Source organism: Reyranella sp. (assembly GCF_017305915.1).
GTDB lineage: Bacteria > Pseudomonadota > Alphaproteobacteria > Reyranellales > Reyranellaceae > Reyranella.
This window is the reverse complement of record NZ_JAFKJN010000008.1, coordinates 222970-278590: the sequence shown is the minus strand read 5'-3', so window position 1 is coordinate 278590 and position 55621 is coordinate 222970. Positions and strand designations below refer to the sequence as shown.

Here is a 55621-nt window from a genome sequence, read left to right as displayed (position 1 = left end):
GCAGTGCCGGTCGGTGCGCGGTCCGCCCTTGGTGCCGAGGCTCACGTAAAGGAACGGTGCGGCATGGAACGGCCCCTGCTCCACCGTCTCCAGCGCGCGGTCCTTGGTGTAGTAGCGCTCCCACGCCGTCTCGCCGCGATGGAAGTCGCGGTCGACGCCCTGCTTCTTCCAGCCGTTGAAGCGGTCGACGGTCGCGCGCAGCGTCGCAGGATCGAGCCCGATCTTCGTTGCCAGCGCCTCGATCGTGTCGGCGGTGCGCACGAAGGCCGGATCCTTCGCCGCATACATTGCCGACAGCCGGTGGCTGTAGCGCGAATCGAAGAGGCGCCAGACCGGCGCGTGCTTCGATTTGCCGTCGGGCCCGCGCTCGTCGATCGCCGAGCCCAGCGAAGCGCTGCCCTCGCTGACGAAGCGCTGGCCCTCGCGGTTCACCAGGATGCAATGCGGCGCGTAGGTCTCATAAAGCGGCTGCGCGTGCCGCCGGCCCTCGTACTGGGTGAAGGTCGCCGGCGCGATATTGGCCTGGTCCATGTGCGCCAGCTCGGCACCGACCGCCTCGGCCATGCGCTGGCCGTCGCCGGTGTTGGTGTCCGGCGCGCCGACCAGATCGAGGCCCGGGAAATACGTCGCCATGTAGCCCGACGCCCAGTCGAAGCCGCCGGTCGCCAGCACCACGCCCTTGGTCGCGCGAATCGTGACCGGCTTGCCGTCGATCACCGCTTCGACTCCGGTGACGACATCGCCCTCGGCGACCAGCCGCTTCACCTCGGCCTCCAGACGGATGTCGACGCCGGCATCGAGGCAGCCGCGCGTCAGACCGACGGTCAGGCCGTTGCCGAGGCCGACCTTGCCTGCGATGACGCGCCAGACCAGCGACGAGCCGAGCCTGAGGATCGCGCGCATTGGGTCCTTGAGCACGCCGTCGACCATCTCCTTGTAGGTGAAGAATTGCGGCTTCACCGACTTGCGCACGCGGTTCCACCACTTGGCCAGGATGTAGCGGCTGATCAGGGTCGGCGAGACCATGCGCCCGAACAGCTTGCCGCCCGGCGCCTCGACATAGAAGTCGGGATGGTTGACCAGCTCGAAGACCAGCGGCGTCTTGTCCTCGAGGAAGCGCAGCATCGGCGCCGATTGCTCGGCCAGCGCCTGCCACAGCTCGTCCTCGGTCTCCTGCCAGCCCGGCGGCGAGACGGCGCGGATGTAGGTCAGCGTCTCCTCGGCCGAATCCTCGATCCCCGCCGCCAGCATGTGATGGTTCGCCGGCACCCAGGTGCCCGCCGCCGACATCGCCGTCGTGCCGCCCAGCCAGTGCGACTTCTCCAGCACCATCACCTTGGCGCCGTCGACCGCCGCGGCGAGCGCCGCCGACAGCCCGGCCGCGCCCGAGCCGACCACCACGACATCGACGTTCATTTCCAGTTCCACACCCGCCGCCACAGCGGCGTGAACAGGCTCGCCACCCCCTCCATGCTGAAGCGCATCAGCACGATCACGATCAGCGCGAACACCGCGAGATTCCATTCGCCGTAGGACTGTAGGTAGGTCATCACCACCTGCACCGGCGCCGCCCCGACGATCGGGCCGAGGAAGGTGCCGAAGCCGCCGATCACCACCATGACCACGATCTTGGCCATCTCCGAGAAGTCGATCATCTGCGGGGTCAGCAGCGCGATGTAGTGGCCGAAGAAGCCGCCCGCCAGCCCCGCGATGGCGCTGGAGATCGCGAACACCGCGATCTTCACCTTGGTCGTGTCGATGCCGAGGCTCTTGGCGCGCAACTCGTCGTCCTTGATCGCGCGCATGAAGAAGCCGAGCGGCGAATCGATCAAGAGCCTGAGGCCCAGCAGCACCAGCACGGTCAGCGCCAGGAAGGTGAAGTAGTACGGCATCGGATCGGTCGTGCCGTAGAGCGACTTCACGCTGAGGCCGAGCTCGCCGCGCGTGAACTTGTAGTCGGCGGTGAGATAGATGTGGAAGGTCTCTGCGAAGGCCCAGGTCGCGATCGCGAGATAGATCGCCCGCATCTTCAGCACCAGCCGGCCGAGGATCAGCCCGCACACACCCGCCAGCATGACACCGCAGGGAATGCCGATCCACGGTGAGATCTTGAGGTGATAGCCCATCAGCCCCGAGGTGTAGGCGCCGATCGCCGCGAAGGCGTGATGCGCCAGCGAGAACTGCCCGGTGTAGCCGGCCAGCAGGTTCCAGCTCGCCGCCAGGATCACGTAATAGAGCGCGATGGTCAGCACGTGCAGCACGAAGCTGCCGGTGAACAACGGCACCAGCGCCAACAGGAGCGCGGCGAACCCGATCGCGACGGCGGAGCGGCGGAACGAGGCGCTCATCCCAGCAGGCACTCCTGGATCAGCGCGCGCACCCGCGCTTCGCCGAACTCACCGACGGGCCCAGCGGCCTTCACCCTGCCGAGATTCATCATCACCACATCCTCGGCGTGGCGCAGCGCATCCGATACGTTCTGGTCGACCAGCAGGATCGTGGTGGAAATCGCGCGGCGCGCGGTCTGCAGCAGCTCGTAGACCTGCTCGGCGAGATTGGGGGCGAGACCGACCGTCGGCTCGTCGACCAGCATCAACCGCGGCTCGGTGATCATCTCGCGCGCGACCGAGAGCATGCGGCCCTGCCCGCCGCTCAGGCTGCCGGCCTTGTCGCGCCGGCGCTCGGCCAGTACCGGGAAGATCTCGTAGACCTTGGCGATGCGGTCCTTCAGGCGCGCGGGCTCGCGGCGCAAGGTCCAGCCGCCGACCTTGAGGTTCTCCTCGACGGTGAGCTGCGGGAAGGTGTTGAGCTCCTGCGGCACATAGGAGACGCCCAGCCGCTTGATCTCGTGGCTCGGCAGGTTGGCGATCGGCTTGCCGTCGAGCGCGATCGCGCCGCGGTGCGCCGCGAGCAGGCCGAACACCGTCTTGAGCAGCGTCGACTTGCCGGCGCCGTTGGGGCCGATCACCAGCACCAGCCCGCCCCGGGGCACGGTGAGCGACATGCCCTGCAGGATGTCGACGCCGGGCTGGTAGGCGGCGAAGACGTCTTCGACGGTGAGCAACGCGGTCATTCGAGCGCCTTGCCGAGATAGCCCGCGACCACCGCGGGCAGCCGCGCCACCTCGTCGAGCGTGCCTTGGGCCGCGACCTTGCCCTCCATCATCACCGTCACCTGCGGGCAGAGCTGGCGGATGATCGCCATCTCGTGGCTGACCACCAGGAATGCGGCGCCTTGGGCGCGGTTCACCTCGACGATCATCTCCAGGATCGTCTCCTTGATCACCGGGTTGATGCCGGCGAACGGCTCGTCGAGCACGTAGCAGCTTCCCGGCACCATGAAGCCGCAGCCCATCTGGAGCAGCGCCCGCTGGCCGCCCGACAGTTTCTTGGCCGGCGTGTCGGCGAGCGGCCCGAGCGTGGTCAGGCGGATCATGCGCTCGGCCGCCGCCTCGCCGTCGACGTTCGCCGGCCGGCGGGCGTGGAAGGCGGTCAGCAGGTTCTCGCGCACCGTCTGGTTGCCGAACAGGCGCGTCACCTGGAAGGAGCGCACCAGCCCGCGCCGCGCGATCTCGTGCATGGCAAGGCCGGTGATGCTCTGGCCGGCGAGCTTCACCTCACCCGAATCGGGCGCGTAGACGCCGGTGACGAGATTGACCAGCGTCGTCTTGCCCGCGCCGTTGGGGCCGATCAGGCCGCGGATCTCGCCCGGCTCGACGCTCAGCGTGACGTCGTTGGCCGCTTGCAGGGTGCCGAAGCGCTTGCGCAGGCCGATGGCTTCGAGCGCGGCCATCACGCCTCGCGGCCGCGCTCGCCGAACAGGCCGGTCGGCCTGAGCACGAGCACCAGCAGCACCAGCACGAAGCCGTAGATGTTCTGGTAGGCCGAATCGATGAAGGCGGCGCCGAAGGATTCGATCAGCCCCAGCAGGACGCCCGCGATCAACGCGCCGGGGATCGAGCCCAGCCCGCCGATCACCACGATCTCGAAACCCTTCACGGTCGTGACAAGGCCGTTGGTCGGAAACACCAGGAACACCGGCGCCAGCAGCGCACCGGCGAGCCCGGCCAGCGCCACGCCGATGCCGAAGGCGACGCGATCGACCCGCAGCACGTCGATGCCTGCGGTCTGCACGCCGACGCGGCTCTGCGCCGTGGCCCGCAGCGCCAGCCCGTACCAGGTGTAGCGCAGCACCGCCCAGAACACGCCGAGCGCCACCAGCGCAAACACGAACGCCGCCACCCGCGCGCCGGCCATCGGCATCGGCCCCACCATCACGATCGGCAGGTTCGAGCCCGGCGTGAACTGGTTGGGGCCAGCGATGCCGGTCGCCAGGCTGCGCAGCATCAGCAGCAGCGCCAGCGTGATGACGGTCGCGTAGTCGCTGCGCACCTCGGCCGCCTTGCTCGAGATCGGCTTCAGCAGGCTCCATTCGGTGAGCAGCCCGAGCCCGAACACGCCGGCCGTCGCGACCAGGATGGCAAGCCACCACAGGTCGGGGCCGAGCAGCCACGCCACCAGCATGTACTGGAGGTAGCTGCCGATCATGTAGAACTCGCCCATCGCCCAGTTGATCATGCGCATGATCGAGTAGATGAACGTGATCCCCAGCGCCATGAGGGCGTAGAGCACGCCGATCATGACCCCGGAGATGAACGTCTGGACGACGAGTTCGGTCGAGTACATCCACTTTCCCTGTCGTCCTGAGCGAAGCGAAGGACCTAGCGTTTGCTCCAACGAATCCGTTGAAGCTGGCGCTAGATCCTTCGCCTACGGCTCAGGATGACACCTTCGGTGTCACTTCTTGGAGTAGGTGACGGTGACCTCGGCGTCCTTCCAGTCCTGCTTCGCCGCCGTGTAGTGCAGGATCAGGACCGGCGGCACCCAGTTGTGCCAATAGACGCCGTCAGCCTTGGGGAAGGTCACCGGCGCATCGGGCCAGCTCTTGTAGGTGCCCGATTCGAGCGTCTTGATCAGCGTCTTGGGATCGGCGCTGTTCCCCGCCTTGATCGCCTGGGCGAGGATCATCACCGCGCCGAAGCCGTTCAACGCGCCATAGACCGGGTCTTCCTTGTACTTCTCCTTGTAGGCCTTGGCGAACTGGTCGCCGATGTCGGAGAGCTTCGACTTGGGAGAGTAGTAGGCGATGAAGTAGATGCCGTTGCCGTTCTTCTCGTGGAGCTGCCAAAACTGCGGCCGCGTCGGCGCATCGTAGGAGATCAGCATCGGCGTGTTGGGCAGCAGGCCGATCGTCGTCGCCTGATCCATGATCAGATCGAGCGGCTGGCCGACGCCGATGTTGATCACCATGTCCGGCTTGAACGCCTTGACCTGCAGGAGCTGTGGCGTGAGGTCGGTGACGGTGCGGTCGAACATCACCTTCTGGACCTCGATGCCGCCCATCTTCTTGGCCTGGGCGAGGGTCTCGTCGGCGAGGCCGATGCCATAATCGGTTGTTTCAGCAATGAGCGAGACGCGCTTGAAACCCTTCTGCTTGATGAACGTCATCCAGGTCTCGACGCGCACCGGATCGACGACGTGGGTGCGGAAGGCGATGTCGTAGTGCTTGGCGGTGATGTCGGACGCCGAGGCCTGCACCGCGAGCGTCGGCACGCCCATGTCCTTGGCGACCTCGTTGACCGCGATCGACACCGACGAATGGAAGAAGCCCGGCACTGCGACGACCTTGTTCTCGCTGACCAGCCGGCGATAGGCGGCGACGCCGGCCTCGGGCTTGCCCTGCGAATCCTGCACGAAGAGCTGCATCTTCTTGCCCAGCACGCCGCCCTGGGCGTTGACCATCTCGATGCCGATCTCGGCGCCGCGACGGATGAGCTGGCCGCCCGTGGCATCGCCCGGCGCCGACAGGGGGACGATCAGGCCGACACCGATATCCTGTGCCGCCGCGCCGAACGACGCGACGGACAATGCCATCGCGAGCAGAATTCCTTTGGTGCGCATTGCCGAACCCCCAATTTTTCTTCTATCCGCGGACTATCGCAGCAATTTCGATGCCCGTCAGCCGCTGACGCGGCCACCCAGCCGCTTCCGAAAGTCGCGCAGGAGATCGAGCACATCGAATATCGGCACGCCCAGCGCACGCTGCAGGGCCGGCTTGTAGGGCGGCAGGTTGGTGCATTCGAGCACGATGGCGTCGATGTCCGGATGTGTTCGCATCAGCGCCCGGCCCGCTTCGACGGTCTCGCGCTCGACGGCGTCGCGGTCGAGCGTCAGCCCGTTGTGCAGGAAGGTTGCCGCGAACGAACTGTCGGCCGGCAAGCCCTGCACGGGTGTGTCACCCGGCGCCTCGACCGCCTCGAAATGCGCCGGCGTCAGGTTCTCTGCAGACGCTGTGATCACGCCGACCTTCTTGCCCTTCAATGTCTTGATCAGCAGCAACGCCGAGGTCGCGACCGGCACCGGCGACAGCGCCTCGAGCTCCTTCTGGTAGAGCGCGAGGAAGCCGCAGCTCGTCGACAGCCCGATGGCGCCTTCGGCCGCCAGCGCCTCGGCATTCGCCTTCAATGCGGCGAGCACGCGGGGCCGGTTGGGATGTACGGCGACGGCGTCCACCGAGCCGATGCCCTCCATCCGGCGGAAGATCACCGGGAAGTCGAACGACTTGGGATTGCCGATATCGCCCTCGATCCGCGGGAAGCGCGTGTCGAGCATCAGGATGCCGAGCGGTTTCATGCTCAGATCTCCGCGTAGATCTCGAGCAGGTTGCCGTCGGGATCGCGGAAGAACAGCGTGCGATGGCCGAACGGCCGGTCGGTCGGCGGCGAGACGATCGCGACGCCCTGCTTCGCCAGCTCCTCGGCACAGTCGTCGACTTCCGTTGGCGACACCTTGAAAGCGAGCTGCAGCGCGGCGCTGCCCTTCGGCATCGGCGGGTCCTCCGCTGTCAGGCTCGGGACCGCGAGCGCCAGCGTATTGGCGCCGACCTGGTATTCGCGCCAGCGCGGCGACAGCTCGCGCACCATCGCGAAACCGAGCACGTCCTCGTAAAAGCGGCGCATCGCCGCCATGTCGCGCACGAAGATGACGGTGTAGTCGACGGCCCGGATCGACTTGAAGGCGCTCATGCGCCCGGTTCCGGCCATTTCTTCTGCGGGCCCCTCGCCTGCTCGTACCAGCGCGACACGCGCATCACACCGAGATCGTCGAAGCGGCGGCCGGCGATCTGCAGGCCGATCGGCTTGCCCTCTTTCGTGTAGCCGCAGTTGATCGACGAGGCCGGCTGCTCGCTCATGTTGAACGGCATGGTGAAGGAGATGTGCTCCAGCGGCCTGTGCACGTCGTTGGTCGGCGTCTCCCATTCGGCGGGATAGGTCGGTACCGGCGAGGTCGGCGACAGCACGTAGTCAAACGGCTGGGTCGCGCGCGTCGCCGCGGCGCGGATCGCCATGTAGTTGTTCACGCCCTTGATGACCATCGCGCCCGAGACGTCGGCACCGCCGCGGCACCAGTCGGCGATGAAGGGCAGCACGCTCGCCTGCTTGGCGTGGCTGAGCGCCGAGAAATCGACCCAGCTCCGCACGCGCCAGAACAGGTCCTGCAGATGCAGCATCTCGGGCGACAGGAAGCCTTCCAGGGTTTCGACCCTGGCGCCGGCATCGGCGAACAGCTTGGCCGCCGCCTCGATCGCCGCCTTGATCTCGCCATCGACCGGCAGGCCCGAGCCGGCATCGAGATAGAGGCCGATCCTGAGGCCTTTCGGCTCGAGCGGCCCAGCCGACCAGTCGATGTCGGCCGGCGGCAGGCTCATGTGGTCGCGCGGATCGGGCTTGCTGAGCTCGGCCATCAGCAGCGCGGAATCGGCAACCGTGCGCGTCATCGGCCCGACGACGCGGCCGAGGAACGGCGGATCGACCGGCACGCGGCCGAGGCTGGGCTTCAGGGTGAAGATGCCGTTCCAGCCCGCCGGCAGGCGCACCGAGCCGCCGATGTCGGTGCCGAGATGCAGCGGTCCATAACCGGCTGCCGCCGCCGCGCCCGCGCCGGCACTGGAGCCGCCGGGATTCCAGGCGAGGTTCCAGGGATTGCGGGTCAGCGGATGGAACGAGCTGCGGCCCGACGACAGCATGCCGTAGTCGGGCATGGTCGTTTTCGCGAGGATGATCGTGCCCGCCTCGCGCACCCGCGCCGCGGCCGGCGCGTCCGCCGCAGCCGGAGTCATGGTGGTCGCCGCCGTGCCGAGCGGCACCGGCACGCCCTTGGTGGCGATGTTCTCCTTGATGGTGATCGGCACGCCGTCGAGCGGTAGCGGCTTGTCCGCCTGCCAGCGCCTCTCGGACTCCTTGGCGGCCTTGCGCGCGCCCTCGAAATCCGGCGCGTAGAGCGCCTTCAGCTTCGGCTCCCAGGCCTCGATCCGCTGGATGACGGCGTCGGTGACTTCGACAGGGGAAAGTTTCTTGGCTTTGTAGGCGGCCAGCAGGTCGACTGCGGTCATGTCATGGATGGTCATCTTTGGACTTTAGCGTGGAAACGGAGGAAACGGGATTGCTGTGTGTCACGATGTACTTGGTCAGCATCGGGCCGATGAACAGCACGGCGATCATGCGCACGGTCTGCATCGCCATCACGAACGACACGTCGACATTGCTGGAGGCGGCGATGATCGCGACCGAATCCGAGCCGCCGGGGCTGGTGGCAAGGTAGGCGGTCAGCGGATCGACGCCGATCGCCGCGACCATCAGCCAGGCGACGCCGCCGCACAGCACGATCATGGTGAGGATGCAGGCCATGATCCGCGGCAGGGCGCGGGCGGCGTGGATCAGCAGCGGCTTGCTGAAGCGCAGGCCGACGTTCCAGCCGACCAGCGCATAGCTCGCCGCCAGCAGCCAGGGCGGCAGCTCGATCGACATCAGGCCCATGTGGGTCAGCACGATGCCGGCGATCATCGGCACCAGGAACGCGCCGGCCGGGATGTTGAGCCGCCGCGCGACCAGCGGGCCGATCACCGCCAGCGCCAGCGTCTCGCCCAGCCCCAGCCAGTGGACCGGCGGGAACCAGACCATCTCGGCATGGGCGTGGGCGGTATTGACGCCGAAGACGTGCGTCACCAGCGCCGCGACCACCGCCACCAACACGACGCGGCCATACTGCATGAAGGCGACCAGCCGGACGTCGGCACCGTAGGACTCCGCCATGATGGTCATGACCGAGGCCGCCCCCGGGCTGGTGCCCCACAGCGCCGTCGTGCCGGGCAGCACCTGCCAGCGCGTCATCAGCCAGCCGAGCCCGCTCGAGATCGCGACCACCGCCAGCACGCCGACGCTGAACAGGAACCAGTGCTGGAGCACGTCGCCGACGATCGACAGCGGCACCATCTTGGCGATCAGGCAACCGACGATTCCCTGCGCCAGCACGAACGGCGTCAGCGGCAGCCTGAGCCTGGCGCCGTTCGACGCCACCACGATGGCGGCGATCAGCGGCCCGAGCATCAGCGCCGCCGGCGCATGCAGCCACAACAGAACGGCCGCGATCGCGGCCGACAGTGCAACCAGCACGACCCATTGAACGCCCGGCGGCATCGAACTGCGTCCATCTCCAACTGGGAAAACGATGAAGCTACCCTAGTAGCGCCTCGCAAGATGCAGGCCAAGGCAGCCCTGCTATGCGGTTGAAGAGAAACTACAAAAGAATTATATTGTAGTTATAGTGGGCCCTGCGCTTCGAATGGGGCGCCCGGAAGTCGGCGAGCAATTTCCGCAAGCACGGCGTCACGTTTCAGGAAGCGCAGTCAGCCTTCGCCGATCCGGATGGCAAAATCATCGACGATCCCGATCATTCGGATGCAGAAGACAGATCTCGGCGCGAAAGGCCACACCTCGCGAAACCACCTTTTATCGACGGAGCCGATGACCATGCGAAAGGAGTATGACTTCTCCGCCGGCCGCAAAAATCCCTATGCGGCGCGGCTGAAGAAGCAGATCACAATCCGGCTCGACCAGGAGGCGATCGACTATTTCAGGGCGATCTCGTCCGAGGTCGGCATCCCCTACCAGAGCCTGATCAATCTCTATCTGCGCGACTGCGTGGCGGCTCGCCGACGCCCTCGCTTCAACTGGAAATCGGCCGCCTAGAGCGATTTCCGAGCAGATGGAACCGCGAGCGGTTCCATCTGCTCGGAAATGCGCGCACGGGCGTTGTCGTTGCAGCAGGCATATTCCGTTCGGCTGATTCCAGCCGAACGGAATATGCTCTAGGTTACGAACTCCTCCGCCTCGCCGTTCATGCCCTTGATCGTCTGGATCAGCTCGGCGGCAGCGACCTCGAGGCGTGCATCATCCGTGCCACGCAGGACCAGCGACACGCTGGGCTTGCCGTTGCGGAACGCCGGGTACGAGCCGATGTCGATATCGGCATAGCGGCTCTGCAGGGCGCCCAGCGGCTCGGCGATGATGCCCTCGGGCAGGTTGGTGCGCACGGTGCGCGCCAGCACCGGGTCGCCGCCGACCAGCCGGTGCTTCATCGACTGGAACATGCCCTGCGCCACCGACGGGATGCCGGCGAAGGTGAAGACGTTCTCCATCTGGAAGCCCGGCGCCACTGAGACCGGATTGTCCACCAGCGTACCGCCATGGGGCACCCGCGCCATCCGCCGCCGCGCCGGGGTGAACAGCGCGGTGTCTCCGTAGTGGCGGGTCATGCGGGCGATCGCCTCGGGATGCTCGGAAATGCCGACGCCGAAGGCCTTGGCGATGCAGTCGGCGGTGATGTCGTCGTGGGTCGGGCCGATGCCGCCGGTGGTGAAGACATAGTCGAACCGGGCCCGGACCTCGTTCACGGTCGCAACGATGGTCGCCTCGATGTCGGGGATGACCCGGCATTCCATGACCCGGATGCCGAGCTGGTTCAGCTCGGTGGCCAGGTACTGGATGTTGGCATCCTTGGTGCGGCCGCTCAGGATCTCGTTGCCGATGACCAGGATGCAGGCGGTGACGGTCTTGGACGTGCCAGTCTCAGGCGGGGAAGTCTCGGGCATATCAACAGCCTAGCATGGCCTTGTTACTGCCGGCATCTGGTGCCAAATAAGGGCCGCATGAGCAGTCCCCGCGACATCCCGGACGACAGCGTCGACTACTGGCGGCGCGACGAGCGCACCATCAAGCTGCACGGCCCGGAGGGCTTCGAAGGCATGCGCCGGGCCGGCCGCCTGGCGGCGGAGACGCTCGACTTCATCACGCCCCACGTGGTGCCCGGCGTGACCACCGGCGAGCTCGACCGGCTGTGCCACGAGTTCATCCTCGACCACAAGGCGATCCCCGCCCCGCTCGGCTATCGCGGCTATCCCAAGTCGATCTGCACCTCGATCAACCACGTGGTCTGCCACGGCATCCCGGGCGACAAGCGGCTGCAGAACGGCGACATCGTCAATATCGACGTCACCACCATCCTCGACGGCTGGTACGGCGACACCAGCCGCATGTTCTACGTCGGCGAAGTCGGCGTGAAGGCGCGCCGGCTGTGCGACGTCACCTACGAAGCGATGATGCGCGGCATCGCCGCCGCCAGGCCGGGCGGCCATGTCGGCGACATCGGCCACGCCATCCAGAGCTATGTCGAGAGCCAGCGCTTCTCGGTGGTGCGCGACTTCTCGGGCCACGGGCTCGGCCGCATCTTCCACGATGCGCCGAACATCCTGCATTACGGCCGGGCGGGCACCGGGCCGGAGCTCAAGCCCGGCATGTTCTTCACCGTCGAGCCGATGGTGAATGTCGGCACCTGGCAGGTGAAGATCCTGAGCGACGGCTGGACCGCGGTGACGCGCGACAAGCAGCTCTCGGCGCAGTTCGAGCACTCGGTCGGCATCACCGAGACCGGCGTCGAGTTCTTCACCCTCTCGCCCAAGGGCCTGACCAAGCCGCCCTACGATCTCGACAAGACCGGCAGCGACACCAAGCAGGCGGTCTCGGCCTAGTCGGCCGCGAGCGTCAGCTTCTGGATGCCAGGCTCGGCTTCCGGCGACAGGATGATCGTGCCGGTGAGCCGGCCTTTCTCGCAGGCGATCGTGAAGCGGCCGGCCAAGGCGTGGGTCGGCGCGATCGAGTCGAGCCTCCCCTCGCCCAGCCGCCGCTTGAGCGCCGCAAGCTCGGCGTTGCGCAGGGGTGCCGGCATGTCGAGCAGCAGGTTCTCGGCGAACACCGCTTCGGCCGTCTCGATGCGGCCCGCGGCATAGGCCGCAGCGACCGCCTCGACTGCGCGCTTCAGCCAGGGCGACGGCGCGGCCGGCGCGGGCTTGGGCTGCGCGGCGAGGAACAGCTCGGCGAGGCGCACGGTCAGCCGCGACATCGACGCGTAGGTGCGGTTGCCGAAGGCGAACACGCCGACGCCCGCCCCGGGCAGGAACAGCATGTGCGAGCCGTAGCCCGGCAGGCCGCCGGGATGATGCAGCCGCCGGCCGAGCGTCGCATCGGCCGCATCCATCAGGCCATAGCCGTAGGCCGTGGGAACCGGCGGATCGGGCGCAAAAGGCGGCGCGTGGAACAGGCCCATCTCCCGCACGCTCGCACGCCGCACCGGTCCGATCTCGGGATCGTCGCGCGCCGGCCAGGCGTCGAGCAGGAAGGCGACGTAGCGGGCGTAGTCGCCGGCCGTCGTGGCGAGGCCGCCCATCGCGCCGACCTCGCCGTCGGGCTCCAGCCGCTCGCGCGAGAAGACGCCGTCGTCGACGCGGTAGGGCCAGGCGAAATCCTCAGCGCTCGCCGCGACGGCATCGAAGGTCGTGCGCGTCATGCCGAGCGGCTCCAGGATCGTCTCGCGGAGGAAGGCCTGGTAGGGCCGGCCGCTGACATTGGTCAGCACACGGCCGAGCAGCGCGTAGCCCAGGTTGCTGTACTCGAAGGCGAGGCCCGGCGGCCGGGCGAACAGCCGGCCGGTCGCGATCAGCCGATCGAGCGCCGCTGGCGTCATGCCGAGCACGCGGTCGCCCCATGGATCGTCGGTGACGAAGCCCGCGGTATGCGTCAGCAGGTGCCGCACCGTCACCGGCGCGCTGTCGCGCGTCGCCGGCGCGACAGCAGCGAATTGCGGAACGTAGTCGCTGAGCGGCGCATCGAGCGCGAGCCGGCTCTGGTCGCGTAGCGCCAGGACACCGAGCGCCGTGGTGCTCTTGGTCATCGAGGCGATGCGGAAGGCGGTGTCGGGCGTCACCGGACGGGCGGCCTCGATGTCGGCGCGGCCGAAGGTCGTGACGTGCGCCAGCCGCCTGCCCTGCACGACGCCGGCGACCAGGCCGGGGATGCTCTCCTGGCGGGCGAAGGCGGCACAGACGCCATCGATCTCCATGTCCACGGCTTTTGCCATTTCCTGCCGCCTTTCCGCCCGACTTGCACGCGATGGTCCCCGCATGGGGAGAGCGAAAAGAGCCATTGCCGAGACGGCCGCGCAAGCGGCGGATGACGAGGCCCTGCTCTCCCTGCTCGCGGCGGGCCTGCGCCTGCAATCGACCGACGACCGCTGGCGGGTGAGCGGCAACACGCTGCCGCATCGGGCTGCGCTGCGCGACGCCGGCGGCACCTGGAACCGGCTCGACATGTGCTGGGAGTTCACCGGCGCGGATCCGACGGCCAGGCTCGCCGCCGCGATCCAGGCCACGCCGGCGGCGCTCGGGCACAACAGCGGCACCGGTACTGGCGCGTCGCCACCCAAGCCGCACTATCACGGCCATCGCGGCCGGGTGCGCGAGCGGGTGCTGAAATCGGGCGCCGAGGGCCTCGAGGACTACGAGCTGCTCGAGCTGCTGCTGTTCTATGCGATCGAGCGCATCGACACCAAGCCGCTGGCCAAGCGGCTGATCGAGCGCTTCGGCACCCTGGGCGACCTGTTCGCCGCCGATCCGGCGCATCTGCGCGACTTCGACATCGACCAGCGCACGCTGGTGCTGTTCCGCGCGCTGCGCGAATCGGGCCGGCGGCTGGCGCTGCAGAAGGTCGCGAAGAAGCCGGTGCTGGGCAACTGGCAGCAGCTTCTCGACTACTGCCACGCCACGCTGGCGCACGAGAAGACCGAGCGCTTCGCCATCCTGTTCCTGAACCGCAAGAACGAGCTGATCGCCGACGAGGTGCAGCAGCGCGGCACGGTCGACCACACGCCGGTCTATCCGCGCGAGGTGGTGAAGCGTGCCCTGCACCACGAGGCCAGCGCGCTCATCCTGGTGCACAACCATCCGTCGGGCGATCCCAAGCCGTCGCGCGACGACATCGAGATGACCAGGGAGATCCGCGCCGCCGCCGAGCCGCTCGGCATCGCCATCCACGACCACCTGGTGATCGGCCGCAAGGGCCATGCGAGCTTCCGGTCGCTGGGACTATTGTGAGGCCCGCCAGCCGTAGATGCGCGTTGCCGTGTCCGCTGACCAAGTCCTGCAGTTGGCGAATGTCCGCTATTGAGGGCATTGCGGAAGAGACATGCTCGGCGTGAGGCTTTCAGCTCATGACCCATAGCGGACGCAGCAAGCACCGGTACAGCTACGGATGCACAGCCATTTTGGCGACCGTTGGCGTCAAGCCGCGACGCCGCCCGCGACCGTCACTCTCCGTAGATGATGCCGCCCACGCTCTCCCAGAACTCCCCATTGAACCTCTTGAGCGCGAGGTCGCGGACCGCATTGAACCGATGCCTGCTGGTGCTCACTTTGATCCCTGGCAGCATCATCGGGAGCTGGAGATCGAGGCTCGCCGCTTGCCGCATGATGTTGGCCCTCGAGAGGTCGCCCGCGCCCTGCCGCAACACTTGCTCGAGCGCCATCGCCCAGTTGTAGCCGGCGACGTTGAGCGAGCTGTCACGCTCGCCTTGCGGGTTGTGGCTCGTCATCCACTGCAGCCAGCCGTGGGTCGCCGTATCGTTCCGCCACTTGGGGTCGGTCGGATCCTTGGCCCATTGCGTCGTCATCAAGCCTTGCGCATTGTCGAGGCCGGCTGGCACTAGCACTTCAGCCCGCGAGCTGGACCCCGAGAAAACGAAATGAAGCGGCTGCCAGCCGAGGTCGTGGATCTTCCTGATGGCCTGCGCGGTGAACTTGCTCGTGCTGACGTTGACGAGGGTATCTGCGCCCGATGCGCGAAGCGCGATGATTTGCGATTCCACCGTCGGATCGGCGGTTTCGTAGCTCGCTTTCATGACGAGGGAACGTTTGCCCTCGGGCCCCAGGCCCTCTTCGAGGCCCTTCACATAGTCCTTCCCGAAGTCGTCGTTTTGGTAGAGGACGGCGATCCGCGCGTTCGGGTGCGTCCGCAACAGGTATCGGGCGACCGTGCGACCTTCCGTTCGGAGCGTCGGCTGAAACCCCATGGTCCAAGGAAAGCGCCCAGGGTCATCCCATCGCGAGCCACCGCTCACCGGAAAGAGCTGCGGCACGCCGCGGTCGTTCAGGTACCGCTGAACCGCGGCGTTTGTCGCGGTCCCAAACGTGCTGAAGATGAGTTGCACATGATCCTGCTCGACGAGCCGGCGTGTCTGCTCGACCGCCCTGCTAGGCGTGTAGCCGTCGTCGAGCGACAGCAACGTGACCTTGCGTCCATCGATTCCGCCGCGCTCGTTGATCATCCGAAAGTACGCCGCTTCGGCCACGCCGATGGCGGCGTAGGCGGATGCCGGACCGCTGTACGGCATGGTCTGGCCGACCGTGATCTCGTTTGCCGATACGCCGGGACCCGGTTCGGTGTCAGCGGCGCGCGTCGCGCCGCATGATAGGCTGACCAGCATTGCGGCGGCGCACAGGCTCCTGGCGAAGGTCATGGGCGATCTCCTTGCTGGATGCAGACGGCCGGCGGGGCGGGCGTCGTCCATTGCCCGGCCGCGCATAACTCTGATTGCCCTCGACGACCCGGGTCAGCAGCTCGAGAAAGGTCTGGCGTTCGCGAACGCTCAGCGGCTCGAGTATCCGGTTCTGGGCTGCCAGGGCGGGGCGTCTCAGGCTCTCGCGCAACTCTGCTCCGGCTCGCGTTGCGACCAGCAGTCGTGCCCGGCGATCGTGCGGCGCGACGCGCCGTTCGAGATAGCCGGACGTTTCCAGCCTTGCGATCATCTGCCCGGCGCTCACCGGATCGATGCCGAGCTGATTCGCCAGGCTCTGCTGATCGAGATTCGGAAGATCAATTATCACCGCCAGGACCGCGTATTCGCTGGGAGTGATGCCGGCCGGCAGGATGATTTCGGCGACCGCGCCCAGGCAGATTTGGTGGAATCGGCGTGCCAGATGAGCGGGCACGCGGTGCCGCGGAGGCACGGAATTCATGGGTTCGCGGCGCTCGCTAGACACGGGCATTGGAATATCCTAAGAATTCTTTTGATTAGAATACGCAGCAATCGCCGTGTCAATGTCATTGCGTCGTCGCGGCCAGCGGTCGTCTTTCTTTGAGGATCCAGACCATGACCAGCAGTGCCAGCACTCCCAGCGTCATGCCGCTGATCGCCGCTTTCATGGTGTCCCGGCTTGTCTACTTGGCGGCAGAGCTCGGCATCGCTGATCTAATCGCCGCCGGTGCCATCACGGCCGAAGCCCTTGCAGAAAAAACAGGAACGCACGCTCCTGCGTTGCGTCGCGTGCTGCGCGCACTCTGTGCGCACGGCGTCTTCGCGGAACCCGTTCCCGGCCACTTCGGCCTTGGCCCGCTGGGTGCCCAGCTGCAAAGCAATTCCCCGGGGTCGGTGCGCAATTTCGCGCGCTTCTTCGGCGATCAGCGCAGTTGGAAGTGCCTTGCGGAGCTCGAACACGTTGTGAGAACGGGCCAGACCGGCATGCAGAGCGCATTCGGCATGGACAGCTTCCAGTATCTGTCCAGCCATCCGGCCGACGCGGCGGTGTTCAACGCAGCCATGGCGGATGTGACGCGCCAGATCGCTCGCGTCGCCGTCATGGCGTATGATTTTTCGGCCTTTCGCAGGATCATGGATGTCGGCGGCGGGAATGGGACCTTCCTCGCCGGCGTACTGCGCGCCACGCCGGCCGCCTCAGGCGTCCTGTTCGACATCCCCGCCGGCTTGACCGCGGCACACGAGACGCTTCGCCAGGCCGGTGTCGCCGACCGCTGTGCGGTTGTCGCCGGAGATTTCTTCAAATCGGTTCCAGCGAACGCGGATCTGATGATGCTCAAGAGCGTCATCCACGATTGGGACGACGATCGCGCGACGGAGATCCTTCGCCAATGCCGGGCGGCGGCATCGCCCAACACAAAGTTGTTATTGATCGAGCGCATCATGCCCGATCGGATGGTTCCAACGCCGGCGAATCAGCGTAGTGCATCGCTCGATATCCGCATGCTTGCTATTACGGGCGGAATTGAGCGGACCGAGGAAGAGTACCGAAGACTGCTGAAGGCTTCTGGCTTCACGGCCACGCGTATGACCGTGCTGCCGGCCCCGTCGGACCTAGCCTTGATGGAGGCTGTCCCAGGCGGTTCTGGAGTTATCTGATAATTGCGCACCGCGCTTTGGGTCGAAATTGGCGCCGTTCGTATTTGTCAGGTGGCACTTCCGCTTCTGGCACTTCTCCGACATCGCGCAACAACACAAAAACGTCGGATGCCGAGTGCAAAGCGGACGTTTCTAAGGTGATCGACCGTGACCCAAAAGCGCGCGCCGAGAACGAACATGATGCGGCAGGATGACCACGAACAAGCATCGGTTACCGTCCCCCATGATCTCACTCGCATGAAGAAATCCAGTATTATCACCGTCATACATCGACGGGTCTGCTCGTGCACAACCACCCGTCGGGCGATCCCAAGCCGTCGCGCGACGACATCGAGATGACCAGGGAGATCCGCGCCGCCGCCGAGCGCTCGGCATCGCCATCCACGGCCACCTGGTGATCGGCCGCAAGGGCCACGCGAGCTTCCGCAGCCTGGGGCTGCTGTCGTAGGGCTCTTTGATGCCGACCTCCAACGAACGTACGCTGTTGTTGAGGGTTCTCGGACGCCTGCCGCGTGAGGGACGATGCCACATACTCGAGCGGCAGGCGTCCGAGAAGCCTCAACAAAAACGGTAAACCCGAGGCTTAGCATATGTCTGCAGCATTACCCCTGAAAGCGGACGTTGCCCGGCGACAACACTCGCGGCCATCCTTCTCCATGCCTACAATGGATTCGGAGAGGCAGCATGAACGGGACACGATCATTCGGGTTCAAAAGCGGCACGACCGGAAAAGGGAGCATCGCGTCAAACGACAGTGGAAGGGGTGAGCTCAAGCGACGCAAGGCACTTGGTGCTGCTGTCGCTGGTGGACTCGCGTTGTCGGGCCTCGCTCGGCCCACGATGGCTGCGTCTGGCATACGCACCCTTGTTTCGCCTGAGCAGCTACAGCCAACCTATGACTACGTTATCATTGGTGCGGGCTCGGCGGGTTGTGTGCTGGCGCACCGGCTTGGCCGTGCTGGGCGCCGGGTACTCGTGATCGAGGCGGGAGGCCCGGCGCAGCTGGCGGCCGTCGCAGTTCCGCCAGAATGGCCCAAGCTTCAGGGTAGCGAGATAGATTGGCGATATTCGACGACCCCTCAGCCGGAACTGGGTGGCCGTGCCGTTTCGTGTCCGCGTGGAAAGGTCGTGGGCGGCTCGAGCGCTATCAATGCCCTCGCCTACCAGCGGGGCCACTCGGCCGCCTATGATCGGTGGCCCGAGGGATGGCGCCAGGCTGACCTTTTGCCGTATTTCAAGCGCGCCGAGACGTTTTCCGGCGGAGCCAATGCGTGGCGTGGCGGCAGCGGGCCTTTGCATGTTCTTTCGCTGGCAGACGTAACAGACCGCAGTCCAATCGCATCGGCCTTCGTCGCCGCGGCGCAGGAATTGGGATTCCCGATGACGTCCGATTTGGGAGGGGCAATTACCACGGGCGTCGGCTGGAACCAGCTTAGCATCAAGGGACACACTCGAGATGATGCCGCGACTGCCTATCTTGGAGGACTCGAAGGCGAGCAGGTGGATTTGCTCCCCGGCACGGAAGTACTCGGTCTGGAGATCGAGCGTGAACGGTGCCTAGGCGTCCGGATTGCCGAGCGTGTCGTGCGGCCCGACGTCGAGGTCTTGCTGTGTGCCGGTGCCATTGATTCGCCGCGCTTGCTAATGTTGTCGGGCATCGGTCCTGCCGATGAGCTTCGATCTCTCAACATCCCCATCGCCGTCGATCTGCCCGACGTTGGCCGGCATCTCGAAGATCATCTGCTTTTGGCCGGCGTGGCTTACACGGCGCGTCGCGAGTTTCCAAGCTCCCACTACAACCACGCCGACGCTCTCCTTTACGTTCCACACGAGAAGCCCAACGAGAGTCCGGATCACCTCATCATGTGCTTGTCGTTGCCATTCGTCCGGCCTACCGTCGGACCGCTTGCTTCTCCGGCTTATGTCCTCGTGCCTTGCCTAATGCGGCCGCTCAGCCGAGGCAGCGTGAAACTCGCCTCCAGCAATCCGCTTGCCCCAGCTCTCATCGATCCGAACTACCTGTCGGAGCCTGCCGATGTCGATGTTCTTGCCGAGGGCGTGGCACTCGCGCGCGACATCGGCGCCGCCGCGGCTTTTGCTGACTGGCGGGCGGAGGAGATTTACCCTGGTCCCAGCTGGGCGAATACCGCCGGTCAGCGGGACTTTATTCGTCGGGCGACAGATTCGTTCCACCATCCCGTCGGCACCTGCCGGATCGGAGCCGTCGTTGACGAGGCCCTGCGCGTCAAAGGCATCACGGGGTTGCGTATTGTTGACGCTTCAGTACTGCCTGGCATTCCGGCTGCGATGACCAACGCTGCCGTGACCGCGGTAGCCGAAAGGGCGAGCGACCTGGTGCTAGCCGGATAGAGGTGCACCTGCGCCCGTGGCACTCCCTCCAGATGCCCACAATGTCTACAACGACGATCTTTTGAGGTTCTATGGCTACCGGTGTAGACATTTCGGTGATCCAACGTGCTGCGTACAGCCTAGACGTGCTTGAAGGTCATCAAGAATGACGATCATGTTGGATCACAGACTACCGATCCCCGACCCATACCCCACCAACTTCTTGATGAAGGCAAAACTCCTTCTAATTCAATGTCGTGTGTTCTTATAGAATACTGCTGCACAACCACCCGTCGGGCGATCCCAAGCCGTCGCGCGACGACACATCGAGATGACCAGGGAGATCCGCGCCGCCGCCGAGCCGCTCGGCATCGCCATCCACGACCCCCTGGTGATCGGCCGCAAGGGCCACGCGAGCTTCACGAGCCTGGGGCTGCTGTCGTAGCGCTCGTGATGCGGTCCTCCGGCGCGCTCAGCCCTTGACGCCGCCCATGGTCAGGCCGGAGCTCATGCGATGCCGGAACGCGTAATAGGTCGCGAGCGGCGGAAGCGCATAGATGATCGCCGTCGCCATCATGTAGTTCCATGGGGCCTGGTCACTGTTCAGGAACTGCGCCAGGGCAACCGGCACGGTCATGTTCCGCTTATCCGACAGCAACAGGAACTGGTACAGATATTCGTTCCAGGCCAGCAACAGCGCATAGGTACCGACCGCGACCAAGGCCGGCGCCATTAGCGGCAGGTAGATGCGCAGATAAATGTGCAGCGGCGAGGCGCCATCGATCCGCGCCGACTCGTCCAGCTCGATCGGGATGCTTCGGCCGTACTCCTGGAAGATGAAGATCGCGTACGGCGTCGCGAACGTCACCAGGGCAGCAATCACCGACCACGGATTGTTGGCCAGCCCGTAGCGATTCATGATCAGGTAGAAGGGGATCGCCAGGAACGACGCCGGGATCACGTATGTCAGCAGCGCCGCGTTGGTAATCAGCCAGCCATTGCGCAGGCGCATTCGCCCGACCGTGAAGCTGGTCATCGACGCGATCAGCAGCACCAGGAAGGTCACCATGCCGGCGATGAATACGGTATTGCCGAACTGGTGCCAGAAATGTTCGAGATACCAGTACCCCTGGGTGAAGACGACCCAGAAGCTGTCGAGCGACGGCTGCACCGGGAGGATGTTGTTGCCGTAGACATCGCCTTCATGCTCGAGGGCGATCATCACGATGTTGTAGAGCGGCGTTAAGGTCCACACCAACATCACGGCGTAAAGCACGGCGATCCCGGCACTGTTGGCATATCGCCAGCGTCGTGCCACGCGCCCCCGTCGCCCGGCTGAACCCGACCTGGGACCGACCGCCACCGGCTCCGAGACTGCGATCCGCATGCTCATAGCTGCACCTCCGCGGTCCTCAGCTTGCGCATCAGGATGATCACCAGCGGGATCAGCACGGGCAACGCGGTCATCACCACCGCGACACCAAGATCCGGCCGGGCCAGGTCGAAGGCGTTGCGAATGCCCAAGGTCGCCAGCAGGTGCGTTTCGTTGTTCGGTCCGCCACCCGTCACGAAGAACACGGTGTTGAAGTCGCCTAGCAGGAAGATCGTCGCGAGCAAGGTCAACACGAGGTACAGGTTGGCGAGCAGCGGGAAGGTCACGAACAGGAACCTGTTCAACCCGGTCGCCCCATCGACCTTCGCCGCGTCATAGATGTCCTGCGGGATCGACATGCGGCCGGCCAACAGGATCACGGTCCAGAACGGCGTCCATTTCCAGATATGCGAGGCGATCGCCGCGCCGAGCGCGGTCCAGCGTTCGTTCAGCCACGACGGACCCTCGATCCCGCCCAGGATCCAGAGCGCGTTGTTGAGCAGTCCCCATTCGCCGTTGAGCATCCAATGGAGCGAGATGAAGGCCGGCAGCTGCGGCACTGCCCAGGGCAGCACGAACAGCATCAACATCACCTTGGTCCACCAGCCCGGCCGCATGAAGACGCCGGACAGCAGCAACGCCAGGAACAGCTTGAGGTTGACCCCCAGCGCCACGAAAACCAGCGTGTTGACGACCGTATCCTGGTAGATCACGTCGGAAAACACGTCGGAGTACAGGGCCGGGTCGCTCCCCATCCAGAGACCGTAGAACACCGGGTAAGCGACGAAGGCCACGAACACGGCGATGTACGGAACGCTGAAGGCGAGAGCCCACGCGAACTCCGATCCTTTGAGGTTCCCACGCCAATAACGCCAGAACGATCGCCTCCGTGTCGACGAAGGCGAGCCGACATCCAGTACGGTCGCAGCGGTCATGGTCGCCTCTTACGACTGTTTGATCGGGTACTTGGCGAATATCTCCTTGATCTCCCTGAAGGCGACGTCGACCGCGTCGGTCGCCTTGCTGCCCTTCTTTGCAACGGCGATCATTGCCTTGCTGTAGACGTGCTGCGCGTAGACTTCCGCCATCGCCGGATTGAAGACGTAGTAGTCCGGCGTGGTCGGGCCGAGCAGGCCCTGCTGGACGTAGCCCCTCAAATGCGGGTCCTTCGGGTTCTCCCAGAAGGGAGTCTTGGCCTCCTCCGGCATCGCAGGCAGCCAGCGGCCCAACCCGGTTTCGTTGAACTCCCGCAGGACGGCCGGCTGAATGAAGTACTTGAGGAAGTCCTTGGCCACCGCGACGTTCCTGGCGCCCTTGGGGATCACCGCATTGGTCATCCCGGTGATGCTAGTCACCGGCTTGCCGTCGTTGGTGGTCGGATAGAGCAGGCCATCGGTCACGATCTCGTCGTGATACCACTCGGGGTGCTTGGCCTTGACCGCCACCTCGGTCGACAACGTACCGTCGACATCCATCACCATAAGCTTGGCATGGAACGCATTGTTGTCGTCGGCGTCATTCCAGTTGATCGCACTTGGCGGCACATAGCCGTCGCGGTAAGCCCCGCCGAGATACTCGCAGGCCTTGATCGCTGCCGTCCTGATCCGGTCGTCGAGGTTGAGCGCGCCATCCTCCGTGACGATGCCCTGGCCGCCATAGCCGTGCATGAACGCATTGAACAGGTTGGCCGGATCGACGCCGTTGGCCGTCACCTGGAAGCCGAGCCCATAGACCTTGCGCTCGCCCTTCTTGCGCAGATTGTCCTGTACCTTCTTGTAGAAATCGAAATAGGCGTCCCACGTCCTCGGACGATCCGCCATGGTCATGTCAGCCTTCTCGACCAGGGACTTCCAGGTATGACAAGGCACGCACGCGCCACGGATCGGCACGCCGTAGAAAGCGCGCTTCTTCGTGACGTCGTTGTAGGCTTGGGCGGCCTTCAGGGCGGTCTGGCTGTATTTCGCCCTCTGCGTCTCGACGACGTCCTCGGTGTCGATCCATTTGTCCTGCCAGGCGTAGAGCTGCAGAATCTCACCCGGGTTGTTCTGGGTCACATCCGGGACGACGCCGCTGGTGACCGCGGAGACGATCTTCTGGCGCATCGGCGCGAACGGGATGATGCTGAGCTCGACCTTGTTGCCACTCGCCTTCTCGTAGTCGGCGACGGCCTTGCGCAGGGCGATATCCTCGTCCTCGACGAAGCCCTGCGCGAACCACACGGTCACCGTCTTGGCTTGAGCGTTGGCAATGTAGGGCCGTGCCAGGGTGCCGGCGGCCGCGAAGCCGAGCGACCCCTGCAGCAGCGAACGCCGCTTGTAGAGAGCCATGGTCGTCTCCTGTTCCCTGTTCGCACCGCGTATGTGACGCTGACGCAATTTTTTTGTTTTGGACGACTGATGAGCCAGGCTCGGAGGACAGACGCTTCGGGCCCGCCTCAACACCAACTAAAGTTGGATTCATTGACAGCGTAGCACGTCTCCAGATCCTGGGGAACGACCGAAACTGCGTGTTCTCCGCGTGATCGGCAGGCCGGCCAGCGAGCACCAGGGCGAACCGGGCCGCCTTATCGCCTGAAGCGGCCCGGGGTCAGCCCCGCCGCGATGTAGCGGCGGACTGCAAAGAACAGGGCGATGGGCGGCAGCGCATAGATCAGCGAGGCCGCCACCGGATAGTTCCAAGGTGTGTCCTCGTTGTCGAAGAAGGTCGCCAGCGTTATCGCCACGGTCTTGTTGCGGGGGGAGCTGAGCAGGATGAATTGGTACAGATACTCGTTCCAGGCGGTGAGAAACGCGAAAATGCCGACGACCGCCACGGCCGGCGCCATGAGCGGCAGATAGATCCGCGTGTACACCTGGATGGGCGTTGCGCCGTCGATCCGCGCCGCGTCGTCGAGCTCGACCGGGATCAACCGCCCGTACCATTGGAGGATCAGAAGCGCGTAGGGAACGGCAAAGGTCACGTTCGCGGCGATGACTGCCCATAGGGTGTCGAACAGGCCGTATTTGTGCATCAGCAGATAGAACGGGATGATCAGGAGATAGACCGGCACCGTGTACATGAGCAACGCAGCGGTCGAGATCACGCCGCCCCTGCCGCGCCACATCCGCCCCAGCGCGAAGCTGCCGAGCGAACTGATCAGCGCGGTGAAGGCCATCGTCATGGTGCCGATGAAAAGGCTGTTGCCGAACTGGAGCCAGAAATCCTTGAGGTACCAGTAGCCTTCGAAGAACACCCCGGCGAAGGCCTTGAGCGTCGGGTCCGACGGCCAGATGTCGCCCGTGAACTCGATATCGCCTTCGGGATCGAGGGCGATCAGCAGCAGGTTATAGAGCGGCAGCAACCACCAGATCAGCAACGCGACCGAGAGCACGGCCGCGCCCGCCGTATCGGCCCTTCGACGCCACCGGTAGATCGACCGGCGCCGGGAGGCGAGGGCGACGCTCATAGCTGCACCTCCCTCGTCTGAAGCCGGCGGATCAGCAGGACTCCGGCCGGGATCAGCACGGGCAGCGCCGCCATCACCGCGGCCACCCCCAGGTCGGGGCGACCGCTGTTGAGCAGAAACTCGACGCCAACCGTTGCCAGGACGGCCGTCGATCCGAGCGGCGCTCCGCCCGATACCATGTCGGGCGTGTTGTAATCGCCGAGCATCCAGATCGTCGCCAGCAAGGTGGAGATGAAATAGAGATTCGCCAGCAGCGGGATCACGACGTGGACGAAACGGCGCACCCCGGTGGCGCCATCGACCTCGGCGGCATCATAGAGGTCCTGTGGGATGGCCATGCGCCCGGCGAGGAAGATCAGGGTCCAGAACGGCATGCTCTTCCAGGTGTAGGCGACGATGTTGGCGCCGAGCGCGAGCCAGTAGTGGTCGAGCCAATCCGGACCGGCGATGCCGAACAGCTTCTCCAGCAGACTGTTCAGGAAGCCCCAATAGATCGTCATCCAGTGAAACGACATGAACGCGGTCTGCGCCGGGAGGGCCCATGGCAACATCGAAAGAACCAGCATCGCCTTGACCCACCATCCGCGACGCATGAAGAAGCCGGACAACAAAAGCGCGAGAAACACGCTGACATTCGCGCCGATACCGACATAAAGCGCGGTGCTGATCAGCGCCTCGACGTACTCGTCGCTCGAGAACAGCTCGACGTACAGCGCCGGATCGCCAGCCATCCAGAATCCATAGGCGATCGGATAGATGGCGAAAGCGAGCAGAACGCCGATATACGGTATGATGAACGCGACCGCCCAGGCGAACTCGGATCCGTGCAGATGGCTGCGCCAAACTGGCGGGCGGTACCGGTTGAGCCTGACGCGCCCGGCCGCGAGAACCTGCTGCGTGCTCATGCTTGGCCTCCCGTTCGCCCGAGACCATCCCGTTCATTCTATCCGAGAGCCTTTGTATTTTCCTCTCTAGAACACTGGCGCACAATCACCCGTCCGGCGATCCCAAGCCGTCGCGTGACGACATCGAGATGACCCGCGAGGTCAAAAAGGCGGCCGAGGCGTTGGGTATCTCGATCCACGACCACCTGGTGATCGGCCGCAAGGGCCACGTGAGCTTCAGGAGCCTCGGACTCCTGACGTAGGCATCGCCGTCTCCGCCTGGGCCAGCCAGTAGGTCATGTTCATCATCAGCGCCCCGCTGTCTGCCGACGACGACCAGGCCGGTGGCGATGCCGATGCGCGCAGCGACGGCGTCGCGGATTGCGAGGCCCGCGCGCACGGCCTGTTCGGGGTCATGCTCGTGAGCCTGCGGGTAACCGAAGTAGACGAGCACGCCGTCGCTCAGATATTGGGCGACGAAGCCGCCGAAGCGCGACACGACGGCGGTGATCTCCTCGTGGAAGGAAACCACCAGATCCCGCCTCTCCTCGGGATCGAGGCGCGGCGAAAGCGCAATCGGATCGGCGAGATGGCAAGCCAGGATCGTCAACTGTCGCCGCTCGGCGCCGCCCGGACGATCGTCGCCTGCCGTCACGCTTGGGACCGCAGGCGACGGGCTGAGCGGCCGATTGATGCGAAGCTCGGCGACGAGCGCTCTGGTAGCTTCGTCGGGTCCGGTGTCCAGCTCGCGCTTCAATAGCGCGGCGAGATCCTGGTAGTGCTTGAGGGCTTCGGCCCGGCGTCCCGTCGAGACCAGTGCCCTGACGAGCAGCCGGTGTGCATCCTCGCGCAGGCCGTTCACTCCGATGGCACGATGGGCAGCCTTGAGCGCGGCCTCGGCGTCGCCCGCCTGCAACGCCTGCTCGCCATGCCGGATCATGACGTCGACCGCCAGGCTTTCCAGCCGCAGCCGTTCCGCGCCGAGCCAATCGGCCCAGCCCTCTTCCGCGATAGTCACGTCGGCCAGCAGCGCATCGTGATAGAGGTCGGCGGCCGTGCCGAGCGACCTGCCCTCGTCGCGCAGGGCCTCCAGCCGAACGACGTCGCAATCGACCAGATCGGCGGCGAGGCAGATGTCGTCGCCGTCACCGACCAGCGCATCGCGCCCCAACGGTCGACGCAACCGGGACAGGGCCTGGCGCAGATTTTGCCGCGCCTGGGCCTCGAAATGCGAGCCCCAGAGAAGGGTCGCGAGCTTCTCGCGGGACTGCGGCTTCGGCCCTGAGCAGGCCAGGTACGCCAGCAACGCCACAAGCTTCTTGTGGGGCAGCTCGATCGGGCCCTCCGGCCCTGACAGCTCGAAGCGGCCGAGAAGCTTCAGTCTGTACTTGGGCGGCGGCACGCGGCGCTGATAGGGCTGCGGTTGATCGGCCGCAAGGGCCACATCCGTCGATTTCACGATCAAGTCACGCTGGCCTCTAGAGCGGCGTCACGCTGCCACGAGATGCTCCCGCCGTACAGCGGGGGAACGGATCATGGCCATTGGCGAGCGGCAGCTCGAGCGCAGGCTCTCGAACCTCACGATCTTCGCCACGTCCATCCTCGTGGCCGCGGCCGTCGCTGTCCTCGCCTGGCAGCCGGACCCGGATACCGCGAGTATGGCTCTCAATACCGGCACCACCGGGCCGACTCCCGTGTCACAGCAGTGCCGGGAAGCCGATAGGGCGGCGGTTGCCGACCTCGCCCGATTTCTCGGACGCAACGGCTCCACGGATGCTCCCGTCCTGGAGCGCGCCGTCCACATGCTCAACCTGGCTCGGCGGCACTGCTTCTACGACTGGAATGGCCGCGGACTGGACGACTACCAGTGGCTTCGCCGTTGGTTGGGCGAACATAGCTGGGACAGCGGGGAACGATGACAGAAGCCCGCGATCTGAGGCGTTCACGCGTCGGGACGTCGCCGCGCGTCACCGGCCATCGTCGTGCCGGTGGCCCTGTTCGGCCTCGCCGACACTCTGGTGCTTCGCCGCAAGTTCATTGCCGACGGGAGACAACGATGACTGAAGCCAACGATTCCGCGTCGAAAGGCTGGCCATTGTCGAGCCTGAACCGCCCGACCCAGGACATGCGGCTGGCGGCGCACCGCGAACGCGGCCGGCTGCTGCGCTCTCTGATCGCAAGCGCCGTGAGCACGGTGTGGTCAGCGTTCGCCCCTCATCGGAAACGACGGGAAAGCCGCCCCGCAGCAGTCACGAAACATCGGGAGGCATGATGGAGGCCTTGCTGAGCGGTCTGGCATTCGCCGCGTTCCTTCTCGCGCAGGTCGCCGCAGTCGTCGCCGTCCAGGCCGCGACCCCGTCGATAGCCTGCGCGGTCCGGGACGCGGCGACGTGAGCCTGGTGGCCTTCAATCGATTTTCCCACCGTGCTGGCGGCGCGGCGTTCGGCGCCGACGATCTGGTGCGGCCTCAAGGGCTGGCCCAAGGAGGCTCGCGATCGAGGTGCCGGAGTACGGATCGCCCTGCCGACCGGCCTATTGGCCGGCCTCGACTCTCTCCAGCCAGTACGCCATGCCCATCGCGCGGTACATCGCTGTCGCCGCTGCGAAGTGCTCCTTGGCCTGAACACTCTCGCCGGTGCGACGGCAGAGCTTGCCGAGACTGACATGGCAGTGCGCCATCAGCGGGCGGAAGCCGAGTGTTTCCGATAATGCCAGCGCCTCGCGGTAATGGCCGCGCGCCTGCTCGGCGGGATCACGACGCGCCGATATCTCGGCCACGAGGCGCAGCGAAGCCACCACCCAGCCGCGCTGTCCGCGTTCCCGCGAGAGCGCAAGGCTGCGTTCGGCGCAGGCCAGAGCGTCGTCGAGCCGGTCGGCAAGAATGAAGACCTCGCCGAGATAGATAAAGCCGAGCGGCAGCATCATGGCGGCCTCGCGCGTCGCCTGCTTTGCGGCGATCGCCTGCTCGAGCAAAGGGATACCCTCGGCCCGCCGTCCCAGCAGCGCATGGGCATAGCCCAGGCCCTCCAAGTTGAACGCCGACATGAAGGTAAGATTCCACTCGTTGCTCACCACTTTCCCGCGTTCGAGCAGACCAATGGCGTCGCCGAATTCTCCCTTGATGATGTGATGGCGGGCGAGAGCCCATAGGGCGTAGACGAGGCTGTAGGGGTGATCGACCGCCTCGGCGAGCCGCACAGCTTCCTGCCCGCGATCGAGCGATTCGGCGAACCGTCCCTGGTCGGCATAGATCCAGGTCAGGTAGCCGAGCGCTCCCACCGCCGGCAGAATGGTCTGGCCAAACCGTTCGCGCCGCCGGTCGCCTTCCAGCCCGGCGAGAACCTTGAGAAGAAGCTCCTCGGCTTGTCGATAGTCGCCGGCAAAGACACAGGCCCCGCCCAGATCGCCATTGGCCGCCATCTGAAGCAAGGGATCTCCGAGCGAATCGGCAATCGCCTGGGCAGTCTGCCCGAACCCGATGGCTTCCGTAAGGTGACCGCCCATGCGGTTGCTGTGACAGAGATAGACGAAAAGCAGCGCCAATCGCCGTTGATCATCGAGCTTGCGCGCCAGCCCTTCGGCTTCGCGAAGCCGGGCGACGGTGCGATCGAACTCGCCGAGCTGGATGAGGACGGAGCGAAGCTCGAATCGAATATCGATCGCCTGCTCGAGGCTCTTCCGGGTCTCGGGTTGGGTGCCGAGGAAATCGAGCGCCCGCTCGAACGATGTGACCGCCTCTTGGTTGGCCGACCGGGCACTGGCGAGCCGGCCTGCCTTGACCCAGTAGCCGATCGCGTCGCCGCCGAGGCCGGCCTCGGTGAAATGATGAGCGACGACCTCGGGCTGGCTGTCGGCCAACGCCGGGAACCGCTCGACCAGCACCCGGGCGATGGTCGTATGCAGCTGGCGCCGCCCGCCTCGCAGCAGCATGTTATAGGCCGCGTCCTGCACCAGCGCGTGCTTGAACGCATAGGTCGCTTCCGGCGGCGTGCCGCGCCGGGAGACAAGGCCTGAGCCAACGAGCCGCTCGAGGGTCGAGTCGAGGTTCACCGCATCAAGGCCCGACACCGCAGCGACCAGCGCGTGGGAGAACTCGCGACCGATCGCGGCGCCGGTCTGCGCGATCTCCTTGGCCGGCCCGAGCCGGTCGAAACGCGCCACCAGCGAGGCCCGCAGGGTCGTCGGGATGGCATGCGGCGGCAGCGGCATCTCGAGCTCGTAGCGGTCCGCCGTCTCGCGCAGCAGCCCGCTCTCGATGAGCGAGCGCGTCAGCTCCTCGACGAACAGAGGCACGCCATCGGTCTGGGCGAGGATGTGCTCGACGACCGCCTCGGGCAGCACCTTGTCGCCGGTCACGCCGGCCATGATCTGCGCGCTGTCGCGGCGGCCGAGGCGGCGCAACGCCAGCATCGTCACATGCGGCTGGCCGACCCAGGGCGGCCGGAACTCCGGCCGAAAGGTGCCGATCAGCAGCACGGGAAGATGGGCGGCCCGGGCAATCAGGCGATCGGCCAGGTCGAGCGAGGTCGGATCGATCCAGTGCGCATCTTCGAACACGACGAGGACCGGGCCGCGCATCGCAAGGCCCTCGATCTGGTCGACGAGCGCGGTGAGCAGCATCTCGCGCTTGTGCTGAGGGCTCGCCGCCAGGACCGGATGGGCCTCCCGCTGGGGCAACCCCATCAACTCGGCCACCAGCGCCGCGTCCCGCCGCACGTTCTTCGAGGTCGGCGTGAACAGGACGTCCAGCTTGTCGAGCTTGGTGTCGGCGTCATCGCCGGCTTCGAAGCGCGCTGTCACTTCGAGATGCCCGATGATCGGATGGAGCGGACTGCTGCTGCTGTGGGGCGCGCAGAAATAGCGAAGGCTGGTCGGCTGCTCGCCCTCGAGCCCGAGGCTCAGGCCTTCGGCGATGCGCGACTTGCCGATGCCGGCTTCGCCCGAGATCAGCACGACCTGGCCTTCGCCGCGCCTTGCCCGCCGCCAGCGGCGCAGCAGCAGATCCATCTCCTCGCGCCGGCCAACCAGCGGCGACAGCGTCCGTCCGCGCAGCGCCTCGAAGCGGCTGACGCCGGCGATCTCCTCCAGCACCCGCCACGCCTCGAGGGGCGCCGATCCCGGCATCTCGACGGTTGGCAGCGGCCGGTACGCGAACATCTGCCCGACGAGGCGGCGCGTGCTCGAACCGATCACGACCTCGCCGGGCGAGGCCGCGGCCTGCAGCCGCGCCGCCAGGTTCGGCGTCTCGCCGATCGCGACGCGCTGCACCGTTCCCGCGATCCGCTGCTCGCCGACGACGACCAGTCCCGTGGCGATGCCGATGCGCACGCCGGACGCGGTGCCGAGCCCGCCGGCCGCGTCGCGGATCGCAAGACCCGCGCGCACGGCCTGTTCGGCGTCGTGCTCGCCCGCACTGGGGTAGCCGAAATAGACGAGCACGCCGTCATTCAGGTACTGGGCGACGAAGCCGCCGAAGCGCGCGACCGCATCGGCAACGGCTTTGTGGAACGAGCCGATCAGCTCGTGCATGTCCTCCGGATCGAGCCGGGCCGCGAGGGCGACCGAATCAGCGATATGACAGGCGATGATCGTGAGCTGCCGTCGCTCGGAGCCGACCGGACGGACCGCCGCAGGCATCGCCTCGTCCGGTGTCGTCTCGGGTTCGGCGCGCTCGTGCGTCGTCTGGCGGCGCAGCTCGGCGACCAGCGCGCGGGTGGCGCCATCGGGCTCAGCGCTGAGCTCGCGCTTCAGCAGCGCGGCGAAGCCCTGGTAGTGCCTGAGCGCCTCGGCCTTGCGCCCCGTGCCGGCCAGCCCGCGCACCACCAGGCGATGGGCATCCTCGCGCATGTTGTTCAGCGCGACGGCGCGGCGGCCGGCCTGCAGCGCCTGCTCGGCGCGACCGACCGCCAGCTCCTGCTCGCCCAATCGGACCAGCGCGCCGAGCGCGAGATCCGACAGCCGCTCGCGCTCGGCCGCCAGCCATTCGTTCCACCCCTCCTCGCGCACAGCGAGGTCGTCGATCAGGCGGCCGCGATAGAGCTCGGCCGCCGCGCTCAAGGCGTCGCGGCTGCCGTCGCGAACCAGTGTCTCGAATCGGCTGACATCGCAATCGACCGCTGCGGGGTCGAGCCACACGGATTCGGAATCGCTCTCCAATGCGTCGCCCAACACCCGGCGCAGGCGCGACAGGGCCTGCCGCAGGTTCTGCTTGGCCTGCGCATCGAAGTACGAGCCCCACAGCAGGGCCAACAGTTTCTCACGCGACTGCGGCCGCGGCGCCGTGCAGGCCAGGTAAGCCAACAACCCCGCAAGCTTTCCGCCCGCCAAGTCGACAGCGCCGGCCGGCCCCGTCAGCTCAAAACGTCCCAGCAGCGCAAGACCGAATCTTGAGGACGGCGCGTCGCCCATAAATGTGTCCACTCGAATTGCCCAACGACACGCGACAGAGATGCTACGCAGCGCATATCCTACGCGGTCCATCGAAGCGCCATCAACAGCAGGACGGCGGCTTGCCAGGATGACGCCGCTGTCACAGGCCAAGCAGCGCGTCGTAGCCCTTCGCGCCGAGCTGCAGCAGGCAGAAGCCGTGACCGAACGGATCGGCCAGCATGGCGATGCGGCCGTAGGGCGCGTCCTTGGCCGGCGCTTCGAGCTTGGCGCCGGCGCGGACCGCGCGCTCGACGGCGGCGTCGACGTCGTCGACCACGACGTCGAGATGGCACGGCGTCCAGTGCCGCTCGTAGCGCCGCAGGTCGCCACCGGCGCCGACCGTGCCGGCGGGCTTGGCGAGCAGGTAGACCGGCGATTCCCAGCCCAGCAGCTCGACGAAATCCTTGCCGAAGCGGCGGCCGGCCTCGAGGCCGAACGCCTCGGTGTAGAAGCGCGTACCGGTCTCGGCATCGGGCACGTCGATGTTGATCAGCACGCTCACGGCCGCCGACTATGGCGGTTCGGAGACGCCGCGCCAGCGGTTTTCGGGCCTGATCGCCCGGCCGGGCTGCTATCATCGGCGCTCTGGGAGGGGGAGAAAAATGCCGACACTGCTGGCCAGGAACGCCGACGTGCTGGTCACGATGGACGACGCGCGGCGCGAGCTGCGCAATGCCGGACTCTACGCCGAGGACGGCTTCATCAAGCAGGTCGGGCCGACCGCCGAGCTGCCGGCCACCGCCGACGCGGTGATCGACCTCACGGGCCAGATCGTGCTGCCGGGCTTCGTCAACACCCATCACCATCTCAACCAGACGCTGACCCGCAACTTCCCCGGCGCGCAGAACAACAACCTCTTCCCCTGGCTGAAGGCGCTCTACCGCGCCTGGGCGCGCACCGACGCCGAGGGCTCGCGCGCCAGCACGCTGATCGGCCTGGCCGAACTCGCGCAATCGGGCTGCACCACGGTGTTCGACCACACCTACGTCTTCAAGAACGGCAACAACGTCGACTGCCAAATCGAGGCGGCGCGCGACTTGGGCGTGCGCTTCCATGCCAGCCGCGGCTCGATGTCGCTCGGCGAATCCAAGGGCGGCCTGCCGCCCGACGACTGCGTCGAGGACGAGGACTTCATCCTCAAGGACAGCCAGCGCGTGATCGAGCGCTACCACGACGGCAAGCCCGGCTCGATGACCCAGGTCGTGCTGGCGCCCTGCTCGCCTTTCTCGGTGACGGCGGAGCTCCTGAAGGAGTCGGCCAGGATGGCGCGGCACTACAAGGTCAAGCTGCACACCCATCTCTGCGAGACGATGGACGAGGAGCGCTACACCCTGGAGCGCTTCCAGCTGCGCCCGGTCGACTGGATGGAGACGCTGGGCTGGCTGGGCGACGACGTCTGGTTCGCCCACGCCATCCATGTCGACGACGAGGAGATCGCCAAGTTCGCCCGCACTGGCTGCGGCGCCGCCCACTGCCCGTGCTCCAACATGCGGCTGGGCTCGGGCATCGCGCCGGTCAAGAAGTACATGGCGGCCGGCGTGAAGGTCGGGCTGGGCGTCGACGGCTCGGCGAGCAACGATTCCTCCAACATCATCGCCGAGGCGCGCCAGGCGATGCTGCTGGCGCGCCTGCGGCTCGGCCTGCTGCCGCCCGAGGGCCCGCGCAAGTACATGTTCCTGGGGCCGTCGCACGCGGTGCGCGCCGGCGAATGGATGACCGCCCGCGAGGCGCTCGAGCTCGCCACCATCGGCGGCGCCCGAGTGCTGGGCCGCAGCGACATCGGCTCGCTCGAGGCCGGCAAGTGCGCCGACTTCTTCTCGCTCGACCTCGACACCGTGGCTTACGCGGGCGCGCTGCACGATCCGGTGGCGGCGGTGCTGTTCTGCGCGCCGCAGCAGGCGCGTCACACCGTCGTGCACGGCCGCCAGATCGTGCGCGACGGCGAGATCGTCACCATGGACATGCGGCCGGTGATCGGCACCCACAACCGCTGCGCCGCTCGCCTGCTCGAGGGATAGCGGAAACCGCGCAAACTGCGCAAACTCCCGCGCGGGGGCGCGCCATTTTCGACCATTTCCGACCATTTCCGACCATTTTCACCATTTCTTGCCGGCGCGAAAAATGGTGGGCCGAAGGCCTTCGGCAGCTCTGACGGGATCGAGATCTGACATTGCGGACTCCTGTGCAGAAAGTGGGCGCACAGGATAAGGCCGGCCGCAGCGGCGACCTATTATGGGCAATGGCCGCGCGAAAAAGCCAACAAAGACGCGCCTAAATCACGGTTCCATTGCCCATAATGACGGCCTGGACGGCGTCGTTTCCGGGGTGCTCGGCCCCTTGCCGGCACAAATGCCCGATAATTGCGGCCAAGCCGGTCGCTCTTTTTCTTTTCGGCAGAAAAAGAAAAGGAGCGCTCGATCCCTCGAGGGCGCGCGTCGGCCCTTAGAGCATATTCCGTTCGGCTGGAATCAGCCGAACGGAATATGCCTGCTGCAACAACAATGCCCGTGCGCGCATTTCCGGGCAGATGGAACCGCAAGCGGTTCCATCTGCCCGGAAATCGCTCTAGCGCTGGCGGTGCGACTTCGGGAAGTGGCCCGCGACCTCGCGATGCTTGGCGCGGCCCGGCTTCCATTCGCGCAGGCGCTGGAAGACGACGTAGAGCATCGGGATGAGGAAGATGCCGATGGTGCTGGCGACCAGCATGCCGGCGAACACCGAGGTGCCGATGTCGCGCCGGCTGATCTGCGCCGCGCCATGCGCCCACACCAGCGGCACCAGGCCGAGGATGAAGGCGAACGAGGTCATCATCACCGAGCGGAACCGCATGCGCGCGCCCAAGGTGGCGGCGTGGTACAGCTCGAGCCCCTTCTCGCGCTGCTCCTTGGCGAACTCGACGATCAGGATGCCGTTCTTGGCGGCGAGCGCGATCAGCACCACCAGGCCGATCTGGGCATAGAGATCGACCGTCAGCCCGGCGATGATGATGCCGCCATAGGCGCCGAGCACGCCGATCGACACCGAGAGCAGCACCGGCAGCGGGATCACCCAGCTCTCGTACAGCGCCACCAGGAACAGGTAGGCGAAGATCACCGCCAGCGCGAGGATCGGCCCGGTCTGCCCGGCCGCCTCGTATTCCTGGTAGGCGGTGCCGGTCCATTCGAAGGCGTAGCCCTGCGGCAGCGTCTTGTCCGACACCTCTTTCATCGCGACCAGCGCGTCGCCCGACGAGCCGCCGGGCGCCGGCGCGCCGTTGATGGTGATCGAGCGGTAGTTGTTGTAGCGGGTGATGACCTGCGGCCCGAGCACGAAGCGCAGCTCGGCGATCGAGCGGACCGGCACCATCTCGCCCCGCCGGTTGCGTATCTGGATCTGCCAGATATTCTCGATGTTGCGGCGGTCCTGGGCCTCGCCCTGGATGTTGACCTGCCAGGTGCGGCCGTAGAGGTTGAAGTTGTTGACGAACAGGCCGCCCAAGGTCGACTGCAGCGCCGTGAAGACGTCGCTCATCGACAGGCCCAGCGCCTGCGCCTTGTCGCGGTCGATATCGAGGTAGATCGACGGCGTGGTCGCGGTGAAGGTCGAGAAGACGCGGCTGAGCCGTGGATCCTGGTTGGCCGCCGCGACCACGCCCTGCATGACCGCGCCGAGCTGCACCGGGTCCTGGCCCTCCAGCGCCTCGAGCTGGTACTCGAAGCCGCCGCTGGTCGACAGGCCGATGATCGGCGGCAGGTTGAAGGCGACGACGGTGGCGGTGCGGATCTGCATGCTCTCCGCGAAGGTGCGCCGGATCAGCGCCTGCGCCGAATCGGCTGCGGCGCGGCGGTCCTCGAACGGCCTCAGCTTGGCGACGGCGAAGGCGGCGTTGGACGAGTTGGCGCCGTCGAGCAGCGAGAAGCCGATCACCGTGAACACGTCCTGCACCTGCGGCATGCTCTTGAGCATCGCCTCGGCCTGGCGGACCGTCTCGCTGGTGCGCGCCACCGACGCGCCGGGCGGCAGTTGGATGTTGAGGAAGAAGGCGCCCTGGTCCTCCTCCGGCAGGAATGAGGTCGGCGTGATGCGCGCCAGCCCGAAGATGCCGCCGCCGATCAGCGCCACCAGCGGGATCGAAATGAAGGACACGCGGATCAGCCGCTGGACCAACCGGGCATAGCCGTCGCGCACCACGTTGATCGCGCGCAGCACGTGGTAGATCGGCCCGCGCGTCGGGATCTCGTGGCGCAGGAAGATGGCGCACAGCGCCGGCGACAGCGTCAGCGCCACGATCGCCGAGATCAGCATGGCGACGCTGATCGTCACCGCGAACTGGCGGAACAGCTGGCCCGAGATGCCGGGAATGAACGCCACCGGCACGAACACCGAGAGCAGCACCAGGCTGATCGCGACGATCGGTCCGGTGATCTGGCGCATCGCCTCGTTGGTCGCCTCGTGCGGCTCCATCGCAGGGTTCTCCTGCATCACGCGCTCGACGTTCTCGACCACCACGATGGCGTCGTCGACCACGATGCCGATCGCCAGCACCAGGGCGAGCAGCGACACGGTGTTGGCCGAGTAGCCCATCATCAGCAGGAAGGCGAAGGTGCCGATCAGGCTGACCGGCACCGCGACCGCCGGGATGATGGTGGCGCGGATGCTGCCCAGGAACAGGAACACCACGATCACGACCAGGATGAAGGCCTCGCCGACCGTGACCAGCACTTCCTTGATGGTGTCGTTGACGAAGACGGTCGAATCGTAGACCACGCGCGCCCTGAGATCCTCGGGGAAGCGGGCCGAGAGCCGCTCGAGCACCTTGTTGACGGCGCCCGCGGTCGCCACGGCATTGGCGTCGGGCGCGAGGTAGAGCGCCACGCCGACCGAGGGCTGGCCGTTGATCCGCGTCTCGGTGTCGGAGTTCTGGGCGCCCATCTCGACCCGCGCGACGTCGCCGATGCGCAGCACCGAGCCGTCCTGGTTGGCACGCAGCACGATGTTGCGGAACTGGTCGGGCGTGGTCAGCGTGCCCTGGGTCTGGACGTTGAGCTGGAACTGCTGGTCGTCGGCGACCGGCCGCGCGCCGATGCGGCCGACCGGCGCCTGCACGTTCTGCGCCTGGATCGCCTGCACCACGTCGGACGGCGCGAGGTTGAGGCTGGTCAGCCGCTGGGTGTCGAACCAGATGCGCATCGAGTAATTGAGCTTGCCGAACAGCAGCGCCTGGCCGACGCCCGGCGTGCGCGCCAGCTCGTCGAGCACGTTGATGGTGGCGTAGCTGGTGATGTAGACGGGCGAGAGCTTGCCGGTCTCGCTGTAGAGATTCATGAATTGCAGGATCGCCGCCGAGCGCTTGATCACCGTCAGGCCCTGCAGCTGCACCGCCTGCGGCAATTGCGGGATCGCCGTCTGCACGCGGTTGTTGACGTTGACCGTGGCGGTGTCGGGATTGGTGCCGACCGCGAACGAGACGGTGAGGTTGTAGCTGCCGTCGTTGCCGCTGGTCGACTTCATGTAGATCATCTTGTCGACGCCGACGATCTGCGCCTCGAGCGGCTGGGCGATCGCGGCTTCGACCACGGCGGCCGACGCGCCGGGATAGCTGGCGGTGACCTGCACGCGCGGCGGCACGATGTCGGGGAACTGCGCCACCGGGATGCGCAGCATCGAGATCGCGCCGGCCAGCGTGATCACGATGGCGATGACGACCGCGAGCCGTGGCCGCCGGATGAAGGCGGCGGAGATCACGGCCTGCCGGAGTTGGAGGGGCCGGAGCCGGACGGGGCGCCGACCGATGCGCCGGCCGGCGGCTGGATCTGCGGCGCGGCCGGCCCCGGCGACACGACCTGGCCCGGGCGCACACGCTGGATGCCGTCGACCACCACGGTCTCGCCGTCGGTCAGGCCATTGACGATCGAGGCCAGCACCGGCGTCGACTGGCCGAGCTTGACCCGCCGCTTCTCGGCCTTGTTGTCCTTGGACACGACGAAGACGTAATCGCCCTCCTGGTCGGCCAGCACCGATGCGCGCGGCACGGCGATCGCCTCGGTCGGGTTGACGTCCTGCAGGATCGCCATCACCAGCTCACCGTCGATCAGCCGCCGCTTGGGATTCGGCACGACGCCGCGCAGGATCATGGTGTCGGTGTTGCCGGTCACCGAATTGTCGATGAAGTCGAGCCGGCCGGCCAGGTCATAGAGGCTGCCGTCGGGCAGGCGCACGCGGATCACTTGCGCCTCGACCTTGCCGCCGCTCTTCTGCTGCAGCTCGATCACCGTCCGCGTCGGCACCGGAAAGATGACGTACATCGGGTCCTGGCTGACGATCGACACCAAGGTGCCGCTGCCCGGATTGACGTAGTTGCCGGCGGTGATGGCGGTGCGGCCGATCTTGCCGTCGATCGGGGCGCGTATCTCGGTGTAGTCGAGGTTGATGCGCGACTGGTCGAGCTGCGCCTCGGCCGCCAGCACCTGCGCCTTCAGCGCCTGCTGGTTGGCCGTCGCGAGATCGACCTGGGCCTGCTGGCCGGCCGGCGTCTTCAGGAGCTGCAGCCCGCGGGCGAGCACGATCTCGGCGTTCTGCAGTTGCGCCTTGAACTGCTGGACGGCGGCCTCCTTGGCCTGGACGTCGGCGCGAAACGGCGCCTGCTCCAGCCGGTACAGGAGCTGGTTCCGCCTGACCTCGGTGCCCTCGGTGAACAGCACCTCATCGAGGTATGCGGCGACGCGCGCCACCAGGTTGACCCGGTTGGTCGACTGGATGCGGCCGATATACTCGCTCGATTGGGTGATCGGCTGGCGCGTGGCCGCGACCACGCCGACGGCCGGCGGCCCGCCGCCGGGCTGCTGCGCCCAGGCCGGCGCACCGGCAAGCAACGCCATCGCCGCAATCAGACGAACCACTCCCACCCTGTTCTCACCGTTTCGTATCGTTGCGCGGCAGTATACACATCCAGGGCCACTTGGGAGCGCAGTATGGCAGGCAAAACCTATGTCGGCATCGGCGGCTGGACGTTCGAGCCATGGCGTGGCGTCTTCTATCCGGACAATCTCACCCAGAAGCGCGAGCTCGAGTACGCCAGCCGCAAGCTCACATCGATTGAAATCAACGGCACGTATTATTCGAGCTTCAAGCCGGCGAGCTGGGCCAAGTGGAAGAGCGAGACGCCGGACGGCTTCGTGTTCTCCATGAAGGCCTCGCGCTTCTGCACCAACCGCCGCGTGCTGGCCGAGGCCAAGGAATCGGTCGAGCGGTTCGTGAACCAGGGGTTGGTCGAGCTGGGCGACCGGCTGGGACCGATCAACTGGCAGTTCATGGGCACCAAGAAATTCGACGTCGAGGACATCGCAGCCTTCCTGAAGCTGCTGCCCACGCAGGCCGGCAAGCTGCCGCTGCGCCACGCGCTGGAGGTGCGCAACGACACCTTCAAGGACGAGCGCTTCTACGATCTCTGCCGCAAACACAATGTCGCGATCATCTTCGCCCACGATCCCGACTTCCCCGAGATCGACGAGCCGACCGCCGACTTCACCTACGCCCGGCTGATGAGCGCCGAGGACAAGGTGAAGACCGGCTACAAGCCGGCCGATCTCGACAAGTGGGCGAAGAAGGCCAAGGCCTGGACCAAGAAGGGCGACGTCTTCATCTACTTCATATCCGGTGCAAAGGTGCGCAATCCCGCGGCGGCGCAGGCATTGATCGAGCGGCTGTCGTGATCCAGCCGTTCCCCGCCGGCTTCCGCATCGAGGAGATCAAGGCCAACGGCGTCGCCATCCACACGCGGATCGGCGGGCCTGCCAGCCACGGAGGCCCGGTCGTGCTGCTGCACGGCTTCGCCGACACCGGCGACATGTGGGCGCCGGTCGCGGCGGCGCTGGCGCCCACGCACACCGTGATCGCGCCCGACCTGCGCGGCATGGGCCTCTCCTCCCAGCCGGCCGGCGGCTACGACAAGAAGACCCAGGCGCGCGATATCGCGGGCGTGCTCGATGCGCTGAAGATCGATGCGGTGGCCCTGGTCACGCACGACATCGGCAACATGGTGGGCTACGCCTTCGCCGCCCAGTTCCCGGCGCGGGTGACGCGCTGGGTGGCGATGGATGCGCCGCTGCCCGGCATCGGCCCGTGGGACGAGCTGCTGAAGAGCCCGATGCTGTGGCACTTCAATTTCCGCGGCCCCGACATGGAGCGGCTGGTCGCCGGCCGCGAGCGCATCTATCTCGACCGCTTCTACAACGAGCTGTCGGCCAATCCCGCGGCGATCGACGAGGCGACGCGCGATCACTATGCCCGGCTCTACGCCCGGCCGGGCAACATGCACTGCGCCTTCGAGCAGTTCGCGGCTTTTGGCCAGGATGCCGCCGACAACAAGGCCTTCGCGCAGGGGCCCAAGCTCGCCATGCCCATCCTGGCGGTCGGCGGCGACAACTCGTTCGGCACCATGCAGGCCGAGGTCATGCGCTTCGTCGCAAGCGACGTCGCCGCCCACGTGATCGCCGGCTCCGGCCACTGGCTGATGGAAGAGCAGCCTGCCGCCGCAGTCGCCGCGATCGAGGACTTCCTCCAATGACCGACAAGGTGAAGCGGCGGCTGACCACCGTCCTGTGCGCCGATGTGCACGGATACTCCCGTCTCATGGAGGCTGACGAAGCGGGAACGTTGGCGAAGCTGCGCCGCTACCGCGCCGCCATCGCAGGCCTGGTGGAGCGCCATGACGGGCGGATCGTGAATACCTGGGGCGACGCGGTGATCGCCGAGTTCGCCAGCGTCGTCGAGGCCGTGCAATGTGCGATCGAGATCCAGCAGGAAGTTTCCAGCCAGGAGCCCGACCCGTCCGACCCGCACCGCATGCGCTTCCGCATCGGCATCAACCTCGGCGATGTGATGGTGGACGGCTCCGACATCTACGGCGACGGGGTCAATATCGCGGCACGGCTACAGGAACTCGCCGAACCCGGCGGCGTCGTGATCTCCAGTCCCGTGTACGATCAGGTGCACAATAAATTGTCGGTTGGCTTCGACTGTCTCGGCCAGCAGCAGATGAAGAACGTTGCTCCCGTGATCAGTTATCGCGTGGCCATGGCCGGCGGCGGTCAGCGCGGCGTCCGCGTCGACGAAAGCTCCGCTCCCCAGGGCGATGCGGCAGCCTCGCAGGCTGGCGCACCTGGGCCTCGCGATACACACCAGCCGTCGACGCGGATGCACGTCGTCTCGCAGTGGCTCGCGAACCTGCCCCGTCCCATTGCGGCGGCCCTCGTCATTGCGGGATTTCTGGTCCTGATCAATCTTTTCACCAACCCGCACCGGCTCTGGTTCCATTGGCCGGTCGCCGCCTTGCTGTTCGTTGCCGTCCTGCGGACAGTGCGCCGGCGCGGCCGGAGATCGGACAGGAAGGAAGACCGCTGAACGGGCCGTGAGGCGGTCCGGCCGCCTTTCCCCGAACGGCGAAATTCCGCCCGTGGGGGTTGACGGGGCGCCCGTCGCAGCCGATATTTAACCCTATGGTTAACTATCAAGCCGCACCGCTCGACCGGACCTTCGCGGCCCTCGCCGACCCGACCCGCCGCGCCCTGCTGGCGCGGCTCGACGCGGAAGACAGCCTGTCGGTCAGCGAGCTCGCCAAACCCTTCCCGGTGTCGCTGCCGGCGATCATGAAGCATCTCGACGTGCTGTCCGACGCCGGCTTGATCAGCCGCAGCAAGACCGGCCGCACCGTCACCTGCCAACTCACTCCGGCGCCGATGGAGCAAGCGATGGAATGGCTCGCCCGCTACGAGCGCTACTGGACCGAGCAACTCGACCGCCTCGCTGCATTCCTGGAGGAAGACCAATGGCAACCAAACCCTCCCTCGTCCTCAAGCGACGGCTCAAAGCCGCGCCGGAAAAAGTCTACGAAGCGTGGACCAAGCCGGAGCAAATGACGCAATGGTGGGGCGTCGCCGGAGGCCCCAAGTCGCCGATCGCCGAGACCGACCTGCGCGTCGGCGGCCGCTTCCGCGTGCAGTTCTGGGATCCCAAGAACGAGCACCACAGCGTCAGCGGCATCTATCGCGAGGTCGTGCCCAACCGGAAGCTCGCCTTCTCCTGGGCCTGGCAGACCACGCCGGAGCGTGAATCGCTGGTGACGATCGAGCTCAACCCGGTGACCGACGGCACGATGCTGACGCTCACCCACGAGCAGTTCTTCAGCGAGCAGGCGCGCGACGATCACGGCCGCGGCTGGAACGCCTCGCTCGACCGGCTGGAGGCCTTGCTGCGATGAACGTCGACCAGGCTTTCGCCGACCTGCCCGGCGATCCGGCCGCGTTGGCGATCGTCGTGCAGGGCCTGCTGATGCACGAGCACGTGGCACCGGCCTACGGCCTCGCCCTGAGCGCGGCCAAGCATGCCGAGGCGCATGTCCGCCCGGTGGAAGAGGTCGTGCGCCAGATCCTGGCGCACGACCAGCGGCCGCTCACCTCGGCGCGCGCGCCCGACCAGCGGCAGGTCGGCGTCTGCCGGCACTTCACGCTGCTGCACGTCGCGATGCTGCGCCGCGCCGGTCTGCGCGCCCGCGCGCGTTGCGGCTTCGGCGCCTATTTCGAGGCCGGCAAGTTCATCGACCACTGGGTCACCGAATACTGGAACGATGACCGCAAGGCCTGGGTGCTGGCCGACGCCCAGCTCGACGCCCGCCAGCGCGAGCTGTTCAGGATCGCCTTCGATCCGCTCGACGTGCCGCGCGATCGGTTCCTGGTCGCCGGCGACGCCTGGCAGCGCTGCCGCGCCGGCACGGCCGATCCGGGCAAGTTCGGCATCCTCGACATGTATGGTCTGTGGTTCATCGCCGGCAACGTCATCCGCGACGTCGCCGCGCTGAACGACAAGGTGATGCTGCCGTGGGACGTCTGGGGCGCCATGACCCGGGAGGACGAGGGAATCGACCGCGCCTTCATCGACCGGCTGGCCGCCCTCACCGTCGAGCCCGACCGCCAATTCGGCGAGCTGCGCGCGATCTACCAGGATCCGCGCGTCAAAGTGCCCGCCACCGTGTTCAACGCCGTCCGCAATCTTCCCGAAGCCGCCTGAAGGAGACCGTCATGCAAGCGCACAAGACCGTGTCCCGCGAAGAATGGCTCGTGGCCCGCCGTGCCCATCTCGCCAAGGAGAAGGAGCTCCTGAAGGCCAAGGACGAGCTGCGCCGCGCGACGCGCGAGCTGCCCTGGGTGAAGCTCGACAAGGACTACGTGTTCGAGGGGCCGAACGGCAAGGAGACGCTCGCCGACCTGTTCGCCGGCCGCAGCCAGCTGATCGTCAAGCACTTCATGCTGGGACCGGGCTGGACGGAAGGCTGCGTCGGCTGCTCGTTCGGCGCCGACCAGCTCGACGGCTCGGTCGTCCACCTGATGAACCACGACGTCATGTTCACCGCCATCAGCCGCGCGCCCTATCCGGAGATCGCCGCCTTCCACAAGCGCATGGGCTGGACCTTCAAGTGGGTGTCGTCGTTCGGCTCGGACTTCAACTTCGACTACCACGTCTCCTTCACCGAGGAGGAGAAGAAGGCCAACCGCTCCTTCTACAATTTCGAGGAAGGCCCCTATTTCCACGACGAGCTGCCGGGCTACAGCGTCTTCTACAAGGACGAGGCGGGGGACGTTTTCCACACCTACTCGACCTTCTCCCGCGGCACCGAGATGGTGGGCGGCGTCTACGGTTTCCTCGACGTCACGCCCAAGGGCCGCAACGAGCCGCCCGGCACCAACCTTTCCGACTGGGTCCGGCACCACGACAAATACGCGGAAAAACCCGGAGATTCCTGCTGCCACAGCTAGCCGGGATGGGTGTAAGCTCGCGGCCGTAGCAAGGAGGAATCCATGCCCGCGCTGTCGCTCGACCATTGGAATGTGTTCTGCAAAGACCTGAAGAAGACCGTCGCCTTCTACGAGAAGTACGTCGGTCTTCGCGACGGCGACCGTCCGCCGTTCAACTTCCCCGGCGCCTGGCTCTATGCCGGCGAAAAGGCGATCCTGCACCTCGTGTCCGAAAGCGGCCGCAAGGACCATGGCGGCGGCGCGATCGACCACGTCGCGATCAACTGCGCCGACATCCGCGGCACGATCGACCGCATCAGGAAGGACAAGGTCCCGTTCGAGGTCCGCAAGGTCCCGGCGCGGCCGTTGCAGCAGGTCTTCCTGCACGATCCCGACGGCATCATGATCGAGCTCAACTTCTGGCACGAGGCCGACGTCCCGGAGATCGACAACTCCGCCAAGCTCCCCGGCGACCGCCTCAAGGCGGAGAAGAAGCCGGCCAAGAAGGCCAAGGTCCCGGCCTAGAGCATATTCCGTTCGGCTGGAATCAGCCGAACGGAATATGCCTGCTGCAACAACAACGCCCGTGCGCGCATTTCCGGGCAGATGGAACCGCGAGCGGTTCCATCTGCCCGGAAATCGCTCTAGCCGGCCTTGCCGCCCTTCGGCAGACCGACGAGCGGGTTGGGCACAGGCGGCCCGACCTGCCGCAGAGTGTTGGTGTCGCGATGGTCGAACGGCGGCTCCTTGCCCCGGAGCGCCAGGTCCGTGCGCGTCACGTAGCTCCAGCTCCCGTCGTCGTTGAAGGTGATGTCGATCCGATAGTAATCGGTGCGGAACGCCTGCTCGAGAAAAGGGGTCGAGCAGATGCCGAACCGCGTATCGCCGCGCCGCGCTTCCACCGAGATGCGCTTGTCGTCGGCGCGCGCCGTGCCGCCTGCCAGCACCGCCTGGCCGCGCGGAATGGTAAGGGACTGCATGATCAGCCCGGTCGCCGGCTCCCACAGCCAGTAGCCGACCTGATCGTGGAAGGTGATGGCTTCCTCGGGCGTGTTGATGTGAATGTGGTAGCGCAGGCCGTAGAGCAGTTGGGGCCCGTTGGTCTGCGGGTCGATCGGCGTCATCTCGACACGCTCGCGGAACACGCGCCGCTCGGAACCGTCCGCCTTGGGATTGATGTCCACCCCCTTGTCGGACTGCCAGACGCCAGCCAGGCGACGAAGCGGGCCGAGATTGGCCAGCGTGTCCGGCGAGAAATCCGGCTCGGTGAAGATGTCGTCGAGGGTGTTCGGCATCGGCTTTCCCATCTGGTTCCAGAAATGCGCGGTCGCTAGTCGAGCGTGTTCGTTCGACTGAGCTTCTCCCAGTACGCGGCCGGCAGGAGATCCTTGCCTGCCAGGAGATGGGAGAGATATTCGCGCGTCGGCTTCAGCCCCTCGCCGATCTTGAGCGCGATATAGGTCACCGCCGCGACGGTCTCGCCGGTGTCGGCGCGGACCACCGGCACGGTCTGCCGCCTGTAGTGGCCGCCCGCCACGCCTTCCCAGATGTCGAGCACCGCCAGTCCCGCCTCCGGCATCCGGTTCAGCGTGCCGTGCACGACCTCGCCGGCGGCCTCGACGATGTTGCCGGCCGCCGCGCCTCCGGGCGCGCGCGCGATCTTGTTGAACGCCAGCCGCCAGCCGTCGAGCCGGCCGCCGATGCGCGGCCCCATCTGCACCGCCCGCTCCTTCAGCCGCTGGTCGGCGAGCCGCGCCGGATTCATGTTCGAGCCGTAGGCGAAGTACCAGATCACGGCAGCCTCCAGACGCGCACCGGCTGATCGTAGCCGCGGATCGGCAGCGGGCCGAGATCGACCGCGTCGACCGCTTCGGCGGCCTTGCGCACCGGCTCGCTGAGCAGCAGCCGCGCGCCGGTCTCCTTGGTGAGCTGCTCGAGCCGGGCGGCGAGGTTCACGGTGTCGCCGATCGCGGTGTACTCCTTGCGCCGCGGCGAGCCGATCGAGCCGGTGATCGCCTCGCCGATATGGACGCCGATGCCGACCCTGAGCTGGCGCTGCGGATGGGCGCGGTTCCAGGCATCGACCGCCGCCAGCATGTCGCGCCCGGCAGCCAGCGCATTCCCCGCGGCGCGGGGATCGGTCAGGGCGGCGCCGAACAGGGCGAGGAAGCCGTCGCCCAGGAACTTGTTGATGAAGCCGCCGTGGCGATCGACGATCTCGATCATCTCGGCGAAGAAGTCGTTGAGCAGGGTCACCGTCTCGTCGGCCGAGCGCGTGCGGGTCATGGCGGTGAAGCCGCGGATGTCGAGGAACATCACGCAGACGGTGCGCCGCTCGCTCTGCACGTCGGCGCCGAGCAGCTGCTCGACCACCACCGGCGAGACGTGCTGGCCGAACAGGTTGGTGATCTTGTCGCGCGCCTGGGCGGCGGCGACCGACTTCTCGAACTGCTGCAGCACGGTGCGGGCGACGATGGCGGCGGCAATGCCGGCCAGCATCAGCATGACGCTGCGGCTGAAATGGTAGACCAGCGCCTCCTGCGGCAGCTCGCCGGACCGATCGAGCGGCAGCAGCCAGACGGCGAGGCTGAACTGCTGGACGGCGGCGACGAAGCCCGTCCACAGCGACAGCCAGAAGTCGAGCCGCAGCGTCGACAGCACGATGAACACGAAATAGAGCATCGGCGGCCAGAAGCCGAACACCAGCTGCGGCTCCATATGGCGTGCCAGCACGAAGATGATGACGCCGGGCAGGCTGGTCTCGATCAGCGCATTGAGGAAGCGCGCCGGTTGCGGGAAGTCGAGGCCCCGGCCGATGCGATAGGTGAGCACGGTATGCGCGACCAGCTCGAACAGGATGAACGGGCCGATGCCGGCGAGCGGCATCCACCAGGCGATGCCGTGGGGAAACAGCCGTTCGCGCAGGTCGGGCAGGACCCGCAGGCCGATCGAGGTGAAGCCCACCAGGAAAACCAGGATCGCCGCGACGATGCGCATGCGCCGCTGCTCGCTGCGCAGGACCTCGCGGCGAAGCTGCTTGGCAAAATCGCCGGAACTCTCGGCCATCAGGTGCCAAGCTAGCCAGCGGGTGCCGGGCCGTCGAGGACATGCTAGGACACCGGCGATGGAGCTTAAGGAGATCGCGCGCCAGTTTCAGGGCAAGGCGGCCAACCTGGCCCTGGGCATGCCGATCTCGTGGGTCAACCTGCTGGCCGGCCAGCCCATCACCGTCGACGGCCGCACCCTCGATTCGCGCACCCAGTGGTTCCTGAAGCTTCTGGTCAATAGCGGCCAGCAGCCCCTGCATCGGCTGGGCGTCGCCCAGGCGCGCGCCGAGTTCGACCTGTTCCAGCCGGTGATGTCGGGCCGCCCGGCGCCGGTCGGCGAGATCGTCGACCGCACCATCGCGGGCCCCGGCGGGCGGCTCCGGGTGCGGATCTATCGACCGGCCGGCTCGGTGGCGCGGCTGCTGCCGGGCATCCTCTATTTCCACGGCGGCGGCTGGGTAATCGGCAGCCTCGAGGCCTACGACCTGCCCTGCCGCTTCTTCTGCGCCCGCACCGGCTGCGCGGTGGTCGCAGTCGACTATCGCCTCGCGCCCGAGCACAAGTTCCCGGCCGGGCTCGACGACGCCGTGGCGTCGTTCCGCTGGCTGGCGGCCGAAGCGATCGACGTCGGCATCGATCCCGACCGCATCGTCGTGGCCGGCGATTCGGCCGGTGGCACGCTCGCCACCGTGGCGACCCACCTGGTGCGCGGCGAGGCGCGCGCGCCCTGCCTGCAATGGCTGATCTACCCGGCCACCGACCTCGCCGCCGACTCGGCATCGCACGCCTCCTGCGGCAAGGGCTTCCTGCTCGACCGCGACGACATGGAATGGATGCGCGGCCTCTATCTCGAGGACATGGCGCAGATCGCCGATCCGCGCGTCTCGCCGCTCAAGGCGACCGACCTCTCCGGCCTGCCGCCGGCCCTGATCTTCACCGCCGGCCTCGACCCGCTGCGCGACGAAGGCCAGGCCTATGCCGACAAGCTCGCCGCGGCGGGGGTCAAGGTGGTCCATCGCGAGTTCGATTCCCTGATCCACGGCTTCATCGGCATGCGCGGCGCTTTGCATGCGGCGGCGCGCGCAATGGATGATATGGTGGCGGGATTAAGGCACGAGCTGGCGCGGCTCGGGCGATGAGCTGAGGCGTACGGGATGACCGAGCAGGCGGGCTTGACGACGGCGGCGCGAAGCTCGAGCGAGCGCGCGGGCCGGCGCGAACAGAACAAGGCGGAGAACCGCGCCGCCCTGCTCAAGGCCGCGCGCACCGTGTTCGCCGAGATGGGCTACGGCGCCGCCGGCGTACGCGACATCGTGCGCCGCACCGACCTCGCCTCCGGCACCTTCTACAACTACTTCAAGGACAAGGCCGAGATCTTCGAGGCCGTCGTGCGCGAGATGAGCGTCGAGATCATGCGGCGCCATCGCGGCGGCCGCGCCCGGGCGCGCACCGCCGAGGAGTTCTTCCGCAGCCACATCTCGACCTACATCACCTTCGTGGTGAACGAGCCCGAGGTCCTGGCGTTCGGCCGCGCCAACGTGGCGCCGATCCGCGCCCTGATCGAGAAACCCGACCTGCAGGTGATGTCGCGCCAGCTCGTCGACGACATCACAGCCGCCATGGAGCGCGGCGTGCTGCCCCGGGTCGATCCGGCCTACCTCGCCGCAGCCCTGTCGGGCGTGGTGTTCGAGATCTCGGTGGCCATGGCGGCGCGCGACCCGGTCGACACCGAAGGCGCGATCGAGTTCGCAACCCGCATGATGATGGGCGGGATCGCGAACCTGCCGAAGAAAGATTCTTAGGCCATAGCCTCCCTCCCCATTCCCATAGGGAGGTGCCCGCGTAGTCGCGGGCGGAGGGGTCATACGCGAAGGGGCCACGAGCCGCGGCTCATGACCCCTCCGTCAGCGTAAGACGCTGCCACCTCCCCATCTGAATGGGGAGGGTTTCTTGCTCAGCCGCCCTGGGCGATGACGTTGCGCAGGACGCCGATCTTCTCGATCTCGACCTCGCAGACGTCGCCGTTCTTCAGCCAGGGCTGCGGGTTGCGCGCCATCGCCACGCCCGACGGCGTGCCGGTGATGATGATGTCGCCCGGATCGAGCGTCATCACCTTGGAGAGCTCGCTCACCAGCGTCGGCACGTCGAAGATCAGGTCGTCGGTGTTGCTGTCCTGCATGACCTCGCCGTTGACGCGGGTCATGATGCGCAGCGGTGCCCCGCCCTTCGGCAGCTCGTCGGCCGTCACGATGTCTGGGCCGAAGCCGCCGGTGCCGTCGAAGTTCTTGCCCAGCGTGAATTGGCGGCCCGACTTGCTCTGCCAGTCGCGGATCGAGCCGTCGTTGAAGCAGGCATAGCCGCCGATCACCGACAGCGCCTTCTCCTTCGGCACGTTGCGGCACTTCTTGGCGATCACGACGGTGAGCTCGGCCTCCCAGTCGTACTGCACCGAATGGGTGGTCGACAGCATCTTGCCGTTGTGCGGCACCAGCGTGTTGTTGAAGCGGGTGAACACCACCGGATAGTCCGGGATCGGGCTGCCGGTCTCCTCGGCGTGCTTGCGGTAGTTGAGGCCGATGCACAGGATCTTGCCGGGCGCCGGGATCGGGCAGAGGTACTTGGCCGACTTCTCCGACACCGTGGCGCCGGCCTTGGGCTTGGCGCAGGCCTTGGCCACCGCCGCCTGCAGCTTCCTGCCGCCGGCCAGGATCTCGACCACCGACTTCGGCCCGCGCGGCATCTGCTTGCTGAGGTCGATGACCTTGCCGTCGCCCATTTTCACGCCGACCGCCGGCTTGCCGCCGCTGTTGATGGTGCACAGACGCATGGTGTTTCCCCCTTTAGTTCAAGGCCCCGGATCGCGATTGCGGCGTAAACTCCTCCGTCCCGCGCACGCGGTCAAGCCAAGCTAGGGCGCGAGCTCCTTCAGGCGCTTGAAAAGGCCGGCCGTGCCCAGCCGGACCATGGCCTCGTGCCAGCGCTGGGCCGGTCCCTCGAGGGCGGCGATCACCGGGCCGGGATTGGCCTGCCGCGTCCAGTCGAGCAGCGCCGCCGAATTGAAGACCAGCAGCATCGCCACCGCCACGATCGCGATCTTGGCGAAGTCGAGCGCCGGGGCAGGCCGCAGCCCCTGCTCGAGCTCCTCGGTTCCCAGCGCGCTGTCCTTGTCGTTTGGCGCCATCGGCATTCCCTTCAGAACTGGAAGTAAATGAAGGGCGCCGAGCCGTCGCCGCCGAACGCCTCGATCAGCAGCAGCAGCAGGCCGCCCAGCACCCCGACAGTCCAGGGCGACAGCGCGTGATAGAGCCGGTCGAGGCGTTGCAGCAGGTCCTGGGGTGTCGCCTGCATCATGAACCCCAGCACCACCAGACCGATCAGGAAGGGCGTGACGAGCTGCGGCGCGGCCGACCAGTCGGTGAGCTGTCCTAGGATGTCGGTGGCCGCCGTCATGTCCTTGGCGCGGAAGAAGATCCAGCAGAAGCAGACGAAGTGAAAGACCAGTACGATGCGCAGCACCTGGCGCCACGGCCATGGCGAGGCCCGGTCGAGGCCGGTCGCCCGCTCGACCGCCAGCCCGCCGCCATGCAGCGCGCCCCAGACGACGTAGTGCCAGGCAGCACCATGCCACAGGCCACCGATCACCATGGTCAGCAGCAGGTTGACGTAGGTCCGGACCCTGCCCTTCTTGCTGCCGCCCAATGGGATGTAGAGGTAGTCGCGCAGCCAGCTCGACAGCGACATGTGCCAGCGCCGCCAGAAGTCCTGCAGCGACGGCGCACGGTAGGGCTGGTGGAAGTTGCGCTGGAAGCGGTAGCCCAGCAGCGCGGCGACGCCGATGGCGATGTCCGAGTAGGCGCTGAAGTCGCAATAGATCTGGATGGCGTAGCCGTAGACCGCCATCAGGATGTCGGCGCCGCCATATTCCAGCGGCGTGCGGAACACAGGATCGACCAGGTCGACCGACAGCCAGTTGGCCACCACCGCCTTCTTGAACACGCCCCAGCCGACCAGGCAGACGCCGAGGCTGACGAACACCCGGTTGGGGTTGGGCGGCTTCTCGAGCTGCGGCAGGAAGGAAGCGGCGCGCACGATCGGCCCTGCCACCAGGTGCGGGAAGAACGAGATGAACAGCATCACGTCGACGAACCGCCGCGGCCGGTCTAAATCGCCGCGATAGAGGTCGACGATGTAGGAGATGCCCTGGAAGGTGAAGAACGAGATGCCGACCGGCAGCACGATCTCCCAGTACGGCATCTCGGCCTGGAGGCCGGCGCTGCGCAGCAGCTCGTCGAAATTCTCGATGAAGAAGTTCCAGTACTTGAAGTAGCCCAGCAGCGCGAGGTTGAGCGCCACGCCGACACCGACGACCAGCCGGCGCTGGCGCTTGTCGCCGCTCGCCCCGATCAGCCGGCCGGTGCCCCAGTTGAGGCAGACGCTGGCGAGCAGCAGCAGGGTGAACTTGGTGCTCCATGCGGCGTAGAAGATGTAGCTGGCGGCGATGATCGCGAGCTTGTGCAAGCCATGCCGGCGGGCGCGCACCAGCAGCCACGACAGCGGCCAGATGCCGAGATAGAAGATCAGGAAGTTGAGGGTGGGAAAGACCATCGCCGGCCGGTCAGCGCTTCCGGTAGCCCCTCATCAGCGCCTCGTGGAAACGGTCGGCCGACAGCGCGTAGCCGCCCTCCATCATGTGCACGCGGTCGCGATGGCCGAGTCCCTCCTGCGCCCAGCGCGTGGCGCCGCACTCGCCGCCCTGCACCGACGACCAGTCCCAGAAGAAGGCGCCGGTGCGCTCGGCGACCTGGCGCTGCTGCTGGCGCACCAGGGCGACGCCGGCCGGGGCGTGCCAGCGGCAGAGGCTGCGGTCGCGGCGGGCGAGCAGCCGGCCGTACTCCTGCGCCTCGGTGGCGCTGAGCGGCGCGCAGCGCAGGGTGTCCCGCATCGGCCCGCGCACGCCGCAATAGTCCGGCAGCCGGTCGGCGTCCGGCGGCCCGACGATGGCGATCGAGGCGTTGGGGACCGCCTGCTTCAACTGGGTGACGCGCGATTCCAGAATCGTGCCGTAGTCGCCCAGCATGTCGACCGGATCGAAGCCCTCGTTGGTGCCGAAGGCGAGGATGATCAGCGCCGGCGAGAGCTGCTGGAGCTGGGCCGCGACATTGGCGCCGCTCCAGCGGTCCATCAGGCTGACCTCGGCGCCGACGAAGCCGTGGCTCGACAGCGCGACGCCGCGGGTGTTGCGCCAGATCGACCAGTCGGCGATGGCGACCTCGCCGTCGCCGCGCGGCCGCAGCTCGAAGGTCATGGCGCCGCTGCGCGCGGTGAACGACTTGCGGTCCATCTGCCAGTCGGTGCCACGGGTGTCGATGTCGCCCACCCTGCTGCCGTCGACCAGCACGTCGATATGGCCGCCCGCCGAGCGGCGGAAGAACGTCACCTCGGCGGTGTCGAAGGCGCTGTCGGCCTCCAGCGCGATCGAGGCGCCGGCGGCACGGGAGCGCAGGACGAAGCCGGACAGACCGTAGGGCACTTGCGCATAGTCGCGCTTGTTGCTCGACAGCACCTCCCAGCGGCCCTTCTGCGCGACATGGACCTGGTAGGGCCGCCAGTAGGGGAACGGCGAGCCGGGCGGCAGCATGCCGCGGCCGGCATTGCCGAACTGGCCCTGGAACAGCTCGCGCAGCCGGCCGCTGAAATGGTCGCCCGCGGTGTGGCTGTCGCCGATCTGCACGATGTTGACGCGCTGCGTGCGGCCCGCCTCGAGCGACGCCAGCGCCTCGTGGAACGCCGTCAGGCCGGCGCCCGACCGGCCGCCGGATGACGCGTTCGGCGCCGACGAGCTCGACTCGACGCAGCTCGACAGCAGCAGGATCGCCATGCAGGTCGATGCCGTCGCCGCGCGCGGCAGCCAGCCGCGCCAGGCCTGGCCGATCATTTCGCTGCGCTCGTCACGCTGCCGATCTTGCTCGAGACGTCGTTCAGCTTCGCCAGGACCTGATCGGCGATCATGTCGTACCCGTAGTCGGTGAAATGGACGCCGTCGCTGTCGCGGACCAGCCGCTGCTGGCCCTTGGCGTCCTTGAGGTAGGCAGCATACTTGCCTTCCGGGTCGATCGTCAGCGGCCGCGTCGGCACCGTCGCCACGAGGGCGCGGGAATCGGCGGCGGCGCAGACGATGTCGTTGATCTGCCTGCTGTCGGTATCGGCGCCGTCGTCGCGCATCACCGGCAGCAGCACCCAGACCAGCGGCACCAGATGGCCGGTCGCGCTGTCCATGAACCTGTCGACGCGGGCGCGGTAGGCAGCCGGCCATTGCGGCGACTTGTAGGCGGCCGCCAGGTTGCCGTCGGTGGCGTAGATGCCGCGCCGGTCGTTGGCGCCGACCATCATCACCACGGCATCGACCGGGCCCGCCTCGAAGGGGCGGTCGAGCGCGTCCAGCAGGTCGCCGCCGCCGAAGCCGATGGAATTCTTGGCGCCCCGATAGACGCTGAAGCGCTTGTCGCGATAGAGCTTGCGGTAGATGCCGCCCCAGATGCCGTCCGCCAGCGAATCGCCGACCACGGCGATCGTCACCTTCGCGGGCGACACTTTTTTGTCGCCGCCGGCGGACGGCTCGTCCTTGGCCCAACCTGCTACGGGAAGAAATGCCGTCGAAAAAGCCCAAAACCCAAAGGCAACCCCGAGCTGCCGACGCCCTGCGACCATCGAACCCCCATCTCCGCCGGCATCATACATCCTGCACGGGCAGACTTGGCGACTGTTTCGTGCGACATCGTAGGAGGGTCATGTTGATTTTCCGTGCAGGGCTCGTGCTCCTGGCGACAGTTTCGATGACGCCAGCGCAGGCCCAACTGGTAGCGCCGCTCACCACTTCCGACGGCAAGATCGCCTGCACCCAGGGCATCACCGGCGTCGGCCGGATCGCGCAATGGGAAGCGGTGCAGGACCCGGTGGCGCTGGGCGGCTGGGCGCTGAGCGAAACCGGCGGCGACGCCACCGACCTGCATTTTCCGCTGTGCATTTCCGCGCAGACGGTGGCGCGCGATGTCGACGCCACCCTGCGTTTCAAGGCGGTCGGCGGCAACCACGCCCGGGCGGCCGGGCTGGTGCTGCGCGCCCAGAGCGCCAACGACTATTACGTGGTGCGGGCCGACGCCCTGGAAGGCAAGGTCCAGCTCTATCGCATGCAGCGCGGCCGCCGCGCCCTGATCAAGAGCCATGACGGCATCGACATCGCGAGCGACCGCTGGCATGCCCTGCGGGTGATCCTGAAAGGCGCGAGCTTCGAGGTTTCGCTCGACGACAAGCCGGTGTTCAAGGCGACCGACGCCAGCCTGCCGATGGCCGGCACGGTCGGCGTCTGGAGCCAGGCCGACAGCGTGATCCGCTTCGGCTCGCTGGTCGTGGCGCCGGTACCCTGAGGACGGGGCCCCTGAGGACAGGAGCCCGGATCAGGCTGCGAGCCCGAAGCTCAGCTTGATGGCGATGATCATGTTGTTCACCGCGATGCTGGCCAGGATCAGGCCGAACACCCGGCTGATCACCTCGACGCCGCCGCGGCCCAGCACGCGGTACAGGAAGCTCGACGCCGCAAAGAGGCCGAACATCACCAGCAGGCAGATCGAGAGCTGGCCGGCGGTGATCGCCTGCTCCCCGAAGGTGCGGGTGTCGTTGTCGGCCAGCAGCACCACCGTCAGCATGGCGCCCGGCCCGGCGATGCCCGGAATGGCGAGCGGATGGATGGCGCGCTCGTAGACCGACGTGCCTTCCGGGATCCCCGCGGCCTCCTCGGTGACCTTGCCGAGCACCAGCTTGAGGCCGAACAGCAGCAGCACGATGGACCCGGCGAGCTGGAACGACTCCATCGGGATATGCAGCACCCGCAGCAGGAGCTGGCCGCCGGAGATGAAGAACAGCAGGACGGCGAAGGAGATCGCCAAGGCGAAAGCCGCCACCTTCAACGCCTCGCGGCGCGGCTGCCCCAACGTGGCGGTGAGGAAGATCGGGATGGTGGAGACCGGATCGAGGATGACGAACAGCGTCACCAGCTCGTAGATGAACGTGTGCGTGAAACTCGTTCCCACCCGGGCCCCCTCAGGATCTCGCCGCGATCAGCGCCTCGGCCAGCTCGACGAAGCCTGCGCCGGAGCGGGCCCGCGTGACCCAGCGCGGCAGGTGCGGCATGGCATCGGCGAAGTCACGCACATTGGCGACGCCGACGCCATTGGGAAAAAACCCGAACATCGGCGAATCGTTGGGCGAGTCGCCGGAAAAGACGTAACGGTCGGCCTCGCGCGCGAGATCGACGCCGAACAGCTCGGCCATCATCGCCGTGCTGGTGGTGAGCTTGTCGTAGTCGCCGAACCAGCCGTTGACGTGGATCGAGCTCACCTTGGCGTGGGCGCCATGGCGCTCGAAGATCGCGACGATGCGGTCGATGTCGGCGCGCGGCAGAGGCGGCACGTCCTCGCAGAAGTCGATGGCGAGATCGGCCAGGCGATAGGGCTGGTCGGAGGCGATGCCGGCGCCCGGCACCTCGCGCAGCACGTCGGCGCGCACGGTCTCGAGGCGGCGGCGGCCGTCGGCGCGCTCGGCCTCGGTCTGGATGAAGCGGGCGCGCAGCTTCTTCGCCTTGTCGTCGTGCCACATCCAGAAGGCGCCGTTCTCGCCGACCACGGCGTCGACCGGCCAGAACCGGCAGATCATGTCGCACCAGCCGGCCGGCCGGCCGGTGACCGGGATGACCAGCAGGCCCGCCTTCCGGAGCGCCGCCAGGGCGGCATAGGCCTCGGGCGTGAGATGGCCCGCGGTGGAGACGGTTTCGTCGATGTCGGTGAGGACCCCCCGGATCGCGGCCAGGGTGGCTTTGGGGCAGTCGGAAAGCGGCTTCATTGCGCCACTTCT

At 66.7% G+C, this 55621-nt stretch carries 52 protein-coding genes and 5 pseudogenes (1 of these 57 cut by a window edge); 23 read left to right on the top strand and 34 right to left on the bottom strand.

The window, feature by feature from the left end; genetic code table 11:
* From J0J01_RS06340 to J0J01_RS06295, 10 genes are all read right to left on the bottom strand, one after another.
* A protein-coding gene (locus J0J01_RS06340; protein WP_296379389.1) for an FAD-dependent oxidoreductase crosses the window boundary here: on the bottom strand, positions 1–1416 show its 5' portion. The gene continues 165 nt to the left of window position 1, outside the view; the window shows 1416 of its 1581 coding nt (coding positions 1–1416); its start codon is at positions 1414–1416; the stop codon falls past the left edge of the window.
* Entirely contained in the window at positions 1413–2348 is a 936-nt protein-coding gene (locus J0J01_RS06335) for a branched-chain amino acid ABC transporter permease (RefSeq protein ID WP_296379388.1), read from the bottom strand. Before J0J01_RS06335 ends, J0J01_RS06340 begins: the two co-directional genes overlap by 4 nt.
* Positions 2345–3073, bottom strand: coding sequence for an ABC transporter ATP-binding protein (locus J0J01_RS06330; RefSeq protein ID WP_296379387.1), 729 nt, complete (start codon positions 3071–3073; stop codon positions 2345–2347). Before J0J01_RS06330 ends, J0J01_RS06335 begins: the two co-directional genes overlap by 4 nt.
* Positions 3070–3792: an ATP-binding cassette domain-containing protein gene (locus tag J0J01_RS06325; protein WP_296379386.1), complete on the bottom strand. Its 723-nt coding sequence runs from the start codon at positions 3790–3792 to the stop codon at positions 3070–3072. The genes J0J01_RS06330 and J0J01_RS06325 overlap by 4 nt, the downstream gene beginning before the upstream one ends.
* On the bottom strand, positions 3792–4685 hold the full coding sequence (locus J0J01_RS06320) for a branched-chain amino acid ABC transporter permease (protein ID WP_296379385.1): 894 nt from the start codon (positions 4683–4685) through the stop codon (positions 3792–3794). The genes J0J01_RS06325 and J0J01_RS06320 overlap by 1 nt, the downstream gene beginning before the upstream one ends.
* A gap of 111 nt (positions 4686–4796) precedes the next feature.
* Positions 4797–5933, bottom strand: coding sequence for an ABC transporter substrate-binding protein (locus J0J01_RS06315; protein WP_296379384.1), 1137 nt, complete (start codon positions 5931–5933; stop codon positions 4797–4799).
* A gap of 84 nt (positions 5934–6017) precedes the next feature.
* Positions 6018–6692, bottom strand: coding sequence for an aspartate/glutamate racemase family protein (locus J0J01_RS06310; protein WP_296379383.1), 675 nt, complete (start codon positions 6690–6692; stop codon positions 6018–6020).
* A 2-nt stretch (positions 6693–6694) separates the two neighbouring features.
* The gene (locus J0J01_RS06305) at positions 6695–7084 is read right to left on the bottom strand and encodes a VOC family protein (protein ID WP_296379382.1); all 390 of its coding nucleotides are present in this window, start codon (positions 7082–7084) and stop codon (positions 6695–6697) included.
* Entirely contained in the window at positions 7081–8451 is a 1371-nt protein-coding gene (locus tag J0J01_RS06300; protein ID WP_296379381.1) for an amidase, read from the bottom strand. Before J0J01_RS06300 ends, J0J01_RS06305 begins: the two co-directional genes overlap by 4 nt.
* A 1-nt stretch (position 8452) precedes the next feature.
* A complete protein-coding gene (locus tag J0J01_RS06295) occupies positions 8453–9535 on the bottom strand; it encodes an AbrB family transcriptional regulator (protein ID WP_296379380.1) in 1083 nt (360 codons plus the stop codon).
* Positions 9536–9669: 134 nt separating this feature from the next.
* Here J0J01_RS06295 and J0J01_RS32685 point away from each other — a divergent pair.
* Both J0J01_RS32685 and J0J01_RS06290 read left to right on the top strand, forming a co-directional pair.
* Positions 9670–9750, top strand: a pseudogene (locus J0J01_RS32685) (BrnT family toxin); the annotation flags it as partial.
* Positions 9751–9763: 13 nt separating this feature from the next.
* Positions 9764–10087, top strand: coding sequence for a BrnA antitoxin family protein (locus tag J0J01_RS06290; protein WP_296379379.1), 324 nt, complete (start codon positions 9764–9766; stop codon positions 10085–10087).
* 119 nt (positions 10088–10206) lie between these two features.
* Here the strand turns inward: J0J01_RS06290 and J0J01_RS06285 are convergent, their stop codons facing one another.
* On the bottom strand, positions 10207–10989 hold the full coding sequence (locus tag J0J01_RS06285) for a molybdopterin-binding protein (protein WP_296379378.1): 783 nt from the start codon (positions 10987–10989) through the stop codon (positions 10207–10209).
* 57 nt (positions 10990–11046) lie between these two features.
* Between J0J01_RS06285 and map the strand changes: the two genes are divergently transcribed.
* Positions 11047–11925: a type I methionyl aminopeptidase gene (gene map / locus J0J01_RS06280; RefSeq protein ID WP_296379377.1), complete on the top strand. Its 879-nt coding sequence runs from the start codon at positions 11047–11049 to the stop codon at positions 11923–11925.
* On the opposite strand, the gene J0J01_RS06275 is transcribed toward map, so the two are convergent.
* Positions 11922–13310, bottom strand: coding sequence for a serine hydrolase domain-containing protein (locus J0J01_RS06275; protein ID WP_296379376.1), 1389 nt, complete (start codon positions 13308–13310; stop codon positions 11922–11924). The two genes, map and J0J01_RS06275, sit on opposite strands and share 4 nt — an antisense overlap.
* 43 nt (positions 13311–13353) lie before the next feature.
* Between J0J01_RS06275 and radC the strand changes: the two genes are divergently transcribed.
* Complete coding sequence (radC, locus tag J0J01_RS06270) at positions 13354–14322, top strand: DNA repair protein RadC (protein ID WP_296379375.1); 969 nt, start codon at positions 13354–13356, stop codon at positions 14320–14322.
* Between the two features lie 212 nt (positions 14323–14534).
* On the opposite strand, the gene J0J01_RS06265 is transcribed toward radC, so the two are convergent.
* Together J0J01_RS06265 and J0J01_RS06260 are read right to left on the bottom strand one after the other, a co-directional pair.
* Positions 14535–15743, bottom strand: coding sequence for an ABC transporter substrate-binding protein (locus tag J0J01_RS06265; protein ID WP_296379374.1), 1209 nt, complete (start codon positions 15741–15743; stop codon positions 14535–14537).
* Positions 15670–16272 (bottom strand): MarR family transcriptional regulator, encoded by a 603-nt coding sequence (locus J0J01_RS06260; protein ID WP_296379373.1) that lies wholly within the window; start codon positions 16270–16272, stop codon positions 15670–15672. The genes J0J01_RS06265 and J0J01_RS06260 overlap by 74 nt, the downstream gene beginning before the upstream one ends.
* A gap of 104 nt (positions 16273–16376) precedes the next feature.
* Here J0J01_RS06260 and J0J01_RS06255 point away from each other — a divergent pair, with 104 nt between their 5' ends.
* The 4 genes and pseudogenes from J0J01_RS06255 to J0J01_RS06240 all read left to right on the top strand — a co-directional run.
* Positions 16377–17420, top strand: a complete 1044-nt coding sequence (locus J0J01_RS06255; RefSeq protein WP_296379372.1) for a methyltransferase — start codon at positions 16377–16379, stop codon at positions 17418–17420.
* Between the two features lie 266 nt (positions 17421–17686).
* A pseudogene (locus J0J01_RS06250) lies at positions 17687–17868 on the top strand (JAB domain-containing protein); the annotation flags it as partial.
* Between the two features lie 236 nt (positions 17869–18104).
* A complete protein-coding gene (locus tag J0J01_RS06245; RefSeq protein ID WP_365736113.1) occupies positions 18105–19790 on the top strand; it encodes a GMC family oxidoreductase N-terminal domain-containing protein in 1686 nt (561 codons plus the stop codon).
* A gap of 251 nt (positions 19791–20041) precedes the next feature.
* Positions 20042–20214: pseudogene (locus tag J0J01_RS06240) on the top strand (JAB domain-containing protein); the annotation flags it as partial.
* A 27-nt stretch (positions 20215–20241) separates the two neighbouring features.
* Here the strand turns inward: J0J01_RS06240 and J0J01_RS06235 are convergent.
* From J0J01_RS06235 to J0J01_RS06215, 5 genes are all read right to left on the bottom strand, one after another.
* On the bottom strand, positions 20242–21156 hold the full coding sequence (locus J0J01_RS06235) for a carbohydrate ABC transporter permease (protein ID WP_296379371.1): 915 nt from the start codon (positions 21154–21156) through the stop codon (positions 20242–20244).
* A gap of 2 nt (positions 21157–21158) precedes the next feature.
* Complete coding sequence (locus J0J01_RS06230) at positions 21159–22076, bottom strand: sugar ABC transporter permease (RefSeq protein WP_296379370.1); 918 nt, start codon at positions 22074–22076, stop codon at positions 21159–21161.
* Between the two features lie 9 nt (positions 22077–22085).
* Positions 22086–23468, bottom strand: coding sequence for an extracellular solute-binding protein (locus J0J01_RS06225; protein ID WP_296379369.1), 1383 nt, complete (start codon positions 23466–23468; stop codon positions 22086–22088).
* A 236-nt stretch (positions 23469–23704) separates the two neighbouring features.
* Entirely contained in the window at positions 23705–24586 is an 882-nt protein-coding gene (locus tag J0J01_RS06220) for a carbohydrate ABC transporter permease (RefSeq protein WP_296379368.1), read from the bottom strand.
* On the bottom strand, positions 24583–25491 hold the full coding sequence (locus tag J0J01_RS06215; protein ID WP_296379367.1) for a sugar ABC transporter permease: 909 nt from the start codon (positions 25489–25491) through the stop codon (positions 24583–24585). The genes J0J01_RS06220 and J0J01_RS06215 overlap by 4 nt, the downstream gene beginning before the upstream one ends.
* 74 nt (positions 25492–25565) lie before the next feature.
* On the opposite strand from J0J01_RS06215, the pseudogene J0J01_RS06210 reads away from it, so the two are divergent.
* Positions 25566–25733 (top strand): annotated as a pseudogene (locus J0J01_RS06210) (JAB domain-containing protein); the annotation flags it as partial.
* 443 nt (positions 25734–26176) lie between these two features.
* Here J0J01_RS06210 and J0J01_RS06205 read toward each other — a convergent pair.
* Positions 26177–26782: pseudogene (locus J0J01_RS06205) on the bottom strand (BTAD domain-containing putative transcriptional regulator); the annotation flags it as partial.
* 223 nt (positions 26783–27005) lie between these two features.
* Here J0J01_RS06205 and J0J01_RS06200 point away from each other — a divergent pair.
* Together J0J01_RS06200 and J0J01_RS06195 are read left to right on the top strand one after the other, a co-directional pair.
* Complete coding sequence (locus J0J01_RS06200; protein WP_296379366.1) at positions 27006–27389, top strand: hypothetical protein; 384 nt, start codon at positions 27006–27008, stop codon at positions 27387–27389.
* A 137-nt stretch (positions 27390–27526) separates the two neighbouring features.
* Positions 27527–27742 (top strand): hypothetical protein, encoded by a 216-nt coding sequence (locus J0J01_RS06195; RefSeq protein WP_296379365.1) that lies wholly within the window; start codon positions 27527–27529, stop codon positions 27740–27742.
* 260 nt (positions 27743–28002) lie between these two features.
* Here the strand turns inward: J0J01_RS06195 and J0J01_RS06190 are convergent, their stop codons facing one another.
* Together J0J01_RS06190 and J0J01_RS06185 are read right to left on the bottom strand one after the other, a co-directional pair.
* The gene (locus J0J01_RS06190; RefSeq protein ID WP_296379364.1) at positions 28003–31878 is read right to left on the bottom strand and encodes a BTAD domain-containing putative transcriptional regulator; all 3876 of its coding nucleotides are present in this window, start codon (positions 31876–31878) and stop codon (positions 28003–28005) included.
* Between the two features lie 121 nt (positions 31879–31999).
* On the bottom strand, positions 32000–32401 hold the full coding sequence (locus J0J01_RS06185) for a VOC family protein (RefSeq protein ID WP_296379363.1): 402 nt from the start codon (positions 32399–32401) through the stop codon (positions 32000–32002).
* A gap of 100 nt (positions 32402–32501) precedes the next feature.
* Between J0J01_RS06185 and J0J01_RS06180 the strand changes: the two genes are divergently transcribed.
* The gene (locus J0J01_RS06180; RefSeq protein ID WP_296379362.1) at positions 32502–33917 is read left to right on the top strand and encodes an 8-oxoguanine deaminase; all 1416 of its coding nucleotides are present in this window, start codon (positions 32502–32504) and stop codon (positions 33915–33917) included.
* Positions 33918–34464: 547 nt separating this feature from the next.
* On the opposite strand, the gene J0J01_RS06175 is transcribed toward J0J01_RS06180, so the two are convergent.
* Both J0J01_RS06175 and J0J01_RS06170 read right to left on the bottom strand, forming a co-directional pair.
* Positions 34465–37623 carry a multidrug efflux RND transporter permease subunit gene (locus tag J0J01_RS06175; RefSeq protein WP_296379361.1) on the bottom strand — a complete coding sequence of 1053 codons (3159 nt, stop codon included), beginning with the start codon at positions 37621–37623 and terminating at the stop codon, positions 34465–34467.
* Positions 37620–38777, bottom strand: a complete 1158-nt coding sequence (locus tag J0J01_RS06170) for an efflux RND transporter periplasmic adaptor subunit (protein WP_296379359.1) — start codon at positions 38775–38777, stop codon at positions 37620–37622. Before J0J01_RS06170 ends, J0J01_RS06175 begins: the two co-directional genes overlap by 4 nt.
* Positions 38778–38849: 72 nt before the next feature.
* Between J0J01_RS06170 and J0J01_RS06165 the strand changes: the two genes are divergently transcribed.
* The 8 genes from J0J01_RS06165 (at position 38850) to J0J01_RS06130 (ending at position 44192) form a co-directional block, all read left to right on the top strand.
* On the top strand, positions 38850–39590 hold the full coding sequence (locus tag J0J01_RS06165; RefSeq protein ID WP_296379358.1) for a DUF72 domain-containing protein: 741 nt from the start codon (positions 38850–38852) through the stop codon (positions 39588–39590).
* Positions 39590–40444: an alpha/beta hydrolase gene (locus J0J01_RS06160; RefSeq protein ID WP_296379403.1), complete on the top strand. Its 855-nt coding sequence runs from the start codon at positions 39590–39592 to the stop codon at positions 40442–40444. The genes J0J01_RS06165 and J0J01_RS06160 overlap by 1 nt, the downstream gene beginning before the upstream one ends.
* A complete protein-coding gene (locus J0J01_RS06155) occupies positions 40441–41280 on the top strand; it encodes an adenylate/guanylate cyclase domain-containing protein (RefSeq protein ID WP_296379357.1) in 840 nt (279 codons plus the stop codon). The genes J0J01_RS06160 and J0J01_RS06155 overlap by 4 nt, the downstream gene beginning before the upstream one ends.
* A gap of 95 nt (positions 41281–41375) precedes the next feature.
* Positions 41376–41795, top strand: a complete 420-nt coding sequence (locus tag J0J01_RS06150) for a metalloregulator ArsR/SmtB family transcription factor (protein ID WP_296379356.1) — start codon at positions 41376–41378, stop codon at positions 41793–41795.
* Positions 41792–42136, top strand: a complete 345-nt coding sequence (locus J0J01_RS06145; RefSeq protein WP_296379355.1) for an SRPBCC domain-containing protein — start codon at positions 41792–41794, stop codon at positions 42134–42136. The genes J0J01_RS06150 and J0J01_RS06145 overlap by 4 nt, the downstream gene beginning before the upstream one ends.
* Positions 42133–42942, top strand: coding sequence for a transglutaminase domain-containing protein (locus J0J01_RS06140; protein ID WP_296379354.1), 810 nt, complete (start codon positions 42133–42135; stop codon positions 42940–42942). Before J0J01_RS06145 ends, J0J01_RS06140 begins: the two co-directional genes overlap by 4 nt.
* 11 nt (positions 42943–42953) lie before the next feature.
* Positions 42954–43688, top strand: a complete 735-nt coding sequence (locus J0J01_RS06135) for a thioredoxin family protein (protein WP_296379353.1) — start codon at positions 42954–42956, stop codon at positions 43686–43688.
* A 42-nt stretch (positions 43689–43730) separates the two neighbouring features.
* Complete coding sequence (locus J0J01_RS06130; RefSeq protein WP_296379352.1) at positions 43731–44192, top strand: VOC family protein; 462 nt, start codon at positions 43731–43733, stop codon at positions 44190–44192.
* Between the two features lie 119 nt (positions 44193–44311).
* Here the strand turns inward: J0J01_RS06130 and J0J01_RS06125 are convergent, their stop codons facing one another.
* From J0J01_RS06125 to J0J01_RS06115, 3 genes are read right to left on the bottom strand one after another with little or no spacing between them, the layout of a single operon-like run.
* Entirely contained in the window at positions 44312–44962 is a 651-nt protein-coding gene (locus J0J01_RS06125) for a heme-binding beta-barrel domain-containing protein (RefSeq protein ID WP_296379351.1), read from the bottom strand.
* 35 nt (positions 44963–44997) lie between these two features.
* A complete protein-coding gene (locus tag J0J01_RS06120) occupies positions 44998–45462 on the bottom strand; it encodes a gamma-glutamylcyclotransferase family protein (RefSeq protein ID WP_296379350.1) in 465 nt (154 codons plus the stop codon).
* A complete protein-coding gene (locus tag J0J01_RS06115) occupies positions 45459–46733 on the bottom strand; it encodes an adenylate/guanylate cyclase domain-containing protein (protein WP_296379348.1) in 1275 nt (424 codons plus the stop codon). The genes J0J01_RS06120 and J0J01_RS06115 overlap by 4 nt, the downstream gene beginning before the upstream one ends.
* A 58-nt stretch (positions 46734–46791) precedes the next feature.
* Here J0J01_RS06115 and J0J01_RS06110 point away from each other — a divergent pair, with 58 nt between their 5' ends.
* Positions 46792–47853 (top strand): alpha/beta hydrolase, encoded by a 1062-nt coding sequence (locus J0J01_RS06110; protein ID WP_296379347.1) that lies wholly within the window; start codon positions 46792–46794, stop codon positions 47851–47853.
* Positions 47854–47868: 15 nt separating this feature from the next.
* Positions 47869–48516 (top strand): TetR/AcrR family transcriptional regulator, encoded by a 648-nt coding sequence (locus tag J0J01_RS06105; RefSeq protein ID WP_296379346.1) that lies wholly within the window; start codon positions 47869–47871, stop codon positions 48514–48516.
* Positions 48517–48668: 152 nt separating this feature from the next.
* On the opposite strand, the gene J0J01_RS06100 is transcribed toward J0J01_RS06105, so the two are convergent.
* From J0J01_RS06100 to J0J01_RS06080, 5 genes are all read right to left on the bottom strand, one after another.
* The gene (locus tag J0J01_RS06100; protein WP_296379345.1) at positions 48669–49541 is read right to left on the bottom strand and encodes a fumarylacetoacetate hydrolase family protein; all 873 of its coding nucleotides are present in this window, start codon (positions 49539–49541) and stop codon (positions 48669–48671) included.
* A gap of 81 nt (positions 49542–49622) precedes the next feature.
* The gene (locus J0J01_RS06095) at positions 49623–49895 is read right to left on the bottom strand and encodes a hypothetical protein (protein WP_296379344.1); all 273 of its coding nucleotides are present in this window, start codon (positions 49893–49895) and stop codon (positions 49623–49625) included.
* An 11-nt stretch (positions 49896–49906) separates the two neighbouring features.
* Complete coding sequence (locus J0J01_RS06090) at positions 49907–51319, bottom strand: MBOAT family protein (RefSeq protein WP_296379343.1); 1413 nt, start codon at positions 51317–51319, stop codon at positions 49907–49909.
* A 10-nt stretch (positions 51320–51329) separates the two neighbouring features.
* Positions 51330–52649, bottom strand: coding sequence for a hypothetical protein (locus J0J01_RS06085; RefSeq protein ID WP_296379342.1), 1320 nt, complete (start codon positions 52647–52649; stop codon positions 51330–51332).
* Positions 52646–53305: a DUF459 domain-containing protein gene (locus J0J01_RS06080; protein ID WP_296379341.1), complete on the bottom strand. Its 660-nt coding sequence runs from the start codon at positions 53303–53305 to the stop codon at positions 52646–52648. Before J0J01_RS06080 ends, J0J01_RS06085 begins: the two co-directional genes overlap by 4 nt.
* Positions 53306–53547: 242 nt before the next feature.
* Between J0J01_RS06080 and J0J01_RS06075 the strand changes: the two genes are divergently transcribed.
* On the top strand, positions 53548–54138 hold the full coding sequence (locus J0J01_RS06075) for a hypothetical protein (protein ID WP_296379340.1): 591 nt from the start codon (positions 53548–53550) through the stop codon (positions 54136–54138).
* 30 nt (positions 54139–54168) lie between these two features.
* Here the strand turns inward: J0J01_RS06075 and J0J01_RS06070 are convergent, their stop codons facing one another.
* Together J0J01_RS06070 and J0J01_RS06065 are read right to left on the bottom strand one after the other, a co-directional pair.
* Positions 54169–54801, bottom strand: a complete 633-nt coding sequence (locus J0J01_RS06070; RefSeq protein WP_296379339.1) for a MarC family protein — start codon at positions 54799–54801, stop codon at positions 54169–54171.
* A gap of 10 nt (positions 54802–54811) precedes the next feature.
* Positions 54812–55609 (bottom strand): HAD-IIB family hydrolase, encoded by a 798-nt coding sequence (locus tag J0J01_RS06065; protein WP_296379338.1) that lies wholly within the window; start codon positions 55607–55609, stop codon positions 54812–54814.
* Between the last annotated feature and the right edge of the window lie 12 nt (positions 55610–55621).

Excerpts from the sequence above, each read along its gene's own strand:
- J0J01_RS06335 (WP_296379388.1), bottom strand. The coding sequence starts at position 2,348 with ATGAGCGCCTCGTTCCGCCGCTCCGCCGTCGCGATCGGGTTCGCCGCG.
- J0J01_RS06330 (WP_296379387.1), bottom strand. The coding sequence starts at position 3,073 with ATGACCGCGTTGCTCACCGTCGAAGACGTCTTCGCCGCCTACCAGCCC.
- J0J01_RS06325 (WP_296379386.1), bottom strand. The coding sequence starts at position 3,792 with ATGGCCGCGCTCGAAGCCATCGGCCTGCGCAAGCGCTTCGGCACCCTG.
- J0J01_RS06320 (WP_296379385.1), bottom strand. The coding sequence starts at position 4,685 with ATGTACTCGACCGAACTCGTCGTCCAGACGTTCATCTCCGGGGTCATG.
- J0J01_RS06315 (WP_296379384.1), bottom strand. The coding sequence starts at position 5,933 with ATGGCATTGTCCGTCGCGTCGTTCGGCGCGGCGGCACAGGATATCGGT.
- J0J01_RS06310 (WP_296379383.1), bottom strand. The coding sequence starts at position 6,692 with ATGAAACCGCTCGGCATCCTGATGCTCGACACGCGCTTCCCGCGGATC.
- J0J01_RS06305 (WP_296379382.1), bottom strand. The coding sequence starts at position 7,084 with ATGAGCGCCTTCAAGTCGATCCGGGCCGTCGACTACACCGTCATCTTC.
- J0J01_RS06300 (WP_296379381.1), bottom strand. The coding sequence starts at position 8,451 with ATGACCGCAGTCGACCTGCTGGCCGCCTACAAAGCCAAGAAACTTTCC.
- J0J01_RS06295 (WP_296379380.1), bottom strand. The coding sequence starts at position 9,535 with ATGCCGCCGGGCGTTCAATGGGTCGTGCTGGTTGCACTGTCGGCCGCG.
- J0J01_RS06290 (WP_296379379.1), top strand. The coding sequence starts at position 9,764 with ATGGCAAAATCATCGACGATCCCGATCATTCGGATGCAGAAGACAGAT.
- J0J01_RS06285 (WP_296379378.1), bottom strand. The coding sequence starts at position 10,989 with ATGCCCGAGACTTCCCCGCCTGAGACTGGCACGTCCAAGACCGTCACC.
- map (WP_296379377.1), top strand. The coding sequence starts at position 11,047 with ATGAGCAGTCCCCGCGACATCCCGGACGACAGCGTCGACTACTGGCGG.
- J0J01_RS06275 (WP_296379376.1), bottom strand. The coding sequence starts at position 13,310 with ATGGCAAAAGCCGTGGACATGGAGATCGATGGCGTCTGTGCCGCCTTC.
- radC (WP_296379375.1), top strand. The coding sequence starts at position 13,354 with ATGGGGAGAGCGAAAAGAGCCATTGCCGAGACGGCCGCGCAAGCGGCG.
- J0J01_RS06265 (WP_296379374.1), bottom strand. The coding sequence starts at position 15,743 with ATGACCTTCGCCAGGAGCCTGTGCGCCGCCGCAATGCTGGTCAGCCTA.
- J0J01_RS06260 (WP_296379373.1), bottom strand. The coding sequence starts at position 16,272 with ATGCCCGTGTCTAGCGAGCGCCGCGAACCCATGAATTCCGTGCCTCCG.
- J0J01_RS06255 (WP_296379372.1), top strand. The coding sequence starts at position 16,377 with ATGACCAGCAGTGCCAGCACTCCCAGCGTCATGCCGCTGATCGCCGCT.
- J0J01_RS06245 (WP_365736113.1), top strand. The coding sequence starts at position 18,105 with ATGAACGGGACACGATCATTCGGGTTCAAAAGCGGCACGACCGGAAAA.
- J0J01_RS06235 (WP_296379371.1), bottom strand. The coding sequence starts at position 21,156 with ATGCGGATCGCAGTCTCGGAGCCGGTGGCGGTCGGTCCCAGGTCGGGT.
- J0J01_RS06230 (WP_296379370.1), bottom strand. The coding sequence starts at position 22,076 with ATGACCGCTGCGACCGTACTGGATGTCGGCTCGCCTTCGTCGACACGG.
- J0J01_RS06225 (WP_296379369.1), bottom strand. The coding sequence starts at position 23,468 with ATGGCTCTCTACAAGCGGCGTTCGCTGCTGCAGGGGTCGCTCGGCTTC.
- J0J01_RS06220 (WP_296379368.1), bottom strand. The coding sequence starts at position 24,586 with ATGAGCGTCGCCCTCGCCTCCCGGCGCCGGTCGATCTACCGGTGGCGT.
- J0J01_RS06215 (WP_296379367.1), bottom strand. The coding sequence starts at position 25,491 with ATGAGCACGCAGCAGGTTCTCGCGGCCGGGCGCGTCAGGCTCAACCGG.
- J0J01_RS06200 (WP_296379366.1), top strand. The coding sequence starts at position 27,006 with ATGGCCATTGGCGAGCGGCAGCTCGAGCGCAGGCTCTCGAACCTCACG.
- J0J01_RS06195 (WP_296379365.1), top strand. The coding sequence starts at position 27,527 with ATGACTGAAGCCAACGATTCCGCGTCGAAAGGCTGGCCATTGTCGAGC.
- J0J01_RS06190 (WP_296379364.1), bottom strand. The coding sequence starts at position 31,878 with ATGGGCGACGCGCCGTCCTCAAGATTCGGTCTTGCGCTGCTGGGACGT.
- J0J01_RS06180 (WP_296379362.1), top strand. The coding sequence starts at position 32,502 with ATGCCGACACTGCTGGCCAGGAACGCCGACGTGCTGGTCACGATGGAC.
- J0J01_RS06165 (WP_296379358.1), top strand. The coding sequence starts at position 38,850 with ATGGCAGGCAAAACCTATGTCGGCATCGGCGGCTGGACGTTCGAGCCA.
- J0J01_RS06155 (WP_296379357.1), top strand. The coding sequence starts at position 40,441 with ATGACCGACAAGGTGAAGCGGCGGCTGACCACCGTCCTGTGCGCCGAT.
- J0J01_RS06150 (WP_296379356.1), top strand. The coding sequence starts at position 41,376 with ATGGTTAACTATCAAGCCGCACCGCTCGACCGGACCTTCGCGGCCCTC.
- J0J01_RS06145 (WP_296379355.1), top strand. The coding sequence starts at position 41,792 with ATGACGCAATGGTGGGGCGTCGCCGGAGGCCCCAAGTCGCCGATCGCC.
- J0J01_RS06140 (WP_296379354.1), top strand. The coding sequence starts at position 42,133 with ATGAACGTCGACCAGGCTTTCGCCGACCTGCCCGGCGATCCGGCCGCG.
- J0J01_RS06135 (WP_296379353.1), top strand. The coding sequence starts at position 42,954 with ATGCAAGCGCACAAGACCGTGTCCCGCGAAGAATGGCTCGTGGCCCGC.
- J0J01_RS06130 (WP_296379352.1), top strand. The coding sequence starts at position 43,731 with ATGCCCGCGCTGTCGCTCGACCATTGGAATGTGTTCTGCAAAGACCTG.
- J0J01_RS06125 (WP_296379351.1), bottom strand. The coding sequence starts at position 44,962 with ATGCCGAACACCCTCGACGACATCTTCACCGAGCCGGATTTCTCGCCG.
- J0J01_RS06115 (WP_296379348.1), bottom strand. The coding sequence starts at position 46,733 with ATGGCCGAGAGTTCCGGCGATTTTGCCAAGCAGCTTCGCCGCGAGGTC.
- J0J01_RS06110 (WP_296379347.1), top strand. The coding sequence starts at position 46,792 with ATGGAGCTTAAGGAGATCGCGCGCCAGTTTCAGGGCAAGGCGGCCAAC.
- J0J01_RS06105 (WP_296379346.1), top strand. The coding sequence starts at position 47,869 with ATGACCGAGCAGGCGGGCTTGACGACGGCGGCGCGAAGCTCGAGCGAG.
- J0J01_RS06100 (WP_296379345.1), bottom strand. The coding sequence starts at position 49,541 with ATGCGTCTGTGCACCATCAACAGCGGCGGCAAGCCGGCGGTCGGCGTG.
- J0J01_RS06095 (WP_296379344.1), bottom strand. The coding sequence starts at position 49,895 with ATGGCGCCAAACGACAAGGACAGCGCGCTGGGAACCGAGGAGCTCGAG.
- J0J01_RS06090 (WP_296379343.1), bottom strand. The coding sequence starts at position 51,319 with ATGGTCTTTCCCACCCTCAACTTCCTGATCTTCTATCTCGGCATCTGG.
- J0J01_RS06085 (WP_296379342.1), bottom strand. The coding sequence starts at position 52,649 with ATGATCGGCCAGGCCTGGCGCGGCTGGCTGCCGCGCGCGGCGACGGCA.
- J0J01_RS06075 (WP_296379340.1), top strand. The coding sequence starts at position 53,548 with ATGACGCCAGCGCAGGCCCAACTGGTAGCGCCGCTCACCACTTCCGAC.
- J0J01_RS06065 (WP_296379338.1), bottom strand. The coding sequence starts at position 55,609 with ATGAAGCCGCTTTCCGACTGCCCCAAAGCCACCCTGGCCGCGATCCGG.